Genomic DNA, 56,522 nt, shown 5'->3' on the forward strand with positions numbered 1-56,522 from the left:
ATTGTAGCGCATGACATAAGGCATGGACTTAAAGCCAATCAGCAAATCAGGGCAGACGGCCTTCGGCGGAGGGATACTTCTCGGCATTGCTGTTGGCAATCTGCAAAGCCTGAATAGCAAGCTGCTGTTGGGTTTGAAGCGCTTTAAGGCGGGTGGATGCCTCGTCCATATCCGCATCAACAAGGCGTCCAATACCCTTGCTGAGTGTTTCCATAAGGGTGGCGGCGAAGTCAGACTGCATGTCTACACGGCGTTTGATTGCACCAAGGCTACTGGCGCCATCAGTTACGCCTGAGAGCGCGCGTTCAACAGTTTCTATATAGGCATCAGTGAAGTGAGGGTTCGCGGACACGTCGATATCGACAACATTGATTTCGAGGCGCGGTTCGTTGCTCACCGCTGTGCTTATGGAAATACCAGCTTTGCTACCTCCTCTTATATCGACATTTGGATCGATGTGAAATCTTACTCCGCTCCCGGTGTCCGTTATGATGAGTCCGGGGATTGAGATCGAGGCGTTCAAAATAGTTGTCAGGTCTGCGGAACTTGCAACATCGCCAGAGTTATTCCCAAGCAAAGAAAAAATTATATCCTTGTTGATAATGAAATTTGCCGATTTATCGTTGAACCGTATACCAACATCTACTGACTCGCTGCCATCTATTTGGAACGGCGCATTGAATGGAATTATGAGGTCTTGCGGCACTTGTCCAGCATCGCCAGTACTATGATCGATTACCGCGGCGCTTAGACTCATACCTTGCCCAATCGGGGTAAGCTGCCAAGATGAATTTTTATACGGAAAAGGTTCCTTAGTATTAATATGAACCTCTCCAGAGGAGACAGTAACGACAAGTGGGTGGTTTCGTAAAGCATATGCCCAAACAGAGGCCATTTCGTATACATTGTTGATGATTCCGCCATTCGCCGGGTATATGGTGTCTATAACGGATTTATCGATCTTTATATTGTATGTAGGTGAGTCTGGAGTTGAAACTCCGGTATCAAGGTATTCTTGCACATCGAAACCGAAAATTAGATTGGTATCATACTCAACGATATTGAAGTCTAATGGATAGCCATGATCTAACAATGTATTGCCAAAATTCTCTCCCGTAACGGACGGCTTCGAATAAGCTATATAATAGCCATCCGCATCGGGTATCGCTGTTCTTAATCCGCGAATTTCACGCAAATCTCGGAGATCAGTCTGTAGGATACCTCCACCCCCTGTGTTGAACAGCGACGTTTGGGCTCGGTCGATATTAACCGTGCCAACACGTACGCTACCGTCGGTACTTCTGACAAATGACGAGACAATCGAGGTCGAACGCGATTGTAAATCCGCGTTGATGAGGTTAGGAATGTCCGTGCTTAGCCAGTTTACGCCGGAAAATGATGCGGAACTCGAAAGGCTCAAGAGTGAGTCCTGAAGCTGGCTGATTTCCCTCTGAATTTTATTTTTGTCGACGCCCGGCTCTTTCGCTGCGACAAGTTTTTTCTTCATTTCGGTGAGAACATCGACAGTGGACTCCATCGCCGAATATGCAACGTCTACGGTCGCTGCACCGAGACCCAATGCATCCGCTACAGCCGAAATTGCCATGTTGTCAGAACGCATTGTTGTCGAAATCGACCAATAGGCCGCGTTGTCAGACGCTGCCTTAACGCGCAGCCCCGAACTAACTTGCTCCTGTGTCCTGTCGAGGCTGGAGCCAATCGTGCGAAGCGTCTGCAAAGCAGCCATTGCTGCGGAATTCGTCAAAATGCTGGTCATGTTAAACCTAGGGCACAAGCCAAGGCATCGCCGCGTAACATTTGCGGGCGTTCTTGATGTGCTAAAGTTATGTGGAAATGGCAGGCTTTTACGCTGTTCGCCTCATGGCGAGAAAAAACACGTACTCAAATTAATGTTGACGGTGACGAGTGCTCTTCGAATCGAGCAACTTGTGATCGTCTCTGTTAACTGTTTTCTAATGTTTCTGGTTAACAAAAGGTTAACAGGCGCTTCCATAAAGTTGCATTACGAACTTCTCATGAACCGATTCCTGTAAAAAAAGGGGGCAATGCCCCCTGAAAGTGTTCGCCAGATTTGATCCCACAAATTATTGCCTGAACAGTTGCATGACATGTTCCGCATTGTTGTTAGCGATCTGTAGAGCCTGAATGGCAAGTTGTTGCTGGGTTTGCAGCGCCTTAATGCGGGTGGATGCCTCATCCATATCAGCATCGACAAGTCGCCCGATGCCCTTATCTAGTGTGTCCTTCAATGTATGCGCAAAATCGGTCTGCATATCGATACGTGTCTTGATGGAGCCAAGCTTTGTGCCAGCACCAATTGCATCAGCCAAGACAACGTCCATATACCCGAGGTAGATGCCGATCTTTTGCGGATTGGAACCAATGTCGATGTCTAAGAAGTTTTGTTCAGCGAGAGGCTCGATGCTGACGAATATGCCGGTAAAACCGATAGCAGTCTTGCGGCCAGATAGACGGTCTACCGTCTTATCTGAGCGTAGCGAAATCTCCGTTGGTCCCGTAACTTCGATAATGACATCAGGCCAGTCCGTTCCGATCAACGATTGAAGCAGAGTGACCATTTCAGCCGGCGTGTCTATTTTCCCGTCGGTTTTCCCTAAAAGATTGTTGACGTATGTCCGATCAAACTCGTGATTGGTAGCCGATGCACCGTTTACCGAGAATTGGAAGTTCACTTTCACGCCGTCATAATTGTCCCCATCCGTAAAAACTTGAAAAGGCACGAAGTAAACGGGCATCCGTGATCCACGAATACCATAGTGAACGGGAGTGTCGGACAAACCTCCACTTCCTACGTCGCTATAGAAATTGGTCAGTTCCACGGACGACCCGTCAAGGCCAGAGTCTTCGCGGGTTGCGAATACGATCCTATTTGGGATAAGGCCGCCATGGCTGTCTGAGACATTCGTTGTCAGCGCACCGGAGTTCGTTTGCGCCAATGCTCGATTGAGTATCAGAGTGTATTCCACGAAATTCGAGATCACCCCGTTTGCGCTAGGCATCCAAGTATCAATAAGATTTCGGTCGATAACAACGTGCGTGGTTTTCCCTGGATTGTAGGGAGGGTCAACGTCGGCAGGATTATCAGCATCAACCGTGACGTCGAATGAAACGATATCCCCGGGATTGAACGTCAGAGGGCCACTAAAATTGAAATCGAATTCGCCACGGTTGCCACCGTATGTGTTGGTATTGTCCATATGGATGATGCCCTGCGTATCCATATAGGTGTCGTAATTTCTTATTCCGCCAAGCGTCTTCATTTTTCGATTGTCGGGCTGCAGTATACCTCCTCCGTTTTCATTGAACAACGAAGTCTCTGATAGATGAAAGTCTGTGGTTCCGATACCAACGCCGCCATTTTGCGAGCGAAAGAACGAAGACGTGAGCGATACCTTATTATTGGTATTATCATTTATATCTAATATGTTGGTATTCAGCCAATTTACGCCATTGAAGCTTGAGGAGCTTGCAATTGTGACGACCTGATTTTTCAACTGCTGTATTTCTTTTTGTACTTTTGATTTATCTACGCCAGGTTCGTTAGCGGCGACCAATTTCGCGCGAATTTCGGACAGGACATTCACGGTAGCTCTCATACCTGCATGAGCCGTATCGAGAGTGGCGGCACCAAGCCCCAATGCATCCGCCACAGCAGAAATCGCCATACTGTCGGAGCGCATCGTTGTCGAAATTGACCAATATGCTGCGTTGTCCGCTGCGGTGTTAACGCGAAGTCCAGAACTGACACGTTCTTGTGTCTTGTCGAGGCTGGAGCCAATGGCGCGGAGCGTGTGCAATGCGGCTGTCGCTGCGGTATTTGTCAAAATGCTGGTCATGTTTAAGCCCAAGGCACGAGCCAAGGCACCGCGCGCACCATAAGTGCGCTCGTCGTTGGTGTGCAAAGTCATGTTGAAATGGCAGGGTTTTACGCAGCTCGCTTCATAGCGAGAAAAAACTCAAAAAATATTCTACATTTCCGAGAGCGGATCGAATCGAGCAACCAGTGATCGGCTGTTCTTAATGTTTTCTAATATTCGTGGTGAACGAGAGGTTAACGTAGACCAGCATTAAGTTGCACCCATATAAATTGGGGGCGCATGTAAATGGCAGATTGCACGCCTAAAGCGTGCAATCTGCCAACGTAACCCGGCGGGACACCAATTCAGGCCTGCTGTCCGAAGCCGTATGGATGACAGTACTGGATACATTCGACTGAACGATATTATCTTCAATTCCTTCTAAATTCGAAATTATATCAATAATATTGTTTAGTATTGACAATATATATTCATTCATCGAAATTAAGTGTTTGACTTTATAATTGATATCTCTATCTAATTCACAATTATCCATAATTTATTTCCTTATTTATATTATTTGCATTTTATTTGTATTTATAAATTTCATAGGAAGCCAAGATCCAATGATCTAAACTGAAGTTTGCTAATCGATTGGTGGAGAGAAGTAATGCCATAACCTCGTCCATACACAGCGCGCATTCCGCGCTGCGCATGCCCTTGCAGTTGATCGATAATCGCTGCGTCAATTTCGCTGTCACGACAGAACTGCTCAAAGGTATGTCTCATCGAGTGCCAAACCTTCTTTTCCCCTTTGATCCCGGCAACCGACAGCATTTTGTTGAATAGTTTTGAAGCATGCCTCTGGCGTTGCTCGGGAGGTCCGATTTCAATTTCTGAAAAGAGGCGGTCTTCTTTAGATTTACATCTAACAAAATCCAAAAACCCGGCATTAATCAAGTTTTTATGAATCGGAATTTGGCGCTCTGATGAATAATTTTTAAGTCTTTTCGCATTATTACTATTGATATCTAAGAACCAGATGCCATCCTCTGACTTAACATCGCTCGCTGTGAGTTGTACCGCCTCCATCAGGCGAAGCCCTGCAAACAGCGATAGCAGCGGGATCCAAAAAAGACCGTGCTCCTTGAGACTCACGCTACCGGCGCTACTCCAATTAGCTACGCTCTTAACACCGTGAAAGACGGGCAAAGCAAAGAGTTTATTTAGCTCGTCAACCGTAAAGCCACTGCGGCTATTTCGCTTTTCTTTCGCAGTGGGCATTCTGGGCATCATCGGGTTGATTAAATTGGTGAGGGTGGCTTGGTAATTCCCCCTCGCCCACCCGAAAACCAACGACGCTGTGGTCATGATTTGACGCACACTCTCATTCGATAATCTGGGGCGATTGTCATCTTTTGCTAATGCAGCGATTTTCAACTTTGTTAGGCCGCGATAAGCCTTGTAGGAATGCGCGTTAGCTGGAAGTGAAAAAAGCGATTGCTTGAACGCGCGAATGTCCGCCTGCGTGTATAGCGACAGCGGTTTGTCACCGCATATTTCAAGGAATAGACGTATCTGCGATTGACGCGTATTTTCAGTCTTTGGCGACCATCCTTTTTGGCGCTTCAGCTCCTGAAAACATTCGCTAGCAACGACCGACATTAATGGTTCGTGATAAACCAATGGCGTATTCACACGGGCTTTAGGGGCTTGCCGATTTCTGGGCTGGGCAGCGGACCTAAATTCCTCGAATTTCTGGTCGATTTTCACGATAGATGCCGGAAGCAACTTACGCGCGGCTCGAAAATCCGTCGTTCCCAGGGAAATTTGCTCGACGGCTTTGCCGTAAATATCGCGGATGTCTGCTGGCACACACACCCGCTGATAATAGTACCCGTTCTTCCGCTTAAACAAACGGTGCTGTTTCATGCATCGCCTTCATCATCGACCAACAGTATGACACCCAGTGTGACAAAGAGTGTTGCGAAGCTTGATCGAGGCGTTTTGGCGAGCCTGAGAAAACTTGAAAACTTAAAGATTTCAGTGCGATCCGTGGCATCCGATGGATGTTTACGATCCTGGGCGCCTACAAAAGTAGGTGGGCGCCATGTGACCAAGCCCACAGGCCTGGTCAGGGACAGCTCCCGTTAGATCGAGTATGGCCCCGAGGAATGTGGTTCCTGTCGAGAAGCACAGATCGCAACAGGGAATATAGGAAGATTTTTTTCGCTGCGCCAGTGGGCGGCGATGGAATTTCAGCGAGGCGTTTGCCTGTCTACGCTTCCGGCGCCGGGCGGGCGTTGAGGCGGGTGGCGATGCCCTGGATGCGGGCGGTCAGCTCTTCCAGCATCGCGGCCAGCATTTCCTCGGTGCGGGCGGTGGCGGCGCGGTCGTCGTCGCGGTTCTGGTTGATGCGGTTCAGCTCACCCTCGACCTTGGCGAGGCGGCGGCCGACGTCGGACAGTTCGTCCATCACCATGATGCCGGCCATAACGGTGATGCGCAGGTCGCCGATTTCGCCGAACTGGGTCTTGAGATGGCTGACATAGCGGTCGAACTTGTCGGCAAGCTCGCTCAGGTGGTTTTCCTGACCTTCCTCGCAGGCCATCCTGTAAGCCTTGCCGTCGATGGTGACCGTGACCTGCGCCATATCCGCGAGAACCTGCCTTTCGTATTTCACCCCCGATGACAGGGACGTTCAGCGGTCGAGGACCGCCCTGATCGTTTCCATTGCAGTCACGAGACGCCGGGACACCTCGCGATTGACCTCTTCCAGCCGGTTGGCGCGGAACTGGGACTCGTCGAGCTCCTGCGCCAGCCGCGAACGGTCCGCATGCACGCGCCGCACCTCACCCTCGATCTCGCTGTGATCGCGCTCCCGCTCGAAGCGGATGTCGATGGCATTTTCGAGATGGGAAAGGGCCGCCTTCATTTCGAGGACCGCCATCTCCACCGTCTTCCCTGTCGGCATATGGTTACTTCTTGGTTTCGTCAGAACACGGAATGCGAATCGCCGGTCCGGCAGAGGCCTCCGGCGAGACTTTATTCTTGACTGCAATCTCCCGTCAATCAACGCCCCGGCATCGAAACTGTGGATGAATGCCGATTTGCCGGGCAAACCTCTTCCTGACCTTTTGCACACCAACTTGGACAAATGTCAAAAAATCACGTTTCAACGCCCTTGGGAAGCCCGGCTTTTATTGACTTGCCGGCGCTTCCTGCTATGGATCACGGCGCTTAATGATGCTCTTCAAACGGCATCTCCCGACCCCTCGGAACCAGCGGAAAAGCCATGACCTCTCGCGAAGAACTTAACCGGATGGCGAATGCGATCCGTTTCCTTTCCATGGACGCCGTTGAAAAGGCCAACTCCGGCCATCCCGGCCTGCCGATGGGCGCCGCGGATATCGCCACGGTCCTTTTCACGCGCTACCTGAAATTCGATCCCAAGAACCCGCTCTGGCCGGATCGCGACCGTTTCGTGCTGTCCGCCGGCCACGGCTCGATGCTGCTGTACTCGCTGCTCTATCTCACGGGCTATGAGGACATGAGCATCGAGGACATCAAGCAGTTCCGCCAGCTCGGCTCCAAGACGGCCGGCCATCCGGAATACGGACATGCCTCGGGCATCGAGACCACGACCGGCCCGCTCGGCCAGGGCATTGCCAATGCCGTCGGCATGGCGATCGCCGAGCGCAAGCTCGAAGAGGAATTCGGCTCCGACCTGCAGAGCCACCACACCTATGTGCTGTGTGGCGACGGCTGCCTGATGGAAGGCATCAGCCACGAGGCGATCACGCTGGCCGGCCACCTGAAGCTGAACAAGCTGGTTCTCTTCTGGGACGACAACAACATCACCATCGACGGCGCCGTCGGCCTGTCGGATTCGACCGACCAGGTCGCCCGCTTCCAGGCCGCGCATTGGAACACGATCCGCGTCGACGGACACGACCAGGACCAGATCGCCGCGGCAATCGAGGCCGCGCAGTCCTCGGACAGGCCGACATTCATCGCCTGCAAGACGACCATCGGCTTCGGCGCGCCCAACAAGGCCGGCACCCACAAGGTTCACGGCTCGCCGCTCGGCGCCGCCGAAATCGAAGCCACCCGCCATGCCCTGAACTGGGAAGCCCCGGCCTTCGAAATCCCCGCCGACGTGCTCGACCTGTGGCGCGCCGCCGGCCGCCGCTCGGTCAAGGCCCGCGAGGCATGGGAAGCCCGCCTTGCCGCCTCGGACAAGAAGGCCGAATTCAACCGCCGCTTCGCCGGCGACCTGCCCACCGGCCTCGACGGCGCCATGGACGCCTACAAGAAAAAGCTCGCCGACGCCCCGCCGACCGTCGCCACCCGCAAGGCTTCTGAAGACGCGCTCGAAGTCATCAACGGCATCGTGCCGGAGATGATCGGCGGCTCCGCCGACCTGACGCCGTCCAACAACACCAAGACCAGTCAGATGAAGTCGATCACCCCGACCGATTTCTCCGGCCGCTATATGCATTGGGGCATCCGCGAGCACGGCATGGCCGCCGCCATCAACGGCATCGCCCTGCATGGCGGGTTGATCCCCTATGCCGGCGGCTTCATGATCTTCTCGGACTATTGCCGTCCGTCGATCCGCCTCGCCGCGCTGATGGGCATCCGCGTCATCCACGTCCTGACGCACGATTCGATCGGCGTCGGCGAAGACGGCCCGACGCACCAGCCGGTCGAGCATATGTCGGCGTTGCGCGCCATCCCGAACCTGCTGGTCTTCCGCCCGGCCGACGCGGTGGAAACCGCCGAATGCTGGCAGCTTGCGCTGCATGAGAAGCATCGCCCTTCGGCGCTGGCGCTCACCCGCCAGAACCTCGCCCCGGCCCGCACCACCTACGAGGCCAAGAACCTCTCGGCCGCCGGCGCCTACGAGCTGGTTTCCGACGACGACGCCAAGGTCTCGATCTTCGCCTCCGGCTCGGAAGTCGAGATCGCGTTGAAGGCCGCCGAGACGCTGAAGCAGAAGGGCATCGCCGCCCGCGTCGTTTCCGTACCCTGCTTCGAGCTGTTCTACGATCAGCCGGAAGCCTACCAGGCGATGATCATCGGCAAGGCCCCGGTGAAGATCGCCGTCGAGGCTGGCGTCCGCCAGAGCTGGGATCACATCATCGGCCCCGAAGGCGCCTTCATCGGCATGAAGTCTTTCGGTGCATCGGCTCCGGCCAAGGATCTCTACAAGCATTTCGGCATCACGGCCGAAGCCGTGGTAGAGGCTGCCGAAGCCAAGCTTGCTTGACATGACGAAAGGCGCGTTTTACGCGCCTTTTTCCATCCCGACCCTTATTTCAGTGGGAGACTAGAATGACTGTGAAAGTTGCCATCAACGGCTTCGGCCGCATCGGCCGCAACATCCTGCGCGCCATCGTCGAATCCGGCCGCACCGACATCGAGGTGGTATCGATCAACGACCTCGGCCCGGTCGAGACCAATGCGCATCTGCTGCGCTTCGACTCCATTCACGGCAAGTTCCCGGCCAAGGTCACGGTCGAGGGCGACTCCATCATCATCAACGGCGGCAAGCCGATCAAGGTGACGGCGATCAAGGATCCGGCCGCACTTCCGCATGCCGAACTCGGCGTCGACATCGCCATGGAATGTACGGGCTTCTTCACCGCCCGCGACAAGGCCGCCGCCCACCTGACCGCCGGCGCCAAGCGCGTCATCGTCTCGGCCCCGGCCGAAGGCGCCGACCTCACCGTCGTCTATGGCGTCAACCACGACAAGCTGACCAAGGACCACCTGGTCATCTCCAACGCGTCGTGCACCACCAACTGCCTGGCCCCGGTCGCCAAGGTGCTGAACGATGTCATCGGCATCGATCACGGCATGATGACCACCATCCATTCCTACACCAACGACCAGCCGTCGCTCGACCAGATGCACAAGGATCTGTACCGCGCCCGCGCTGCCGCCCTGTCGATGATCCCGACCTCCACCGGCGCCGCCAAGGCTGTCGGACTCGTTCTGCCGGAACTGAAAGGCAAGCTCGACGGCTTCGCCATGCGCGTTCCGACCCCGAACGTCTCGGTCGTCGACCTGAAGTTCGTCGCCAAGCGCGACACGACCAAGGAAGAGATCAACGCTGCGATCAAGGCTGCCGCCGACGGTCCGCTCAAGAACATCCTCGCCTATACCGAGCAGCCGAACGTCTCGATCGACTTCAACCACGACCCGCACTCCTCGACCTTCCACATGGACCAGACCAAGGTCATGGAAGGCAAGTTCGTGTCGATCCTGACCTGGTACGACAACGAGTGGGGCTTCTCCAACCGCATGTCGGACACGGCGGTTGCGCTTGCCAAGCTGATCTGATGTTTCGCGCCCTTGGCCCCCTCGCCGTCCGCTGGACGCCCTGGGAGGGCGAGGGCCTCGAACATCTGACGCTGACACCGGACAGTTTCGACTTCGGCGCGGGCATCCGCGCCGAAAGCGTTTTGATCGGCGACCGCGGGGATAGCCCGTATGGCGTGCACTACCGCATCGCGTGCGACGCCGGTTGGGCCGTGCGCCGCTTTAGCATCGAAACCACCGATGGGCGACGCCTTGCGCTCGCCTCCGATGGCGCAGGCCACTGGCGGGACGAGAACGGTGCCAGCCGCGCCGACCTCGACGGCTGCATCGATATCGACCTCGCCGGCTCGCCCTTCACCAACACCTTGCCGATCCGCCGCCTGAACCTGACGCCCGCCGCCGGAACCGCCCGCCTGTCGATGGTCTACGTGCCCTTCGATTCCTTGGACGCCTTCGTCGATGGCCAGCGCTATACCGGCCTCGACGCCGACCAGCAGCTATACCGCTACGAAGCCGAGGACCGCAGCTTTACCGCCGAACTGCCGGTCGACGAGGACGGGCTCGTCATCGATTACCCCGGCCTCTTCCGCCGGCTGCGATAGGTGCGCTCACAAAATCAGCGGCGGGGATGCATCTTCTTGTTTTCGCCGCGCTCCCGCCCGATTTTCCTCCATTTTCTTCTTGAGTTTCGCAGAGCATTTCCAGGAAAACTGTGCAGCGGTTTTCCGTCCGGAAATGCGACAAGCACAAATGGTCCATTTCGGGGCGTGGGACGCGCTCCCTCCACCAGACCTGCACCAGAAAAGCCCTCCGGGCTCAAACCCGGATGCGGAATGGCTGTCATGCATGTTCGGGTGATGGACGCGGCGCCGGGAGCGCGCCACAATGACACGTCTCCGGCCGCAACGCCGGAGGCAGCATGGGACATCTTCGCGCCTGCCGGGCGATGAAGGTGGTGACGGAAAGCGGGGCGGGCGTGGATAGTTTTTATGCGATGGTTCTGGTCGGAACGGCGCTGGTGCTTCTGGCTGCCTTCTCCAGCCTGCTCGCCTTCCGCTTTGGCGCGCCTCTGCTCTTCCTGTTCCTCTCCATCGGCTTGCTGGCCGGCAGCGATGGCCTCGGCCTGAGTTTTAGCAACGACCGCGTCGCCTACCAACTCGGCTCGCTGGCGCTGGCCGTCATCCTGTTCGATTCCGGCTTCGGCACCTCTTTCCATTCCTTCCGCATCGCCGCCGCCCCGGCGCTGGTGCTCGCCTCGGTCGGGGTCCTGCTCACCGCCTCGCTGTTTGCGCTCGCCACCATGGTGCTGCTGCATTTCGGCTTTCTCGAAGGCATGCTGCTCGGCTCGATCATCGCCTCGACGGATGCGGCCGCCGTCTTCTTCCTGCTGCGCATCGGCGGCATCAATATCCGCGACAAGGTGCGCTCCGGCCTGGAGGTGGAATCCGGCACCAACGACCCGATGGCGATCTTCCTGACGCTGCTGATGGTCGGCATCGTCTCCAGCGGCAAGGGTGCGGGCGCCTTCGACCTGTCGATGCTGCTGCTCTTCGTCGAGGAAATGGGCCTCGGGCTGGTGATGGGGCTTGCCGGCGGCATGATGATCGTCACCGTCATCAACCGCGTCGCCACCGATCGCGGCCTGGCGCCGATCTTCGTGCTGACGCTGGCGCTGCTGCTGTTTTCCTTCACCGGCCTGCTCGGCGGTTCCGGTTTCCTCGCCGTCTATGTCGCCGGCCTGTTTGCCGGCAACAAGCGCATCCAGTCCGCCGCCTCCATCCGCCGCTTCCAGGACGGCATGACCTGGCTGGCGCAGATCATCATGTTCCTGATGCTCGGCCTGCTCGCCAGCCCCTCCGAATTCCTCACCATCCTGCTGCCGGCCTTGGCGCTGGCGCTTTTCCTGATTTTTGTGGCGCGGCCGCTCGCGGTCTGGTTCTGCCTGCTGCCCTTCGACTATACCCAGCAGGAAACCGGCTTCATCGCCTGGGTGGGCCTGCGCGGCGCCGTCTCCATCCTGCTCGCCATCCTGCCGGTCATGGGCGGCCTGAAGAACGGCGAGACCTATTTCAACACCGCCTTCATCATCGTGCTGGTCTCGCTTCTGGTGCAGGGATGGACGATCAAGCCGGTCGCCCGCCGGCTCGGCCTGATCATCCCGCCGCGCCTCGGCGCCATCGACAAGCTGGAACTCGATCTGCCGGGCGCGGCCAACCACGAACTGCTCTCCTATCGCATCATCAAGGACAGCCCGATCATGCGCGGCGAGCGCATTCCGCGCTGGGCGGTGCCGTCACTGGTGATCCGCGATGGCAAGTCGATGCGTTACCAATATGCCGGGCGCCTGCGCGAGAACGACCAGGTCTACATGTTCGTCGCGCCCGCCTATTCGAAGCTGCTCGACCGTCTCTTCGCCAGCCGCGCGCCCGTCGACGAGGACGACGCCGAATTCTTCGGCGCCTTCTCGATTTCCGCCGCAAGGCCGGCGCGGGAGCTGGATGCCGCCTACGGCCCCGGCCTGCTGCACGACAGCGAGAAGGAACTCAGCATCGGCGATCTCATCGCCCAGCGCCTCGGCGGCCATGTCGAATATGCCGACCGCGTGCGCCTCGGCTCGATCATCCTCATCGTGCGCGATCTCGACGAACAGGACGCGCCGAAAACCATCGGCATCTCACTGGAGCCGGTGGAGCCGGCCACCAACCTGCCGATCTTCATCAACCTGCGCGAGATCGCCCACCGCGTCCGCGACGTCCTGCGTAAGCATCGCCGAAGGGTGGCGCAGGCCATCCACTCGGCGCCCTCGCCCACGGAAAATGACCGGTAAAGCGCCTTGCGTCCGGATCGTTCCCGTGTATGGTCCGGTCGAATTTTCCCTCCGACAGAATGGGACATGATCATGGCTTCCTTCAAGACTCTCGACGACCTCTCCGATCTCTCGGGCAAGCGCGTTCTGGTGCGCGTCGATCTCAACGTGCCCGTCAACGCCGAAGGCAAGGTGACCGACAAGACCCGCATCGAGCGCGTCGCGCCGACGATCCTCGAACTGTCGAAAAAGGGCGCCAAGGTCATTCTGCTCGCCCATTTCGGCCGTCCGAAAGGCGCGCCGGTGGCGGACATGTCGCTGGCGCTGATCGCGCCTGCCGTCGAAGAAGTGCTGGGCGCCAAGGTCGCGACATCTGCCGATTGCATCGGCGAGGCCGCCGCCTCCGCCGTCGCAGCGATGAAGGACGGCGACATCCTGCTTCTCGAAAACACCCGCTTCCACAAGGGCGAGGAGAAGAACGATCCGGAATTCACCAAGGCGCTGGCCGCCAATGGCGACATCTTCGTCAACGACGCCTTCTCGGCCGCCCACCGCGCCCATGCCTCGACCGAAGGCCTGGCGCACCTGCTGCCCGCCTATGCCGGCCGCACCATGCAGGCCGAGCTGGAAGCCCTTGAAAAGGGCCTGGGCCAGCCGGCCCGCCCGGTGGTCGCCATCGTCGGCGGCGCCAAGGTTTCGACCAAGATCGACCTGCTGATGAACCTCGTCAAGAAGGTCGATGCCCTCGTCATCGGCGGCGGCATGGCCAACACCTTCCTCGCCGCGCGCGGCACCAATGTCGGCAAGTCGCTGTGCGAGCATGACCTTGCCGCCACCGCCAAGCAGATCATGGTCGAGGCCGCCGGCGCCGGCTGCGCCATCGTGCTGCCGGTCGACGGCGTCATCGCCCGCGAATTCAAGGCCGGTGCCGAAAACGAGGTCGTCGATATCGAGGCGATCCCGGCCGATGCCATGGTGCTCGACGTCGGCCCGAAGTCGATCGAGGCGGTCAACGACTGGATTTCCAAGGCCGAGACGCTGGTCTGGAACGGCCCGCTCGGCGCCTTCGAAATCGCCCCCTTCGACACGGCAACGGTTGCCGTCGCCAAACATGCAGCTGAAGAAACCAAGGCCGGCAAGCTGGTTTCCGTCGCCGGCGGCGGCGACACGGTCTCGGCTCTCAACCATGCCGGCGTTGCCGATGACTTCACCTACATCTCCACCGCCGGCGGCGCCTTCCTCGAATGGATGGAAGGCAAGGAACTGCCGGGCGTGACGGTTCTGCAGCGGTAATCACGCGCATGCATTTTTAAAACGGCGGGCCATGTGCCCGCCGTTTTCGTTTGGACCGCAAACTTGTCACCCCCACAACTTCGCCCATTCTCAACGCCGGTATCGCATCGCTACAAAGGGCCACATCCGCCAGAGGAGATCGCCCGATGTCTGCCTATGATTTCGTAACCGTCGACGTCTTCACCACCGAGCGCTTTCGCGGCAATCCGCTCGCCGTCTTCCCGGATGCGCGCGGGCTGGACGACGAGACGATGCAGGCGATCGCCGCCGAATTCGGCTATTCCGAAATCACCTTCGTGCTGCCGCCGGAAGACACGCAGAACGATGCGCGGGTGCGCATCTTCACCCCGACCACGGAAATCCCCTTCGCCGGCCATCCGAATGTCGGCACGGCCTATGTGCTCGGCCGCCTGCCCTCGCTGTTCGGAAAGCCGCTCGGCCGGAAGCTGCGTTTCGAGGAGCTTGCCGGCCTCGTCACCATCGACCTGCGCCTGGACGGCGACACCGTCACCGGCGCGACGATCCGCGCCCCGCAGGCGCTCACCGTCGGCGAAACGACGGTCGAACCGGCGCTGATCGCTCGTTGCGCCTCGCTGAGCGCAGACGATATCGCCACGACAACCCATGCGCCGAGCTTCGTCTCCGTCGGCCTGCCCTTCGCCGTGGCGCAGCTTTCCGGTCTCGACGCACTTGCCGCCGCCCGCCCGAACATCACGGCGTTCCACGAGGCCGCCGGGCGTCACCGGCAGGTGGGCGCCGATTTTTCGCTGTTTCTCTATGTGCGCTCGCCGGACAACCCATGGACGATCCGCGCCCGCATGTTCGCGCCGCTCGACAATATCATGGAAGACCCGGCGACCGGCAGCGCCTCGGCAGCACTTGCCGCCTTTCTCGCCACGTTGTCGCCTGAAGCGGAGGTTGTGAGGACCATTACCATCGAACAGGGCGTCGAGATGGGCCGCCGCAGCGTGATCACGCTCGATGTCGTCAAGCGCGACGGCGTGGTGCGCGACGTTCACGTCAGCGGCGATTGCGTCGACGTCATCAGGGGCGCAATCGCGGTCTGACGCCTCCCTGGGGAAATGCGGCAAGACCGGAAACCGTCCCTCAGACGGATTCCCGCACGAGCACGGTGAGCATCACCATGGCGAAGGCAAAAATCCCGATCTTCCAGAAATCGCGCCGCCGCCGCAGGCCGGGCAGGCCGATGGGCTTGATGAGATGCGCGCCCATCGCCAGCAGGAGCAGCAGGGTGATGATCCGGGTCAACGACTTTTTCCTTGCGGTCGCGGCGCGTCACATCGCCGCCAAGTTTTCGCGTCACTGAACGGGCGGGGGATCCCTTTCCAGTGCAATTTTCGGCGCCACGCAAGCATGGCGCCAGATTGTGCTTGTCTTATCAGGCCGCTTACGCAGAAACTATGGACATGACACGCAATATTCTTCCCGTTCTGGCGCTTCTGGTCGGCACGCTGTTCCTCTTTCTGGGAAACGGCCTGCAAGGTCTGCTCCTGCCCATGCGCGGCACCAACGAGGGCTATACGACCACCGTTCTCGGTCTGCTCGGCACCTCCTGGGCGGCGGGCTTCGTGCTCGGCTGCCTGCTGGCGCCGCAGGTGGTGCGCCGCGTCGGCCATGTGCGCGCCTTCAGCGGCTTCATTTCGGTCCTGGCGATCAACGCGCTGGTGACGGGCATCCTCGTGGACGATATCTGGTGGGTCGCCTTGCGCGCCATCACCGGTTTCGCCACCGCCGGCACCTCGATGATCATCGAAAGCTGGCTGAACGAGCGCGCCACCAACAAGTCGCGCGGCATGATCTTCTCGCTCTATATCGGCATTACCCTGATCGGTTCGGTGGGCGGCCAGCTCGTCGTGCCCTTCGCCGATGTCATGACGCCGATCCTGTTCATGGTCTGCGGCATCTTCTATTGCGTTGCCATGCTGCCGACGACGCTTTCGACCGCCGCCTCGCCGCAGCCGCTCAACACGGTCAAGCTCGACCTGCCGGCGCTGTTTCGCAATTCGCCCGTTTCCTTCATGGGCATTCTGCTGGTCGGCATCGCCAACGGCGCCTTCGGCACGCTCGGCCCCGTCTTCGGCGCCGCAGCCGGTTTCGAGCAGGGCACTATCGCCGTCATGATGAGCGTCGCCATCATGTCCGGGGCGCTGATGCAGCTTCCGGCGGGGCGGATGTCCGACCGAATGGACCGGCGCTACGTGCTGGCCGGCCTCTCCTGCGTCGCGGCCCTTTCCGGCCTGCTGTTCTTCGTGCTGACGCCCTTCGATGTCGTGTGGCTGCTGGTGCTGGTCGGCATCTACGGCGCAGCCGCCAATGCGCTGTATCCGATCGCCGTCGCCCATGCCAACGATTTCGCCTCGCCGGAGGATTTCGTCAAGGTTTCCGGCGGTCTGCTGTTGCTCTACGGCGTCGGCACCATCATCGGCCCGACGCTGGGCGGCCCGATCATGTCGGCCTTCGGTCCCTATGCCCTGTTCGGCGTAACGGCCATGGCCCATATCCTGATCACCGCCTATGCCATCATCCGCAGCCGACTGCGCGCCCCCGTGCCCGCCAGCGACCGCGACGCCTTCACCACGACAGGCCCGATGGCGACGCCTGAAAGCCTGTCGCTCAGTCCGCGCGCAGCGCCGCTGCCCGAAGGTGATTCCTCCGAAGAACAATATCCGAGGGCTGCGATATGAACGGAATCGACGACGATAACCCGAAAAAGCGGACGAGCCACGAAATCGGCTGCGACATTTCGCTGCTGGCGGCTGACGAGCTGACGGCGCGAATCGCCCTGTTGGAGGCGGAAATCGAGCGCCTGAAGGCCGAACGCGCCGCAAAGGCCGCCGGTCGCCTCGCCGCGGAGAGCCTGTTCAAAAAATGATTGGCGAAAAGATTTCGAAAAACTTAATAAACAAAGAATAACTGCCATTTGTACTATTCGGCGACACGCGTTAACCGAATATTAAGCGTCTTCATCGTTAAATGAGCCTGCCCGGCTCGTACGGGCTCAGACAGTTTCACCGCTTGGCGAATTGGTCTGATTTCTCCCTGTTTTACCTTGAGAGCCGCCCCGCGCGGCTCTTTTTTTCGCTGTGCGCAACCCTGCCAAAGTTGTGGGTATTAACCTTCCGTTAAGAAACAACTTGCGCATTTTCTTTAAAGATACCATTTTAAGAGCAGAAGAGCGCAAGCGGCGAAACTTAAATGCCGCTTACGGCATTAGTTGACCGACGTGATGCGTTGAACAGGGAACACGATATGTCAGAGCTTGGATTGAACACGATTAGTTTTGCTGGCCGTGTTGCATCGTCGGCGCAGTTCAAGGCACTGTATGCCGAGGGCATGGCGCTGGTGGAAGAGACCGCAAGCTATCTCGACGGCCAGGGCCGTGCCGCCTCCAAGGTGCTGCCGCGCATGGCCTCGGTGCTCTACGCGGCCGAATCCATGCGCCTGACCACCCGCCTGATGCAGATGGCCTCCTGGCTGCTGCTGCAACGCGCCGTCAACAATGGCGAAATGACCCGCGAACAGGTTATCTCCGAAAAGAGCAAGGTGCGCCTCGACAGCTTCAACGTCGATCGCAACGCGCCGGGCTGGAACGACCTGCCGGAATCCTTCCGCGATCTCGTCGAACGCTCGTTGCGGCTGCAGAACCGCGTCGCCCTGCTCGACCGTGAAATCTATCGCCCCTCCGAGGACAATATCGACCACGACAACCAGAACAGTGTCCAGGCGCAGCTCAACCTGCTGCAGACCGCCTTCGGCAATAACTGACGCTCTTCTGTTCGCATCACGTTCTCGACGCCTCGGTCTTGCCGGGGCGTTTTCTTTTGCGGCTCTTCTTATTGCCTTGTCGCAAGACGCAAAAAAGCCCGGACGAGCCGGGCTTTCCTGAATATCAATCGGCATCCGCGCAAAAAAGAGGCGCGGGCCAAGCGAAATTAGAGGCCGAGGCCGCCGAAACGCTTGTTGAACTTGGAAACGCGGCCGCCGCGGTCCATGAGCTGCTGGTTGCCGCCGGTCCAGGCCGGATGCGACTTGGAGTCGATTTCGAGGTTCATGACGGCGCCTTCCGTGCCCCAGGTGGAGCGGGTTTCATATTCGGTGCCGTCGGTCATGACTACCTTGATCATGTGGTAGTCGGGATGGATATTGGCCTTCATAACAATCTTCCTGAGATGGCAGGGTCCATTTGTCGCAATCCATTGCGGCAACCGAACCGATTGAATAAACAAAGCCGCAGACAGAAGGGCCACGGCTTCCCAATTCGATGCCGTGCCTATACATGAAGGCCGCAAGGATAACAAGGGCCCACGGCGCCAAAGCAATGGCGCGCGGGAAGATTGGAGGCATGGTGGCAGAAATTGGTCAAACCGACAAGCAGAAGCGCCGGTCCGTGGCACCGCTCGCCAGGCTGTTGCCCTACCTGCTGCGCTATCGCGGGCTCGTCGCCGGTGCATTGGTCTTCCTGACGCTCGCCGCCGCCGCGACGCTGGCGCTGCCGCTGGCCGTGCGCCGCATGGTCGACCACGGTTTCAACCAGACAGACCATGCCTTCATCAACAGCTATTTCATCATGCTGATCGCCATGGCCCTGGTGCTGGCCGTCGCCAGCGCCATGCGCTATTATTACGTGATCACCCTCGGCGAGCGCATCGTCGCCGACCTGCGCCGCGAAGTCTTCGCGCATGTGACGACGCTGTCGCCGGCCTTCTACGACGTCAACCAGTCCGGCGAGATCGTGTCGCGGCTGACCGCCGATACGACGCAGATCAAGTCCGCCGTCGGCGCCACCGCCTCGGTCGCGCTGCGCAACCTCATCCTCTGTCTCGGCGCCATGGGCATGATGATCGTCACCAGCCCGAAGCTGTCGAGCCTGGCGCTCGGCGCCATTCCGCTGATCGTCTTCCCGCTGGTCGGCTTCGGCCGCTCGGTGCGCAGCCGCTCGCGCGCCGCGCAGGATACGCTGGCGATGGCCTCGGCTTACGCCGGCGAGGCCATCTCCGCCACGCGCACCGTGCAGGCCTTCAACGGCGAACGGGCCGCCAACACTCGTTATGGCGGCGCGGTCGAGAATGCCTATGAGGCGGCGCGCTCGGCGATCAAGTCGCGGGCGCTGTTGACCGGCATCGCCATCGCGCTGATCTTCTCCAGCGTCGTCGGTGTCCTCTGGTTCGGTGCGCAAAGTGTTCTGGCAGGCACGATGACCGCCGGAACGCTCGGTCAGTTCCTGCTCTATTCGGTGATCGCCGCAGGCTCGCTCGGCTCGCTTTCGGAAGTCTGGGGAGAGATGTCGCAGGCCGCCGGTGCGACCGAACGCCTGACCGAACTTCTGGCGGAAACGCCGGCCATTCAGCCGCCGGCACATCCGATCGCCCTGCCGAAGCCGGCGCAGGGCGCCGTGAATTTCTTCGGCGTGCATTTCGCTTACCCGGCCCGGGCCGACAAGGAAATGCTGCGCGGCATCGATTTCCACGTGCGCCCCGGTGAGACCGTCGCCATCGTCGGCCCCTCCGGCGCCGGCAAGAGCACCATCCTGTCGCTGATCCTGCGCTTCTACGATGCGACGCGCGGCACGGTCAGTGTCGACGGCGTCGACGTGCGCGCCGCCGACCCACAAGAATTGCGCGACCGCATTGCCATCGTGCCGCAGGACGTCACCATCTTCGCCGGCTCCATCCATGACAATATCGCCTTCGGCGCGCCGGGCGCCAGCCGCGAGGCTGTGCAGGCAGCCGCCATCGCCGCCCAGGCCGACGATTTCATCCGCCGTCTCGACCAGGGCTACGACACCTCCGTCGGCGAACGCGGCGTGACGCTCTCCGGCGGCCAGCGCCAGCGCATCGCCATTGCGCGCGCCATCCTCAAGAACGCGCCGCTGCTGCTGCTCGACGAGGCCACCTCGGCGCTCGATGCAGAAAGCGAAACGCTGGTGCAGAAGGCGCTGGACGGGCTGATGGCCGATCGCACCACCATCGTCATCGCTCACCGCCTGGCGACCGTGCTGAAAGCCGACCGCATCCTCGTCATGGACAATGGCAAGATCGTCGAGGAAGGCACGCATCAGAGCCTCATCGAAACCGGCGGCCTCTACGCCCGCCTCGCCCGCCTGCAATTCGACGCCGCGGCGGCGTGAGGGAGCCGGAGGCTTCTCGCCTCCCGTCTGCCTCACCGCTCCGTCAGCTTCAACTCGATCCGTCGATTGGTCGCCCGCGCCTCGGGACTATCCCCTTCGGCGATCGGCTGGAACTCGCCGAAACCGGCGGCGACCAGCCGGTTGGCGGGCACGCCCTTCGAAATCAGGAATTTGACCACCGACGTGGCGCGCGCCGAAGACAGTTCCCAGTTGTCGGCGTAGCGGCCGGAGCCGGAGAGCGGCACGTTGTCTGTATGGCCGTCGACGCGCAGCACCCAGTTGATTTCCGGCGGAATTTCCTTGGCGAGGTCGAGCAGCGCGCTGGCGAGTTTCGCCATCTCCGCTTGCCCCGCCTCGTTCAGTTCGTTGCCGCCTGAGGGGAACAGCACCTCCGACTGAAAGACGAAGCGGTCGCCGACAATGCGGATGTTTTCGCGATCGGAGAGGATTTCGCGCAGGCGGCCGAAGAAATCGGAACGATAGCGGTTGAGTTCCTGCACGCGCTGGGCCAGCGCCACGTTGAGGCGGCGGCCGAGATCGGCGATCTTGGCCTGCGACGTTTGATCCTTGGCTTCCGAGGCCTGCAGGGCCTGCTCGATGGCGGCGATCTGGCTGCGCAGCGCCGCGATCTGCTGGTTGAGAAGGTCGACCTGGCTCAATGCCCGGCCGCTGATCTGCTTTTCGGCATCGAGCTGGCCGGTGAGATCGCCGATGCGCTGATTGGCCGCATCGGCATTGCCGGTGCCGGAATCGAGAAGCTGCTGCAGGCGCGAGCGCTCGCTTTCGGAGGTGGCGAGTGTCGATTGCAGGTTGGCGATCGTGTCTTCCAAATCCTGCTTGCCGCCCTTTTCCAGCGCCAGCAACTGGGTCAACTCGTTGATCTGGCTGTTGAGACGGTTCAAGACTTCGTCCTTGCCGCTGATCTCGCGGCTGAGGATGAACTGCGCCAGCACGAAGACCGTCAGCAGGAACATGATGGCGAGCAGCAGCGTCGACAGCGCATCGACGAAGCCCGGCCAGTAATCGACGCGGCGGTCGCGGCGGCTGTTCTTGGCGAGCGCCATGGCTTATTTGCTCCCCGGTCCGTGCGAACGGTCGGAAAGTCGGTCAGACAGGCGGTCCAGCGTCTTGCGCATCGCTTTCGCCTCCTCCTGCTGCGCCTCGATCCAGTCGCGCAGCATCTGCTGCTCATTGCGCATGTTGCGCACCAGCCCCTGAATGCCTTCGGCAAGGCTGGCCATGGCCTGAACGGTGCGCTGGCCGCCGCTGCCCTCTTCCGCCAGCCGGGCGAGCTGCTGCGTCAGCACCCGCAATTCCTCGGAGGAGGCGTTGGACGACAGCGATTCGGTCAGTGGCACGATGTCGGAGGTCACGTCGGTGACCGAGGACAGCCAGTTTTCCAATTCCATGTAGAAGCGGTTCTGGGCACGGCCTGCCTGCAGGTCGAGGAAGCCGAGGATCAGCGAGCCGGACAGGCCGAGCAGCGACGAGGAAAACGCCGTGCCCATGCCGGCGAGCGGCGCTGACAGACCATCCTTCAGTGTCTGCAGGATATTGGCCGATCCGCCTGATGTGCCCGGATCGAGCGACTGGATGACGCTGTTGATCGAGCCGATGGTGCCGAGCAGACCCCAGAAGGTGCCGAGCAGGCCGAGAAAGACCAGAAGGCCGATCAGATAGCGCGACGTATCGCGACTTTCGTCGAGGCGGGTGGCGATGGAATCGAGGATGGAGCGCAGCGCCGTCGCCGACAGCGCCAGCGATTGGCGGTTGCCGATCAGCGAACGCATCGGCGCCAGCAGCCGCGGATCGCGGCCGACGCGGTTGGCGCTGCCGGCCGCGCGGAAGGAATTGAACCAGCGCACTTCCGGCCTGAGCGCCAGCACATGATTGAACACCAGGATGACCCCGACCAGCAGCACGCCGAGGATGAGGCTGTTGAGCCCCGGATTGGTGACGAAGGCTGCATGGGCCTGCCGGTAGAGGATCGCCGCGATGAAGCCGACGATGATCAGGAAAATCACCATCGTCCAGAAGAAATGCATCGGGCTCGACAGCTTGCCGCCATAGGCGTAATCGCGCGTCTCGCCCTCGATCTCCCCCATCTCGCCCAGATTCAATTGTGCCATCCCGTTCCACTGCCTCCGGAAACTTTGTCCGGACAGTAGAGGAGAATTCCAGCAAAATGAAGGGTTAAGCGCCGCAAATCCGCGCACGCGCAAGCGCGCGGAAAAGCCCGGCCAGGCCGCGCCTTACTTTCCGGGCACCGGCCGCTTGACGACGTCCATCAGCGCCTTGTGGATATGTTCGTTGCCGGCGAGGATGGCGCCGGTCTCGAGCGAGGTGTTGCCGCCGTCGCGGTCGGTGGCGAAGCCGCCAGCCTCACGAATCATCAGCATGCCGGCGGCGATGTCCCAGGCGCTGAGATCGTTTTCCCAGAAACCGTCGAAGCGTCCGCTGGCGACATAGGCGAGATCGAGCGCGGCGCTGCCGAGGCTGCGCACACCCGCGACTTCGCCCATGACATGGCGCAGCTCGATGAGGAAATTGCCGTGGTTGCGGCGGCCGAGATGCGGGATGCCGCAGCCGACGACGCAATCCGACAGCGTACGCCGCGAGGCGACACGCAGGCGGCGATCGTTGAGGAAGGCGCCGCCGCCCTTCTCGGTGGTGTAGAGCTCGTCTATCGCCGGATTGAAGATGACGCCGGCGACGATTTCGCCGTTACGCTCCAGGCCGATGGAAACCGCAAACTGCGGAATGCCGTGCAGGAAATTGGTGGTGCCGTCGAGCGGATCGACAATCCAGCGATGCGACCCGTCGGAGCCCTTGATCTCCTCGCTTTCCTCACCGAGGAAACCGTAGGTCGGGCGCGCCTTCATCAGCTCCTCGCGCACGATCTTCTCGGCCTTGCGATCCGCCTGGCTGACGAAATCGGCCGGGCCCTTGACCGAGACCTGCAGGTTCTGCACCTCGCCGAAATCGCGTGTCAGCGACTTTCCGGCCTTGAGGGCGGCCTGGACCATGACATTGAGAAGAGCGGAACGTGCCATGCGGAAACTTCCTTGCGTAATGGGCAGATCGCCGCGGCACCAGCGGCCGGGCGAAGGGATCGATCATCGTTTGACTTGAATGGCGGCCTCAAGACCACAAAATCCGCCGGAATTCAAGGGCGGAAGCTCACATGAGCCCGATACCGTGCTCCTCGCGGGCCATCAGGCATTCGGGATCGCCGGGCATGCAGGCGCGACAGACCTCCGGGCGGATGTCGTAGATCGTGCAGGCAACATGCTTGCCGATCTCGCCCGACAGCGCCATGCAGCGCTGCCCGTCGCAGCGCATGCCGCTGAGATCGGCCGCCACCAGCGCCTCTGGGATCTTGTCGAGTTGCTCGTCTTCCTCGATCGAAAAACGTGGCCAGTCGGCCGAGTAGGAACAGCAGGCGCCGCAGGACTGGCAGTCGAAGGCCGCCTCCATGGCAGGTGTCATCGCCTCAACTCCGCCTGAACTTGTTGGCGGCCTCGATCGCCTTCTTCTGCTGCTCCTCGCTCATGCCGAGATAAAAATCCTCAAGCTTGGGATCGGAAAGCCCGGCGCGGCGCGACAGCACATACCATTTCGCCGCCTCGATCGGATCCGGCTTGGTGCCGATGGCGTTGATATAGAGATGGGCGAGCTTGTTCTGGGCGACGACATTGCCGCGCTTGGCCGCCACTTGCAGCCAGTTGAAGCCGTCATTGTAGTCGCGGTCGCCGCCGATGCCGTTGACCAGCCAGATGCCCATGTCGAGCTGGGCGGTGTCGAAACCGGCGCGGGCGGCGCGTATCAACCATTCACGCGCCTGTTTGCGCTTATCCTCGCTGACATCGGGTAGCGTCATGTAAAGCTGCGACACGGCATATTGCGCATCCGCGATCCCCTGCGCAGCCGCCTTCTCATAATAGGGCAGCGCCAGCTTCAAACCCTTCTCGCCGGGATTGTCGGCGACCAGCACCTGGGCATGGTTGAACTGGGCGGACGGATTGCCGGCATCCGCCGCCTTCTTCATCAGCTCGTCCGCTTTCTTGCGGTCGCGCGGCGCGTCGCGACCCTCCATCAGGATCAGCGCGTAGCGGAACATGGCGGCGGCATCGCCATTCTGCGCCGCCTGGCCATACCAGAACGCCGCCGCCTTGGTGTCCTTCTTGACGCCGAGGCCCTGCGACAGGATTTCGCCGAGCAGCGTCTGTGCCGCGGGATCGCCGAGTTGGGCGCGCGGCAATGCCTTGTCCATGGCGGTCATGTAATAGCCGCGCTGGAAGGCGCCATAGGCCTCGTCGACCTTGCCCTTGAAATTCTTCTCCTCCGGCAGCGGCGGCAATTCGGCGCCCATGCGCTCGTAGATCGCCAGCCCGCCGGGATTGCTCTCGTCCTTGCCCGTCTCGCCATTGGCGGGGGGCACGACGCGACCCTTCTTGAGGGTCTGCGCCTCCCCCTCGACCGGCCGCGTCACCACGGTCTCGGGCGACTGCGCATAAGCGATAGGCGCGCCGGAAACGACGCAGGCGACGGACAGGAAAAAGCGGGGCAAACGGTGCATGGAGAGCTTCAATCGCCAAACCGTGGCGCTTTTTCGTCAAGCAGCGCATTCACTTCCGCGACGATGCGCGCCGCCGAAGCCGGCTCGTCGAAGATGGCGGCCCGTAGCGCCACGAATTCCGCGCCGGTCTCGGCCACGGCCAGCGCCGAAGCAGGATCGGTGCCGCCCATGACGATGCACGGAATCTCGATCATCGAGGCCCACCATTCGGCGAGGTCGAGATTCTTCGGATGCGCCTCCGGCTTGATGTCGCCGTCGAACTTGCCGAAAAAGATGTAATCCGGGCGGACCTCGCCGACTTCGAGCGCATTGTGGCGATCCGCCGCCCTTCCGCCGCCGACGATCAGCTTTGGCGCATGCTTGTCGATGGCCTCGGCCAGCTCCTCCGGCGTGCCGGTGACATGCAGGCCGTCGGCCTTGGCGCGGCCGGCGACGCGGCTGTCGCCGGCGATCAGGGCTGCGGCACCCGCTTCCTGGACGACCGGCACGACCAGCTCGGCGTGCTTCTGGAAGGTGGCGTCGTCGAGCCCGTATTGCGGCACGATGACGGACGCCACGTCGCCGCCGCGCAGGGCATCCGCAACGACCTGCCGCTTCTCGGCGGGATCGGCGATGTCGGGGACGATCAGAACCAGGCGGCAACGGTCTTCGGGTGCGGTCATTGTCTTAAATCCATGTTTTTGGCGCGCGGCGCACCTAAGGCGCGGGCCGCATCAGCATCTCGTCTTCTCCGATAGACCGGAGCGGCGACGCAATCAACAGGCAGCAGACTACGCCCTAGAGATGGCCGAGAATATTGACCAGCCGCCCGAAGGGATCGCGCACGAAAAAGCGACGCACGCCCCAAGGCTCGACCGCCGGGCCGTATTCGAAGGCGATGCCGGCCTCGCGCATCCCTTCCTCGACGGCATCGAGATTATCGACCTCGATCGACAGATCCGGCACCGGCGTTCCCGAGCCGCCTTCCGTGGCGATGCTGAGCTGCGGCATCGACTGCCCCGTTCCGGCGAAGGTGACGATCCAGCCGTGATCCATGACGATCTCCATGCCGAGCAACTCGCCATAGAAGGCTTGCGCCGCCTGCACATCCGTGGCGGCGATATTGGCGACGACCCGTCTGACGACCATGAAATCTCCTTTTGTCGCGAGATATCGGCACCGCAACGCGAAAATCGCTGCACTGCACAATTCCGCTTGCCTGTGGGGTCAGTTTATCCTAGCTTTCGCCCATGTCGACCTACGATCCCTTTGCCGCGATAGCCGATCCTCACCGGCGCCACCTGCTGGAGGAATTGCGTCGCGCGCCGCGCACGGTCAATGATCTGGCGAAGGGATTGCCGATCAGCCGCCCGGCGGTGTCGCAGCATCTGAAGGCGTTGTTGGATTGCAACCTGGTGCAGGTGACGGCGGAAGGGACGAAGCGGATTTATTCGGTCAACAGGCCGGGCTTCGATCGGCTCAACCTCTGGCTCGACCAGTTCTGGTCGTAAGGGTCTCCCCGACGCCACGACCAGAACCCTTGTCGCGACCGGCACTACAGCCGCCGGTCAATCATGTCTCGCAACCTTTTTCATGTCCCTGGGTTGCGCTCGAAGTGCGGCCAGACCCTGTACGCGAATGCGATTTCAAGCAGTCTGACCGAACCTCATGAGATGGGATGAAAGGAAAGAAGGCAATCTTTAGTGCGTCGAGCCTCTCAAACGCTCGATTTCATCCTTCAGCCGCAGCTTACGACGCTTCAGATCGGCGATTTCGCCGTCGTCGATGGAGGGAGATGTCATGGCAAGGTGCAGTTGCTCCTCCAGCGCACCATGCTTTTTCTGAAGCGATTCAAGATGAGCCTGAATGGTCATTTGTCACGTCCTTCCTTTTATTCTCCGGCCCCCGATGGCACCGGTTAACGACAGGAGTGTGACATGAACTTCCGTCATTGTCGAAGGCGAAATGAAGGCGCTTACGCGGCAAATTCGTGAAGAAGGATAACTTCCCGTTACCGGTATTTGATGATAGGAGCTTGCGAAAAGCATCGGCAAATCGGACAGTGGCGGTCCGATACGAAATGGGGACTGTTTGATGGCGGATCAGGAACAAGCGGACATCAGGCTGATGGTGGCGCGGCTTCGCCAGGAGCATGAGGACTACGATGCCGCGATCAATGCGATGATCGCCACTGGATGCGAAGCCTTGCGAATCCAGCGGATGAAAAAGAAGAAGCTGGTGATCAAGGACAAACTGAGCAAGCTCGAGGACCAGATCATCCCCGACATCATCGCCTGACGGTTTTTTTTCGAGAGGCCCCTCGTGACAGCAGCAGATACGCCCCCGGTCGCCATCATCATGGGAAGCCAGTCCGACTGGGAGACGATGAAGAATGCCGCCGACACGCTGGAAGCGCTCGACATCGCCTATGAGGCGCGCATCATCTCCGCCCATCGCACGCCCGACCGGCTGATGCGCTTCGCCAAGGGGGCACGCGACGAAGGCTTCAAGATCATCATCGCCGGTGCAGGCGGGGCTGCCCACCTGCCGGGCATGGCAGCCGCCATGACGCCGCTGCCGGTCTTCGGCGTGCCGGTGCAGTCGCGGGTGCTGTCGGGCAAGGACAGCCTGCTCTCCATCGTTCAGATGCCGGCCGGCATTCCGGTCGGAACCCTGGCGATCGGCAAGGCCGGCGCCGTCAATGCCGCCCTGCTCGCCGCCGCCGTGCTGGCGCTGCAGGACGACGATCTCGCCCGCCGCCTCGACGACTGGCGCCAGCGCCAGACCGACTCGGTCGCCGAATACCCCATGGACGAAGTTTGATGACAACCAAGACGATCGGAATCATCGGCGGCGGCCAGCTTGGCCGCATGCTGGCCATGGCGGCCGCGCGGCTGAATTTCCGCACCATCATCCTGGAGCCGCAGGCCGATTGCCCCGCCGCCCAGCTCGCCAACCGCCAGATCGCCGCCGCTTATGACGATCCCGCCGGCCTCGACGAACTCGCAGCCGCCTGCGACGTCGTCACCTATGAATTCGAAAACGTGCCCGTCGCCGCCGCCGAGCGGCTGGCCGCCCGCGTGCCCGTCTATCCGCCGCCGCGCGCCTTGGAAGTGGCGCAGGACCGGCTGACCGAAAAGCGCTTCATCAACGATTGCGGCATTCCCACCGCCCGGTTCCACGCCATCGACAGCCAGGCTGATCTCGATGCTGCACTCGCCGATTTCGGCGGCCAGGGCGTGTTGAAGACCCGCCGCCTCGGCTATGACGGCAAGGGCCAGAAGGTGTTCCGCTCCGCCGCCGACGACGCGGCCGGCGCCTTCGCGAGCCTTGGCTCGGTGCCGATGATCCTCGAAAGCTTCGTCGCCTTCGAGCGCGAACTCTCCGTCATCGCCGCCCGTGCCCTCGACGGCAAGGTGCGCGCCTTCGATCCGGCGGAAAACGTTCACCGCAACGGCATCCTCCACACCTCGACCGTACCCGCCAACGTGTCGGAGGCGACCGCCGAGGCGGCACGCGCCGCAGCAGCAGCGATTCTCGGCAAGCTCGACTATGTCGGCGTCATCGGCATCGAGTTCTTCGTGCTCGCCGATGGCGGGCTGGTCGCCAACGAAATGGCGCCGCGCGTCCACAATTCCGGCCACTGGACGGAAGCGGCCTGCGTCATCTCGCAATTCGAGCAACATATCCGCGCCGTTGCCGGGCTGTCGCTCGGCAATCCCCGCCGCCACTCCGATTGCGTGATGCAGAACCTGATCGGCGACGACATCGACGTCCTGCCGCAATGGCTCGCCACCGACGACACGCTGGTGCATCTCTACGGCAAGACCGAGGCGCGGCCGGGCCGCAAGATGGGTCATGTCACGACGCTGAAGAGGTAGGGCCGACCCCTAGAGACCGTGCATTTCCGGCGAAAACTGCCGGGCGGCGGTTGACACAAGGGTAAGGGCGGGTTATCTGCACGCCACCTGAAAGCCCGTCCGAGACGGGTTTTTGAACTGAAGAATACGGGCGAATGTGAATTCCCCCTAGCCAACATTGCGGATCAGAAAAATGAAGATCAAGAACTCTCTGAAGTCGCTCAAGGCTCGTCATCGCGAGAACCGTCTGGTTCGCCGCAAGGGCCGGGTGTACATCATCAACAAGCTGAACCCGCGCTTCAAGGCCCGCCAGGGCTGATCGCACGGTCTCGAATAAGACAGGTGGGCGCAGGCTCACAGTGTTGTGCAACAGCAAGATTTCCTTTGATCTTCTGAAATGGCGGGTTACCATACCCGCCATGTGCATTTTTACCCCTTCGCGGTTGCTGCTGGCCCTGACTCTGCTGGCCGCCCCTCCGGCCCTGGCCGCGGAAAACACCAAGCCGGATGTCATCGTCGAACAGCCGCTCGGCGAGGAACGCCCCGCCGACCGGCTGAATGCGCTTTTCACCCAGTTGAAGCGTGAACGCGATCCGCAGGCCGCCGAAGGCATCGCCAACCGCATCCGCCTTGAATGGAGCGATTCGGGCAGCGCCACGGTCAATCTGCTGATGCAATGGGCCGACAAGGCCATCGCCGAGAAGCGCAACGCCGCCGCCCACGATTTTCTCGACCAGGCCATCGCTCTGAAACCGACCTTCGTCGAAGGCTGGAACCGCCGGGCGACGCTGAACTACATTGCCGGCGATACACGCAAGGCCATGGCCGATATCAACCGCGTGCTGACGCTGGAGCCGCGCCATTTCGGAGCGCTGGCCGGCATGGCCGCAATCCTGACCGAGTCGGGCCATGATGCACTGGCGCTGAAGGCCTGGGAGCAATTCCTGACCATCTATCCCGCCGACCGCAACGCGCAGGAACAGGTGCAGACGCTGAGCGAAAAGCTCGCCGGCAGCCGGACCTGACGCCGCCCGCCGTCCTGCCGCCATGCTCATCATCCTTCTCCTGCTCATCGTCATTGGTCTGCTGCTGGCCTTCACCCGCTGGAAGACGTCTGTCATCGAGCGGGATGCGCCCGGTATCGGTGAACTGATCGATGTCGGCGGCTTCAGGATGAATTCCGTGCTGCTGCCGGCTGGACCGGCCGCGGACCTGCCGCCGATCCTGTTCATCCATGGCGCCAGCGGCAATCTGCGCGACCAGCTCTTCGCCTTTCGCGGGGCGCTGCAAGGCCGTGCCGACCTGCTGTTCGTCGACCGCCCCGGCCATGGCTATTCAGAGCGTGGCGGCCCGGAAAATGGCTTTCCCGATGGTCAGGCCGACGCCATCGCCCGTCTGATGGGCAAGCGCGGCATCGACAAGGCAATCATAGCAGGCCATTCTTTTGGCGCGGCGATCGCCGCCAGCTTCGCGCTGAAACATCCCGATAAGACGCTCGGCCTGCTCTTCCTCGCGCCGGCGACGCATCCTTGGCCCGGCGGCATCGCCTGGTATTATCGGATCGCCAGCACGCCATGGCTCGGCTCATTGTTCGCCCGCCTGTTTTCCCTGCCCGCCGGCCTGGCGATGCTGGATGCGGCGACCAACGCCGTCTTTGCCCCCAATCCGCGCCCGGCCGATTACGACGAGAACACTGCCCCGCAACTGGTGCTGCGCCCTAAGACCTTCGTCTACAACGCCATCGATATCGCCAACCTCAACATCTATGCCGCCCGCACCGCGCCGCTCTATGGCGATATCCGCACGCCTGCCGTGATCGTCACCGGCGACCGCGACGATATCGTCGCCGTCGAAATCCATTCCCACGGCCTCGCCGTCAGCATTCCCGGCGCGAAGCTGCTCACCGTCCACGGCCTCGGCCATAAGCCGGATTACGTCACCACCGGCCTTGCAATCGCCGCCCTCGAATGGATCGCGGGCCATCCGGTCGATCTGGCGGCGGCAAGGGCTGAAGCCCAGCAGGAAGTACTCTCGGCCACGTCCATCTGCCGATAGAGAAAAGCCCCCGCCGATCCGGCGAGGGCTTTTCGCGTCAGGGTCTTGCAGACGCCTCAGATGCCCGTCAAGCCATCCGGGCCGATATAGGCGATGCGCAGCATGTTGGTGGCGCCGGGGGTTCCGAGCGGCACGCCGGCGGAAATGATGACGCGGTCGCCCGGTTTTCCAAAGCCTTCGTTGGCGACGATGCGGCAGGCGCGGTTGACCATGTCGTCGAGGTCGGTCGCATCCTCGGTGACGACGCAATGCAAACCCCAGACCACCGACAGTCGGCGCGCCGTCTTGACGATCGGCGACAGCGCAATGACCGGCACCTGCGGCCGCTCGCGCGAGGCGCGCAGGCCGGTCGTGCCCGAGGAGGTGTAACAGACGATGGCCGCCGATTTCAGCGTCTCGGCGATCTGGCGGGCCGCCAGCGAGATCGTGTCGGCGCCGGTCGCTTCCGGCTGGGCGCGCTGGGCATAAATGATACCGGGATAATGGATGTCGCGTTCGACGGTGCTGGCGATCGACGCCATCATCGAAACGGCTTCGACCGGATAGGAGCCGGAGGCCGATTCGGCCGAAAGCATCACCGCATCGGCGCCTTCGAAGACGGCGATGGAAACGTCCGAGACTTCGGCGCGGGTCGGCACCGGCGCCGAGATCATCGATTCCAGCATCTGGGTGGCGACGACCACCGGCTTGCCGGCGCGGCGGCAGGAGCGAATGAGCTGCTTCTGGATGCCGGGCACCGATTCCAGCGGCATTTCGACGCCGAGATCGCCACGCGCCACCATCAGCGCGTCCGAAAGTTCGATGATCTCCTCGATGCGCTCCAGCGCTTGCGGCTTCTCGATCTTCGACATGACGCCGACGCGGCCGCGGGCGATCTTGCGCACTTCGGCCAGATCGTCCGGACGCTGCACGAAGGAGAGCGCGACCCAGTCCACATCCTCGGTGGCGAGCACGGCGTCGAGATCGACGCGATCCTTGTCGGTCAGGGCGCCGACGCCAAGCAGCGTATCGGGCAGGCTGACGCCCTTGCGGTCGGAAATGCGCGTGCCGGCGACGACCGTGCAGACGATGCGCTTGCCGTCGCATTCCACGGCGGTCAGGTGCAGCTTGCCGTCGTCGATCAGCAGGCGGTGGCCGGGCTTGACCGCCTCGAGGATTTCCGGATGCGGCAGAAACACACGGGTCGCATCGCCCGGCGTCTCGTCATTGTCGAGCGTAAAGGTCTGACCGACCGTCAGATCCGCCTTTCCCTCGGCGAATTTCCCCACGCGCAGCTTCGGCCCTTGAAGATCGGCGAGAATGCCGATCGGGCGGCCGGAACGGGCCTCGACGGCGCGGATGCGCGTAATCAGCGTGCGCATCAGCTCGTGGCTGGCATGGCTCATATTGATGCGGAACAGATCCGCGCCCGCCTGATGCAGCTTTTCGATCATCGCCTCTTCGGACGAGGCAGGGCCGAGGGTGGCGAGGATCTTTACTTTGCGGTTCCGCTTCATCAATTCTGGCTTTCTTGCGTGGCTGGGGTATCGGAAAGCTGAACCATCCAGCTTCCCTGCCGCCCCGTGTCGTATTCCTTGAAGCCCATCTGTTGATAGCCGCGCGCAAAGCAATCCTTGACGCCGACGATCTTGAACTCGTTTTCGGCAACGCACATGTTGATGTCGCCCGTCCAGCGCCCGCCGCGCGCCGCATCCTCCGCATAGAGGTAATAATAGCGCGACTGCAACTCGCCCTCGATCAGCGTGGCGCAGGTCGTCGCCGGCACCTGCCACCAGCCCTCTGACACCCAGCCGTCCTTGGCGCGGTAACCGATGGCGACGCCCACCAAATTCTGGGTGCCGTTGCACACCCTGAACTCGGCATGGGCCACGTCAGCGAAGAGAAAGGGAAGGACGACAGCCGGGACGGCATATGCCAGTCGTCGAACGGATCGAAGTTTCAAACCGGCAAAAAGCGCAAATCTGTTCATCACGGCTTCCGTCGGGACTCCATGGTTATTCGTCATCCTGCTTTCTTGCGCTGCCCGGCCGGGAAAGTCAACGCGACTCTAATCGATTATATTTTCATCGCCGCCCCCGTTGCAAGGCCCGGGAAAGGCAGGAAGCCCATTCGCGGCCTTGCACGGCAGGCCTGCCCATGCGATCAACGGGCAACGAATCCGGCACACGGTCGCGAATGCAAAACGTCCAATCCTTCGAAATCCTACCCGGCAATGATGACACCGGTTTGATCCTGCTTGCCGATCACGCCACCAATCGCCTGCCGGAGCGCTATGGCAGCCTCGGGCTGCCGCCAGAGGCTTTTGCCCGCCATATCGCCTATGATATCGGCATCGAAGGGCTGACCCGGGCGCTGTCGGCCTCGCTCGGGGCGCCGGCGGTGCTGAGCTGCTTTTCGCGGCTGCTGATCGACCCCAATCGCGGCGAGGACGACCCGACGCTGATCATGAAGATTTCCGATGGCGCCATCGTGCCCGGCAACCATCCGATCACGCCGGAGGAATGGAATTACCGGCTGGCGACCTATCACCGCCCCTATCACCAGGCCGTTGCCCGCACCATCCGCGCCGTCGAGGCAAGGACCGGCAAGGCGCCGCTGGTCCTGTCGTTGCATTCCTTCACGCCCTTCTGGAAAGGCGTGCCGCGCCCCTGGCATGCCGGCATTCTCTGGGACAGCGATCCGCGCGCTGCCGTCGATCTCATCGCCCGGCTGCGGGCTGATGACAGCCTCGTCGTCGGTGACAACGAGCCCTATGACGGGGCGCTGAAAGGCGATACCATGTATCGTCATTGCATGATGCGCGGCATTGCGCATGCACTTCTGGAGGTGCGTCAGGATCTGATAGCCGACGCGGCCGGCATCGCCGCCTGGGCGGAGCGCCTGCGTCCGATCTTCGCGGCGATGACCGCCGATCCGGCGCTGCATGAATACCGGCGGTATCCGTCGCGCACCGGCCCCTACGACATCGATTACGGAGATGCGCCATGAGCGAGCTACACAAGGACCAGCAGACGGAATTCGAGGCGGCCGCCTTCCGCCGGCTCGTCGCGCATCTGCGCGAACGCGCCGACGTGCAGAACATCGACATGATGAATCTCGCCGGCTTCTGCCGCAATTGCCTATCGAACTGGTATCGCGACGCCGCCCTCGAAGCCGGCGTCGAGATGAGCAAGGACCAGTCGCGCGAGCATGTCTACGGCATGCCTTACGAGGACTGGAAAGAACGCTACCAGCGCGACGCCACCGAAGCGCAAAAGGCTGCCTTCGAGGAAAACAAGCCCCGCGACTAGGCAAATACGGCATCCGGGCCCTTGACCTCGGCCCCGCTTCGCGGCAGGTCAGCGGCCGGGATGCGAACCCGCGCGTGGGCCACCGCGCCGGGCCGGAAGGATTAATTCAAGAGGACACGAGATGGCAGAAGAAAACACAGTCGAAAACGTCGCCGCCGCCGAACTGCGCCAGTTCATCGAACGCATCGAGCGTCTCGAAGAAGAAAAGGCCTCGATCAGCGACGACATCAAGGACGTCTACGGCGAAGCCAAGGGTCGCGGCTACGATACCAAGGCGATGAAGACCATCATCCGCCTGCGCAAGAAGGATGCCAACGAGCGCATCGAGGAGGAAACCATTCTCCAGACCTACATGGCAGCACTTGGCATGGAATAATGCCGTCCGCATGGACTACATGCAAAAACCCCGGCCTCTCGCGAGGCCGGGGTTTTGTTTTGGTAACGATGAAACGGCGGGATTATTCGGTGATGCCGTTCGCCTTGTCGAATTTGCGCACTTCCATGAAATTGACCGCGTTGCCGCTGAAACGGCCGGGATCGACGGAAGCGGTCTTCGGGGAGAACCCGGCGGTGTAGACGGCGGTCGGCTGCGCGCGCAGGGTCGGGCTGACGAAACGCGGGGCTTTGACCGGCTTGGAGTTCAGCTCGACGCGCGCCTTGCTCAGCGCCCATTGCGAGATGATCTGCGTCGTCAGCTTCGGCTCGGTGCGCACCGGCTCGCGGGTCGCGGCATCGGCATCCACCTTCTTCGGACGGCCACCCTTGGCGGGCGCCACCTGCGTCGGCAATGCGGCGAGATCGGTGGCGGCCGGTTTCTGGACGGGTTCGAGGGCGGCAAGCTGCATGGCCCCGTCGCCATCGCCGTCTTCCGGCTCATCGGTGCTGTATTCGGCGTGTTCGGCGCCGCTCGAGGCGGCGAGTGCCGCCGCTTCGGCCTGATAGGCGGGCGTGCCTTCGGAAGGCGGTTCGTCGACGGCAAGATCGGCATCTTCCTGCGCACCGGTCGTGTTGCGCGCTAGGGCGGCGGCGACGGCCGGCGAGAGCGAGGCTTGCTCGATGGCGCCTTCGTTCTTCTGCTCGGCGGCGGATTTCGCCTGGGCGGCCAGCGCCTGGGCAATTTCCGGGCGACTGCCGGGAACGGGAACATAGGCGAGCTTTTCAAGCGCCGACTGTTCCAGCATCGCTTCGGCCGAGGCGGTTTCCTGCTGCGCACGTGTGGGCGCCAACGACGGAACCGGAATCTTGTAGGAGGCCAGATCGGCAAAACCGTCGGTCGCCGGTTGCTGCGGCTCCGGCGCTGCCGGCAGGGCCGCGGCGAGCGCGTCCTGGGCGGAGCTATGCGAAGACGGCAGCAGCGCCGTCGCCATGCCGGCCTGCGCCGGCTCGCGGAAGGCGGGGCGCACCATCGGCACGGGGGCATCGATATCGGGCGCTGCCGGCTGTTCGAGTTGCGCGGTCATGACCGGCTGCTCGGGCTCGACGACGGGGGCGGACGGCTGCCTGACGGGCGCCGTCTGCTTGGGCGCGGCGACGACCGGGGCGGATTCCTCCATGCCGCCGCTTTCTTCCTCTTCATCGGCGCCACCACCGAACAGGCGGGCAAAGAAACCACGCTTCTTCGGCGATGCCTCGGCCATCTCGATCTGAACCGAGCCGGCGCGACGCTTGTAATCGGCCACTGCCTGCTGATAGCCCGGCAGCGGCTGGCCGTCGGCGGGAAGATGCATCGTCTTGCCGCTCGGGAACAGACGCACCAGTTCCTGGCGGCTCATGCGCGGCCAGGAGCGGACATTGCCGACATCCATATGCACGAAGGGCGAACCCGACTTCGGATAGAAGCCGACGCCGCCGACCTGCATCTTCATGCCGATGGCGCGCAGGTTGGCGAGCTTGACGTCCGGCAGGTAGAAATCCATCGCCTTGCCGAGCATGTGCTGGCTCTTCTCGGCGACGCCCTTTGTGCGCGAACGCAGCATGGAATTGGTCTGCGGCGAGCGGAAACCGGAAACGACATGGATATATTCGCGCGAACCGCTCTGGCGATAAACTTCCCAGATCAGGTCGAACAGGCGCGGATCCATCTTGGTCGGCTGGTTGCGGCGCCAATCCCGCAGGAAGCGGTTCATCTGTTGCAACCCTTGCGGATCGAACTTGCCGTTGCGTTTGAAGGTGATGACGGCCTTTTCGCCGGTATGCACGAAATAGAGCTTCAGGCTGCGGGTATCGCCTGCCGCATGAGATACAGAGGGCGCCAGCATCGGCGCCATGGCCAGAACGAGGCTGAGAATCAATGCGGGCTTCGCCACCCAGTTCCTGAGCACAGCGGCAAAGCTCCCGTCCCCGTTCGACGGCGTATTCGTTCGAATGAATTTCGCCAAATCTATCCCCGTTCGACGCTCTCTATCGCATATTTGATCACATGAATGTCAATTGCGGTGACACGATGGCAAAAATGCCACACATGCACAAGCTCCATATATGGTGAATGCACCACTAACAAGAGCTTTACGAGAGGTAACGAAATAGCCTTGCGCGACCGTTAACGCCATAATTTTTTTCAAGCCGCGTCTTTCATGGGGTCGTCGGGGTCGATTCCGTAGTCCTTCAGCTTGCGATAGAGGGTCGAGCGGCCGATTCCGAGCTTGCGCGCCACCTGGCTCATCTGGCCGCGATAGAATTTCAGCGCAAAGCGGATGAGTTCTTCCTCGATGTCGGCGAGCTTGCGCACATCGCCGGATTCGTCGAGGCTGACGATGACATTGTCGGGCACGACAGCGGCGGCCGGATGGTCGATCATCTCCGGCAGGGCATGGCCGCCCTCGAGCAGGCCGCGCTCGGCGAAAGGCGAGGTACGGGCCGCGATCTGCGCCGGCGAATGGCCGGGCTCCACGGCCAGGCCGCTGCCGGCGGCATAGGCCGGAAGCTGGGCGGCGATCTGCGGGAAATCCTGCTCGGTGATCTCATGGCCCTGCGACAGCACGACGGCGCGGAACACGGCGTTTTCGAGCTGGCGGATATTGCCCGGCCAATCATAGGCGGTCAAAAGCCCGAGCGCGCCTGCGGTCAGCACCGGCATGTGCGCCAGCTTCTGTTCACTGGCGAAGCGCTGTACGAAGACGCGCGCCAGATGCGGGATATCCTCCTTGCGACGGCGCAGCGCCGGAATGGTGATCGGAAAGACGTTGAGGCGGTAATAGAGGTCTTCGCGGAAACGGCCGGCCTTGACCTCCTCGATCAGATCCTTGTTGGTCGCCGAAATCAGCCGCACGTCGACGCGTTGCGGCTTGCTGGCGCCGACCGTCTCGATCTCGCCCTGCTGCACGGCGCGCAGCAGCTTCACCTGCACCTCGAGCGGCAGGTCGCCGATCTCGTCGAGGAACAGCGTGCCGCCGTCGGCATCGACAAACTTGCCGGCGTGGCGTTCGGTCGCACCGGTGAACGCGCCCTTCTCATGGCCGAACAGGATGCTTTCCACCAGATTATGCGGGATGGCGCCGCAATTGACGGTGATGAACGGCCGGCCGGCACGGTCGCCGCCGGACTGGATGGCGCGGGCCACCAGTTCCTTGCCGACGCCCGATTCGCCTTCCAGCACCACGGGAATGTTGGATTGCGCGGCGCGTTGCGCCAACTCGATGACGCGCAGCATCGAGGGGCTGGCGGAGACGATGTCGTCGAAGCCGATGGCGCCTGCGCGGCTGCGGCGGCCGGCGCGGGCCTTGGCCTCGCGCTGGTCGACCTTCAGGGCATTGGCAATGGAATTGGCGATTCGCTCCGGCGAGACCGGCTTGACGACGAAATCGAAGGCGCCGGCGCGCATCGCCTGCACCACGGTATCGATGCCGCCCTGCCCCGTCTGGACGATGACCGGTAGATCGATACCAAGATCGTGCAGCGCTTCGAGAAAGCCGAGCCCGTTCATTTCCGGCATGACCAGATCGAGCACGATGACGTTGATTTCGCCCAGCCGGCGCTTGAGCAGCTCCAGCCCCGCGCGGCCGTTTTCGGCCAGATGCGGAATATGGCCGTGACGCTCGACGGCGTTCTTGAGAAGGCGGCGCTGGACGGGGTCGTCATCAACAACAAGAATGTGCGCGGTCACGGTCAACTCCTGGCAATCATCCATCATGAGAGCGTCGCATCATGCGAAACCCGAGGCTGACCCTGGCATGGGAGGGTTGAACATCCAGTTTTGAGAAATGCTCGGATTTTAACCATTCGCATTTTCCGGCACACCGGTCGCCTCTCGGGCAGGAAAGCAACGCGAAACGCTTGCCGCGCCGCCTGGGCGTGAATACATCTGCGTGACGATACATGTAGGATCGATCGAAGAAGGACATGCCGATGCGCCCCCTCCCCGTGATGCAGACCGCCCCCGCCGCCATTGCCCGCCAGTCGGCGGCACTCGGCGAGCTTCCGGTCTGGCGTCTCACCGATCTCTATCCCGCCACCGATTCGCCCGAATTCCTCGGCGATGTTGAGAAGGCGGCAAGCGAGGCAGTCGCCTTCGAGGCGCGCTGGAAGGGCAAGCTGGCGGAATCCGCGACGAAAACCGGCGACGAAGGGCTGGGTGCTGCCATCGCCCAGTCGGATGCGCTGGAGGATCTGCTCGGCCGCATCGCCTCCTATGCCGGGCTGACCTATTTCTCCGACACCAGCAACCCCGCCAACGGCAAGTTCTACGGCGACGTGCAGGTGAAGCTCACCGATATCGCCGCGCATCTCCTGTTCTTCCCGCTGGAGCTGAACCGCATCGACGATTCGGTGATCGAGGCCTCGCTTTCGCGCGACAGCCTCGCCGCCCATTACAAGCCCTGGCTTCTCGACCTGCGCAAGGACAAGCCCTACCAGCTCGACGACAAGCTGGAACAGCTTTTCCTCGAAAAATCCATGACCAGCGCCACCGCCTTCAATCGGCTGTTCGACGAGACGCTGGCCGAGCTGCGCTTCGATATCGACGGCGAGAAGGTGCCGCTGGAAGTGGCGCTGAACCTGCTGCAGGAAGCCGATCCCGAGGCGCGGCGCAAGGGGGCGATGGCGCTTGCCGAAACCTTCAAGGCGAACCTGCGCGTCTTCACGCTGATCACCAACACGCTCGCCAAGGACAAGGACATTGCCGACCGCTGGCGCGGTTTTCAGGACATCGCCGACAGCCGGCATCTCGCCAACCGCGTCGAGCGCGAGGTGGTCGATGCGCTGGCGGCCGCCGTCAAGGACGCCTATCCGCGCCTGTCGCACCGTTATTACACCATGAAGGCCAAATGGCTCGGCATGGACCAGCTCAACTACTGGGACCGCAACGCGCCGCTGCCGGAGACGCCGGATGCGCTGATTCCCTGGACGGAAGCCAAGGACATGGTGCTCTCGGCCTATGCCGCGTTTTCGCCTGAGATGGCCGACATCGCCCGCCGCTTCTTCGACGAAAGCTGGATCGACGCGCCGGTGCGCCCCGGCAAGGCGCCGGGGGCGTTTGCCCATCCGACCGTGCCCTCGGCCCATCCTTACGTGCTGGTCAATTACCTCGGCAAGCCGCGCGACGTGATGACGCTTGCCCATGAACTCGGCCATGGCGTGCATCAGGTTCTGGCCGGTGGCCAGGGCGCGCTGATGAGCCAGACGCCGCTGACGCTCGCCGAAACCGCCTCCGTCTTCGGCGAGATGCTGACGTTCCGTGCCCTTCTGGATAAAACAAAGGACAAGCGCGAGCGCAAGGCAATGCTCGCCCAGAAGGTCGAGGACATGATCAACACGGTCGTGCGCCAGATCGCCTTCTACGAATTCGAGCGTAAGGTGCATACCGCCCGCAAGGAGGGCGAACTGACCTCCGAGCAGATCGGGCAATTGTGGCTGTCGGTGCAGAATGAAAGCCTCGGCCCGGCGATCAAGATTTCGGAAGGATACGAGACCTATTGGGCCTATATCCCCCACTTCATCCACTCGCCCTTCTACGTCTATGCCTATGCCTTCGGCGATTGCCTGGTGAATTCGCTTTATGCCGTCTACCAGAAGGCCGAATCGGGCTTCCAGGCGAAGTATTTCGAGCTGTTGAAGGCCGGCGGCACCAAGCATCATTCGGAACTCCTGAAGCCTTTCGGGCTCGATGCCACCGATCCGTCGTTCTGGGCACAGGGCCTGTCGATGATTGAAGGGCTGATCGACGAACTCGAAGCGCTTGATAAGGACTGAAACCAAGCATTGCGCCGCCCGCCGCCAAGCGGGCGGCGGTTAGCGGAAAGACGACGACTTCCATGGCCGACCACCCGCCCTTCGCCCTGTTTCGTGACGACCCGGCCGGCACCGCCATGCTGTTTTCCGATCCCGCCGAGATCGTCATGGTGAACAGGCGCGCCGATTTTTTCCCCGCGCTCGACAAGCTGGAGGCGGCGCGCAAATCCGGCAAATGGCTCGCCGGTTATATGGCCTATGAGGCGGGGCATCTGTTCGAGGACAAGCTCGAAAATTTCGCCGTCGAGGACCGCGAGACGCCGCTGCTCTGCTTCGGCCTCTTCGATGCACCGGCGGATGAAGACCATCCGCTCCTGCAGCCGCGTCAGCGCGCCGAAAACGAGCCCCTCCTCAGCGAGCCGCGCGCGGCTTGGGATTTCGACACCTATCGCGACCGCTTCGAGCGCCTGCACCGGCATCTGCGCCTGGGCGATTGCTACCAGGCGAACCTGACCATGCCGATCACCGCGCGCTGGAACGGCGATCCGCTCGCCGCCTTCTGGTCGCTGATCGCCCGCCAGCCGGTGAAATACAGCGCCTATCTCGATCTCGGCGGCCCGAAACTGCTGTCGCGCTCGCCCGAACTGTTCTTCCGCACCGACGAGGACGGCTGGATCGAGACGCATCCGATGAAGGGCACCGCCCCGCGCGGCGCGACGCCGCAGGAGGATGCGGACATCGTCGCTGCCATGCTGGCCGACGAGAAGACGCAGGCCGAGAACCGCATGATCGTCGACTTGCTTCGCAATGACATCTCGCGCATCACCGAGGTCGGCACGCTCGACGTGCCCAAGCTTTTCGACATTGAGACCTATCCGACCGTCCACCAGATGGTCAGCCATGTGCAGGCGAAGCTTTTGCCTGACCTGACCCTGCGCGACATTTTCGCCGCCCTCTTCCCCTGCGGCTCGATCACCGGCGCCCCGAAAATCAGCGCCATGAGCATCCTGCATACGCTGGAAGACGGCCCGCGCGACGCCTATTGCGGGGCGATCGGTTTCGTCTCGCCGGAGGGGCCGATGCGGTTCTCGGTGGCGATCCGCACCATCTCGCTCTTTCCAAACGGCCACGCAGTCTTCAATGTCGGCGGCGGCATCGTGTTCGATTCGCGCGCCGATGCCGAATATGAGGAATGCCTGTTGAAGGCCCGTTTTGCGGTAGGGGATCAATGGATTTCACGCTGATCGAGACGTTTCGTTACGAGCCCGGACAGGGGCCGCTGAGGATCGACCAGCACATGAAGCGGCTGGCGCGTTCGGCCGATGCGTTGCGCTTCCGCCAGCCGGCCGCCGCCCGCAAGAAGCTGGACGAGCACCTGAAGGACGCAGCCGAACCCTTGCGCGTGCGCCTGACGCTGACGCCGAAGGGCGAGATCGATATTACCTCGACGCCATTCACGCCGCTCGACGAGGATACTGTCTGGACGCTGCGCGTCGCCCAGACCCGCCTCGATTCCGCCGATCCGCTGCTGCGCCACAAGACCTCGAAACGCGACGTCTACGAGGCGGCGCGCGCCGAATATTCGAAGGAAGACGCCGACGAGGTTCTGCTGCTCAACGAATTGGGCGATGTCTGCGAAGGCACGATCACCAGCATCTTCGTGGAGGAGACCGGTGGGCCGCTGATGACGCCGCCGCTCAATTCCGGCCTGCTGTCCGGCGTCTTCCGCACCGACATGATCTGCCGGCAGAAGGCCCGCAGCCAGCGCCTGCGGCTTCAGGATCTGCGCAACCGCCAGATTTTCCTTGGCAATTCCCTGCGCGGCCTGATCCGCGCGCAACTGATCACGGACTGAGAACCCATGTTCATCCTGTCGCTCACCTATCTCAAGGGCACCGAAGAGGCCGACCAGTACATGCAGCCGCATCTCGACTGGCTGCAGGCGGGTTACGAGCGCGGCCTGTTCCTCGCCTCCGGCCGCAAGGTGCCCCGCACCGGCGGCGTCATTTTCGCCCACGGCGGGCGTGCTGACATCGAGGCGCTGGTCGCCGCCGATCCCTTCACCCTCCACGGCGTCTGCACCTATGAGATCACCGAAATCGCGGTGACGCGCGTCGCCGGCGGCGGCCTCGACGCCTTGAAATCCTGATCTGCCCTGAGCCGTCCGATGACCCGCCGCCTCGTCCACATGCCCTACCACACCTCGGCCAAGCCGTTTTCCATCGGCCTGCGCTCGATCACGCCCGAGACCTGGCTGGAGCCGGATGCCGATCTCGGCCGCTATCTCGACGAAAAGGCGCGACTGATCGCCACCGAGCGCCCCCAGGTCTTCCTGGCCGAGCCCGGAACCGAGGCGGCGCAGCAGGAATGCCTCGATACCGTCGCCGGCCACCTGTTACGCGACCACGCCCATCTCTGTTCCCGTACGGCCGATGGGCGGCTGGCGCTGGCCGGGCGCGAGGTGGCGCTGGATGCGCCGGGCACACCGCCGCTGGAGATCGCCGGCTCGCTGGTGCAGGACGATCTCGTGCTTCTGCGCCGGCGCGAGACCGGCTGGCATATCGTCGCAGCCTTCGTCGCCTTCCCCTCCGCCTGGTCGCTGCCGGAAAAATTCGGCCGGCCGATGGAGGAGGTGCATGCCCCCGTCCCCGGCTTCCAGGCCGGCACCCGCAATTCCGGCCTCATCAACCGCATCTTCGACAATCTGCAGCCGGAACTGCCGGCCGAGCGCTTCAACTGGTCGGTCTATCCGCGCGGCGACCTGTTCTGGCCGCCGGAGGTCAGCGCCGCGCACGGCCGCACGCCCTTCGATGCCGCCGGCCATATCGTCCGCGTCGAGCGCCAGACCCTGCGCCGGCTGCCCGTGTCAGGCGATATCGTCTTCACCATCCGCATCTATATCGACCCCATCGCCGCCCTGCTTCGCCATGCCGATGGCGCGGCGCTGGCGCAATCCCTGGCCGACCGGCTGGAGGGGCTGGAACCCGACCAGCTCGCCTACAAGGCCATGGTTGCCAAAAAGGACGGGCTCGTCGCCTATCTGCGCCAGGCGGCGCTGGAGAAAAGCGACGCGTGAGCGTTTTCCGCCCGGCCTGTCATCGGGACTTTATTGTGACGGGATTTTATGCTGTAGGGACATCCGAAGCCGGCAGAACCGGTGCGGCGGCCTGACCTTTCCCTTTCGGCGGCAGATGCCCGCCCTCTCATGGAGAAAAAGATGACTGAAAAAACCTATCCGGTGTATGGCGAAATCACCGGCCCGATCGTCATGATCGGTTTCGGGTCGATCGGCCGCGGCGCCCTGCCGCTGATCGAGCGCCACTTCAAATACGACCGGAACCGGTTGATCGTCATCGAGCCGCGCGAAGACGCCGCCGACACTGAAATCTACGAGCGCCACGGCGTGCGCCATGTGAAGGCGCATGTGACCAAGGAGAACTACAAGGAACTCCTGAAACCCCTGCTGACCGAAGGCGAAGGCCAGGGCTTCTGCGTCAACCTCTCCGTCGATACCGGCTCGGTCGACCTGGTCAAGCTGTGCCGCAAGCTCGACGTGCTCTACATCGACACCGTCGTCGAGCCCTGGCTCGGCTTCTATTTCGACGACACGATGAAGAATGCCGACCGCACCAACTATGCGCTGCGCGAAACCATGCGCGCCGAAAAGCGCAAGAACCCGGGCGGCACGACGGCGGTCTCCTGCTGCGGCGCCAATCCCGGCATGGTCTCCTGGTTCGTGAAGAAGGCGCTGGTCGACGTCGCCACCGAACTCGGCATCAAGTTCGACGAGCCCGCCGCCGACGACCGTGCCGGCTGGGCCAAGCTGATGAAGAAGACCGGCGTCAAGGGCATCCATATCGCCGAGCGCGACACCCAGCGCGCCAAGAACCCGAAGCCGTTCAACACCTTCTGGAACACCTGGTCGGTGGAAGGCTTCATCTCCGAGGGCCTGCAGCCGTCCGAACTCGGCTGGGGCACGCACGAAACCTGGATGCCGAAGAACGCCAAGACGCACAAGAAGGGCTGCCAGGCCGCCATCTATCTGGAACAGCCGGGCGCCAACACCCGCGTGCGCAGCTGGTGCCCGACGCCGGGCGCCCAGTACGGCTTCCTCGTCACCCATAACGAGGCGATCTCCATCGCCGACTATTTCACCGCCCATGACAAGGACGGCGACGTTTCCTATCGCCCGACCTGCCATTACGCCTATCATCCGGCCAATGACGCGGTTCTGTCGCTGCACGAGATGTTCGGCAATGGCGGCCACGCACAGCCGGTCCTGCACGTTCTCGACGAGAACGAGCTGGTCGACGGCATCGACGAACTCGGCGTGCTGCTCTACGGCCACGACAAGAACGCCTACTGGTACGGCTCGCGCCTGTCGGTCGAGGAGACCCGCGACATCGCCCCCTACCAGAACGCCACCGGCCTGCAGGTGACCTCCGCCGTTCTCGCCGGCATGGTCTGGGCGCTGGAAAACCCCAAGGCCGGCATCGTCGAGACCGACGAGATGGACTACAAGCGCTGCCTCGAAGTGCAGATGCCCTATCTCGGCCCGGTCGAAGGCCATTACACCGACTGGACGCCGCTGGCCGGTCGCCCGGGCCTCTTCCCCGAGGACATCGACGAAAGCGACCCCTGGCAGTTCCGCAATATCCTGGTGCGTTGACCTTTCAATGTTTTCAATGCCCGCAACCCAGGTTGCGGGCATTTTCGCAACGGTCGGCAAAAGAGTGATGCAGTGCCGGCTATGGTTCTTGCCATGACTGAGGCTTCGCGGCATGGTTTTTCAAGGACGTATGACGCAAGAGCGGTTGCGGGACGACGTCCAGACAGAGCCTGTGCGCCGGACACACCAGCGGGAGAGACCATGACCTTGAAGAAATCCCTGACCTTCCTTGCCGCCGCGGCCCTTCTGACGGCCTGCCAGTCCTCGCCCGAGCCTCGCCCCCTGCCGCCGATCTCGCAGCCGCAGCAGCCGGCGATGAACACCGTCGACGGCACGTGGACGGATCCGAACGGCCTGGTCTCCACCTTCAATGCCGGTCGCTTCGACACCCGTACCACGGATGGCTCCAATGCCGTGCTCGCTTCCGGCTCCTATACGGCCCAGCCGAACGGCATCGTCGAGATCAACCTCTATTCCAACCTGAAGAAGACCAATTCGCGGGTGAACTGCAAGCTGGCCGACCCCAGCCGCCTGAATTGCACCGCCGAATCCGGCACCCAGTTCACGCTGACGCGTCGCGCCTGAGTCTGCAAACGACTGTTAAGACAGCTTTCGAAGGCTCCCTCCGGGGGGCCTTTTTGCATATTTGCCCTGTGACGATAGTTGAGGTGGCCCTGCAGCTTTTTGCTTGAAGTCGGCACGGGTTGGTGGAAACATCCACGCCGGGAACAGTGTCACGAAGTGACCGTAGGATAAGCCCGGAGGGAGACCGGCAAAAAAGGCCTCCCGGACAACAGCGGAGAACATCACCTATGATCAAGCCCTTTGCATTCGGACTTCTGACAGCGTCGATGATGACGCTGTCCTCGGGCGTCGCCTTTGCGGATTACGAACTCAACATCCTGCACATCAACGATTTCCACTCCCGCATCGAATCGATCAACAAATACGATGCGAGCTGCTCGGCCGAGGAAGAGGGCAAGAACGAATGCTTCGGCGGCGCCGCCCGCCTGAAGACCGCCATCGACCAGCGCCGCGCCGCGCTCAGCGGCAAGAACGTGCTGGTGCTGAACGGCGGCGACAATTTCCAGGGCTCGCTGTTCTACACCACCTTCAAGGGCGCGGCCGAGGCCGATTTCGTCAACGCCATCGGCTTCGACGCCATGGCGGTCGGCAATCATGAATTCGACGACGGCGAGGACGGCTTCGTCGGCTTCCTCGACAAGGTGAAGCTGCCGGTGCTGAGCGCCAACGTGTTGACCGGCGACAGCTCCAAGCTGAAGGACCGCATCAAGCCGTATACCGTGCTCGATGTCGGCGGCCAGAAGATCGGCATCGTCAGCGCCGTTGCCAACGACACCGAGGAAACCTCCTCCCCCGGCCCGCTGGTGATGATTTCCGACGATGTCTCCGCCATCAAGGCCGCCGTCGAGGAACTGAAGAAGCAGAACGTCAACAAGATTATCGCGCTGACCCATGTCGGCTATGTCCGCGATGTCGATGCCATCGCCAAGATCCCCGATGTCGACGTCGTCGTCGGCGCCCATTCGCACACGCTGCTCTCCAACACCGATCCGAAAGCCGAAGGCCCCTATCCGACGATGGTCGACAATCCCGGCGGCTACAAGGTGCCGGTGGTGACGGCCCGGTCCTACGGAAAATATCTCGGCGACCTCGTCGTCACCTTCGACGACAACGGCGTCGTCAAGGACGCCAAAGGCGATCCCATCCTCGTCGATTCCAGCTTCAAGCCGGATGAGGCGCTCGCCGCCCACTTAAAGGAAATGGGCGCGCCGATCGAGGAACTGAAGAAGAAGATCGTCGGCAAGTCCAGCGATCCGATCGAGGGCGCCCGCGAGGTCTGCCGCGTCACCGAATGCTCGATGGGCAATCTCGTCGCTGACGCCATGCTCGACCGCGTCAAGGGCCAGGGCATCCAGATCGCCTTCGCCAATGGCGGCGGCCTGCGCGCCTCGATCAATTCGGGCGATGTCAGCATGGGCGACGTCCTGACCGTTCTGCCCTTCCAGAACACGCTCGCCACCTTCCAGCTCAAGGGCTCGGACGTGCTGGCGGCGCTGGAGAACGGGGCCAGCCAGATCGAGGAAGGCGCCGGCCGCTTCACCCAGGTTTCCGGCCTGAAATACACCTTCGACAAGTCAAAGCCCGCCGGCAGCCGCATCGTCTCGGCCGAGGTCAAGGAAGGCGACACCTTCGTGCCGCTCGATCCGAACAAGACCTACGGCGTGGTCGCCAACGACTACACCCGCCGCGGCGGCGACGGCTACGACGTGTTCGCCAAGAAGGCGATCAACCCCTACGATTTCGGCCCGAGCCTCGAAAACACGGTCGCCGACTATCTCACCGCCCACAATCCCTACAAACCCTATACCGACGGGCGCGTGAAGGGTGTGGAAACCGCGGCAGCCACCGCGCCGGCCACGCCTGAGACCAAGACCGCCGAAACCCCGGCGGCAACGACGGAAACCAAGCCGGCGGAAACACAGGCAAAGCCTGCCGATACCGCCGTTGCGGAATCGCCCGCGACCCAGGCCGCCACCGCCCCCACCAGCCATGTCGTCGTCAAGGGCGACACGCTGTGGGATCTCGCCGTCAAGTTCTACGGCAATGGCGAGGCGTGGAAGACGATCTCGTCTGCCAACGGCAAGCCGAATCCGAAAAAGCTCGCCATCGGCGAGGCGCTGGAGATTCCGGCCAAATAAGGACAATTTGTCCCGCCCCCATGAACCGGTCCGGGCTTCCCCGGGCCGGTTTTTCTTTTTAGAAACCGAACAAACTTGATTAAAGGCAATGCAAAACCGCAGGCGCCGCCCTAGATACAGCGGCGACAAACCGCTCGCGCAAAGAGAGACTGATGAACGCTGTTGTTTCCGACCTGCCCACCAGCCACCCGACCGTCCGTTTCGGCAAGGTCGGCGTCCTTCTTGTCAATCTCGGCACGCCCGACGGCACCGATTACACCTCGATGCGCCGCTACCTGAAGGAATTCCTGACCGACAGGCGCGTCATCGAGTGGTCGCGGCTTTTCTGGTATCCGATCCTGTTCGGCATCGTGCTGAACACCCGCCCCGGCAAGGTCGGCAAGGCCTATGAGCTGATCTGGAACAAGGAGAAGAACGAGAGCTTCCTGCGCACCTACACGCGCAGCCAGGCCGAACTCATGGGCAAGGCGCTGGCCGACAGCCCGAATGTCGTCGTCGATTGGGCGATGCGCTACGGCCAGCCTTCGATCGCCTCGCGCATCGATGCGCTGAAACAGGCAGGCTGCGAACGCATCCTCGTCTTCCCGCTCTATCCGCAATATGCCGCCGCCACCACGGCGACCGTCAACGACAAGGCTTTCGAGACGCTTCTGAAAATGCGCTGGCAGCCGGCGCTGCGCACCGTGCCGCCCTATCACGACGATCCCGTCTATATCGAGGCGCTGGCGCAATCGGTGGAGAAGCATTATGCCAGCCTCGACTGGCAGCCGGATCTGCTGATCACGTCCTTCCATGGCATCCCGAAGAGCTATTTCGACAAGGGCGACCCTTATTATTGCCAGTGCCAGAAGACCGCACGGCTGCTGCGCGAGCGGCTGGGGCTTTCCAAGGACAAGTTGATGGTCACCTTCCAGTCGCGATTCGGGCCGGAGGAATGGTTGCAGCCCTATACCGACAAGACGGTGGAGGAACTGGCGAAGAACGGCACCAAACGCATCGCCATCATGAACCCCGGCTTCGTTTCCGACTGCCTGGAAACACTGGAGGAAATCGCCGAACAGGCCGGCGAATCCTTCCTGCACAATGGCGGCGAGAAATTCACCCATATTCCGTGTCTCAACGACAGTCGCGAGGGCATGACGGTTCTCGAAACCGTGGTGCGGCGGGAATTGCAGGGCTGGGCCGTGGCCTGAACCGAAGGTTGCCGAAAGGCCTGTCATGCCCATGGGGATCCATGCTAAAGGCATGACGGCCCGGCATCGTCGCCGGCCGTTTCCGGGGAGAAGAATATGCAGCCTTCCGGCTTCGATATCGTCGTCATCGCGCTGGTCGTCTTCGTCATCCTGGTCCTGTTCGCCGGGATCAAGACGGTGCCGCAGGGGTTTCGCTATACCATCGAGCGTTTCGGCCGCTACACGCGCACGCTGGAGCCCGGCCTCAACCTGATCGTGCCGTTCATCGAGCGCATCGGCGCACGCATGAACGTGATGGAACAGGTGCTCGACGTGCCGACTCAGGAAGTCATCACCAAGGACAACGCATCCGTCACGGCCGATGCCGTCGCCTTCTACCAGGTGCTGAATGCGGCCGAAGCCGCCTATCAGGTCTCCAACCTCGAAAACGCCATTCTCAACCTCACCATGACCAATATCCGCTCGGTCATGGGGTCGATGGATCTGGACGAGTTGCTCTCCAACCGCGAAACCATCAACGAACGGCTGTTGCATGTGGTCGACGACGCCGTCCGCCCCTGGGGCATCAAGGTCACCCGCGTCGAGATCAAGGATATCCGCCCGCCGGTCGACCTGGTCGACGCCATGGCCCGGCAGATGAAGGCCGAGCGCGAAAAGCGCGCCCAGGTTCTTGAAGCCGAGGGCTCGCGCAACGCCCAGATCCTGCGGGCCGAAGGCGCCAAGCAGGCCGCCATCCTCGAAGCCGAGGGCGAGCGCGAGGCCGCCTTCCGCGAGGCCGAGGCGCGCGAACGCCTGGCCGAGGCTGAAGCCAAGGCGACACGCATGGTCTCCGAGGCCATCGCCGCCGGCGACGTGCAGGCGATCAACTATTTCGTGGCCCAGAAATACACCGAGGCGCTGGCCGCCGTCGGCAAGGCCCCCAATTCCAAGGTGGTGCTGATGCCGATGGAAGCTTCGTCGCTGATCGGCACGCTCGGCGGCATCGGCGCGATTGCCAAGGAAGTGTTCGGCACCAATGGCGGCGATGCGCCGCGCACGCCGCCGCGTTCGTCTGGCCCGGCCCGCTCGACGCCGCAGGTCACCTTCCCCACCCCGCGCCAGGAGAGCTGAACGGATGATCGCGGCCTTCATCGCCGAAGTCGGCCCGTGGAGCTGGTGGCTGCTCGGCCTCGCGCTGCTGGCGGCCGAACTCGTGATGCCCGGCGTCTTCCTCGTCTGGATCGGTGCGGCGGCAATCGCCATCGGCGCGCTGTCGCTCATGGTCTGGGACAAGGCCTTCTGGGCTTGGGAAGTGCAGGCGCTGTTGTTTGCGGCCCTTTCCGTCGCCTTCGTCTTTATCGGGCGGCGGATGTTGTCCAGCGGCGCGAATGTCAGCGACCAGCCCCTGCTCAACCAGCGCGGCCAGAGCCTTGTCGGCCGCACCGCGACGCTGCACGAACCGATCCGCGAAGGCCGGGGCCGCATCCGTCTCGACGACACCTTCTGGACGGTTCAAGGCCCGGATCTGCCGGCGGGAACGCGCGTTCGCGTCGCCAGGAGCAACGGTGGGGACCTGATGGTCGAACCTGTCGATAGCTGAGCGAGGGTATCGCCTCAGGCGACGCCGATGCGCAGCAGGTCGTGGAAATGCACCAGCCCGACCGGGAAATTTTCCTCGTCGACGACGATCAGCGCCGAGATATTGTGCTTCTGCAACAGCGCCATCGCGCCGGTCGCCAGCGTTTCCTTGCGCACAGTCTTCGGCGTGCGCGTCATGACGTCGTCGACCGTCATCGCCGCGAGATTGCGGTTGAGGTTGCGGGCGATGTCGCCATCGGTGACGATGCCGCAGAGGCGGCCGGTCTCGTCGACGACGCCGACGCAGCCGAAGCGCTTGTGCGACAGGGTCGTCACCGCCTCCTGCATCGAGCATCCCAGCGGAACCAGCGGGATGCGCTCGCCGACATGCATGATGTCGCCGACATGGCTCAGGCTCGCCCCCAGCTTGCCGCCGGGATGGAAGGTGCGGAAATCGGTGGCCGAAAAACCGCGCGCTTCGAGCAGCGCCACGGCCAGCGCATCGCCGATGGCAAGCTGCATCAGCGTCGAGGTGGTCGGCGCCAGGCCGTGCGGGCAGGCTTCCTGCTCGGTCGGCAGCAAGAGCAGCACATCCGCCTCGCGCCCCAGCGTCGATTGCGCGCCCGCGGTGATGGCGATCAGCGGGATGGAAAAGCGCCGCGAAAAGGCGATGATGCCGCGCAATTCGGCACTCTCGCCGCTCCAGGACAGCGCGATGATGACGTCGTCCTGGGTGATCATCCCGAGATCGCCGTGATTGGCCTCCACCGGATGCACGAAGAAGGAAGGCGTTCCGGTCGAGGCGAAGGTCGCGGCGATCTTCGAGCCGATATGGCCGCTCTTGCCGATGCCGGTGACGATCACCCGCCCCTTGATATCGCCTATCATTTCCACGGCGCGCGAAAACGGCGCGGCGAGCGCGCCCGAAAGCGCGTTTTCCAGCGATTGCAGGCCGTTCTTTTCGGTGGCGACCGTGCGCAGCGCCGATTCGACGGCGCTGTTTTCGATGAGATGGATGGCTCGCTTGATCATGGCGGATCGTTAACGCCTTTCTCCCGCGAAGTCCACCGCATCGCCCGCGAGACGGGTTCGTCAACCAATGGTTAACCAAACACATTTACTCTTTGGAAAGCAATCGACAGATCCGGTGCTGCGTCGCCGGAGCCCCGAGGAAAACAGCGGTCAATCGCGGACGACGAGAATGACAAGAAGAATGCCCTCCTGCCGCCCGATTTCCCTCGGCGTCGCGCTCGCCGCGACCGCCTTGTTCGTTCTGCCGTCCTTATCCTCGGCCCAGTCGCGCCCGAAGCCGAAGACGCCGGAAAACGCGGCCCGCACCCTGCCGCAGCAGGCCGCCACGCCCGGCGCAACGAATGCCGCCGACCCCTATGGTATGAACACCGATGGCGCGGACAACGATCCCAACGCCGCCACTTCCCCCCTGTTCACCACCGATGCCGCCCGGCCGGCGCAGGGGCTGCGCACCCGCCCGACGGCAAACGCGGCGGGCAATGCCGAAGACACGCTGGCGACCGGCACCAATCCGCGCGCAAGACGTCTTAGCGGCCGCGAGGACGAACAGGCGGATGTCGATTTCAACCGCATGAACCTGCGCGAAAATTCCCTCGATGCGCTGACGCCGCGCCTCATTCCCAATCGCAACGACGCGCCCGGCATCCGGCTGGGCACCATGGTGCTGCGTCCTTCGGTCACGCAATCCGTCGCCGCCGAGCGCCAGAAATCCGGCAGCAATACCCAGAACCGCAACTACCTGCAGACCGAGCTCAAGGGCACGCTGGCCTCGGACTGGTCGCGCCATGCCCTGACCGTCACCGGCGACGGCATCTACCAGCGAAACATCAGCGGCGATGGCGAGGAAAAGCCGAGTGTCAACATCGACGCCGACTTGCGCCTCGATCTCGCCGAACGCATGACAGGGCATATCCGTGGCGGCTACGGTTTCTACCGCGAGGATACGGACGATCCCAACGCCATCAGCGGCGCCACCACCCAGGCCGGCGTTCACACGCTGAAGGGCGGGCTGGAACTGCAGCGCGAATTCGGCGTGATTCGCGGCACCACCGGCCTCGACCTGGAAAAGCGCATCTATACCGATGCGACGCTGGCCGATGGCAGCAAGGTATCGCTGGAGGACCGCGACCGCCTGTCGGGGACGCTGCGCGGCCGCATCGGCTACGAATTGTCGCCGGCGATCATTCCCTTCCTCGAAGCCGCCGTCGGGCGCGCCCGCTACGACCTCAGAACCGATAGCCTCGGCTATGCCCGTTCCTTCTGGACCTATGCGATGAAGGGCGGCGTCGAGCTGGATATGGGCGAAAAGCTGCGCGGCGAGCTTTCCGCCGGTTACGAGCGTGCCGATTTCGACGACGAACGGCTGCAGGCGCTGTCCGGCCTGACGGTGGATGGCACGCTCGCCTGGTCGCCGCAGCGCGGCACCGACGTCACCTTCGGCCTGGCGACGACCATCGAACCCTCGACCACGGCCGGCGCCAGCGGGTATGTCGCCTATACCGCCAATGCCGGCATCTCGCATGAGGTGCGCGACAATGTCGTGGCCCGCCTGACCGGCAGCACCGTCTTCCGTGACTATCCCAATGGCAGTGTCCAGGATGAGACCGTCTACACCGCCGGCCCCGGCTTCACCTGGGGCCTGAACCGCTATCTCGACCTCAAGGGCGACCTTGGCTACGAACTGACCTCGCGCAAGGTCAGCGACGATACGAGGACGTTGCGCGCCAGCATCGGCCTGACGCTGAAGCGCTGATCGTTTGTCAGCCGGCCTCCTCCCCTGGAGGAAGAAGGCCCGGCCAAACGGCGGTTACTTGCCCGAGACCATTGCCCGGATCTGCGCCTCGACCAGCGGGCGGATATCCTCGCGGCTCAGCGAGAAGGCGACGTTGGCGAGGATGAAGCCGTCCTTGGCGCCACAGTCGAAGGTTTCGCCCCTGAAGTGATAGCCGGCGAATTCCTGTCGCGAAAGTAGCTTCAGCATGGCGTCGGTCAACTGGATCTCGTTGCCGGCGCCGCGCTCCTGGGTGGAAAGGATGCCGAAAATCTCCGGCTGCAGGATGTAGCGGCCGTTGATGAAGAAGTTGGAGGGCGCCGTGCCCTTGGCCGGTTTCTCGACCATGCCGGTGATCTTGAAACCCTTGCCGATCGCCTCGCCGACGCCGACGATGCCGTATTTATGGGCCTGGTCGGGGGCGCATTCCTCGACCGCGATGATGTTGCCGCCGGTCTGGTCGTAAAGCTCGACCATGCCTTTCATGCAGCTATCCTCGGCGCGCATGATCATATCGGGCAGAAGCAGCGCGAAGGGCTCGTTGCCGACGATCTCGCGCGCGCACCAGACGGCATGCCCCAGCCCCAGCGGCTCCTGCTGGCGGGTGAAGCTGACGGTGCCGGCCTTCGGCAACTGCTGGGCGAGGATGGTCAGCTCCGCCGTCTTGCTGCGCGAGCGCAGCGTCTGTTCCAATTCGAACTGGATATCGAAGTAATCCTCGATGACGTGCTTGTTGCGCCCGGTCACGAACACGAGATGCTCGATGCCCGCCTCCAGTGCTTCCTCGACGACATACTGGATGACCGGCTTGTCCACGACGGTAAGCATTTCCTTGGGAACGGATTTGGTTGCCGGCAGGAACCGCGTCCCAAGTCCCGCGACGGGAAATACTGCCTTGCGTACCTTCTTATGCTGACTCACACATGCCTCCTTGGGCGTCTTTCGGCCAAATCATTCGCCAATTGGCGGACGTAGTACATAATTGCTACTTTTTCGCAAAAGATGACGCCGCCGGTTTCGCATGGTAAAGAGTTTGTTGAGAAAATGCCTCTAAACTCGGCTTCCATGCCGGATGCGTCATCGGCGTCCGAACAGCAGATCCGTGAAGACCTGGCAACTCGTGAAGACAAGGACAGGACAACTGATGACTGAGACCAACAGGACCTCATTTCTTGGCCTCGCTCTGGCGCTGACCTTCGGTGCGGCATTGTTCACCCCCCAGGCTGCCAGCGCCGACCCCGGCTTCAAGAAATGGATCGCCGGCTTCCAGGCCACGGCCATGCAGCAGGGTATCACGCAATCCACCTATCGCAAGGCTTTCGCCGGCGTCACCGATCCCGATCCGGATGTGCTGCAGAAGGCGCAGTACCAGCCCGAATTCAAGTCGCAGGTCTGGGATTACGTCGATGCCCGCGTCAATCCGTACACGGTGCGGATCGGCCGCGAGATGGCCAAGAAGCACAGGGTGACCCTGCAGGCGCTGGAACGTCATTTCGGTGTCGATAAGAATATCCTCCTTGCCATCTGGTCCATGGAATCGAATTATGGCGCAATCCTGGAAAAGGAAGATCGCCTGCACTATGTCCCCCGCGCATTGGCGACGCTCGCCTATGCCGATCCCAGGCGCGCCAAGTTCGCCCGCACGCAATTGATCGCCGCGCTGAAGATCCTGCAAAACGGCGATATCAGCGCCGACCGCATGACCGGTTCCTGGGCCGGCGCCATGGGCCATACCCAGTTCATCCCCACCAGCTACCTGCTCTATGCGGTCGACGCCGATGGCAACGGCCATCGAGACATCTGGAATTCGGTGCCGGACGCGCTGGCGACGTCGGCCAACCTGCTGATGAAGAACGGCTGGCAGGCGGGCAAGACCTGGGGCTACGAGGTCACCGTTCCACAAGGCGCGGCCAGCCAGGCCGGCAAGACGCGGTCGCTCGCCGAATGGCAGCAGCTCGGCTTCCTGCGCCCCAGCGGCAAGGGTTTCAAGAACGGCAGCGACCGCGCCACGCTGCGGCTGCTGGCCGGCGCCAACGGCCCCGGCTTCCTGATGACCAAGAACTTCTTCACGATCAAGAAATACAACGCCGCCGACACCTATGCGCTGGCCGTCGGCCTTCTTGCCGACGAAATCGCCGGCTATGGCGGCCTGCAGCAGCGCTGGCCGCGCCCGGACGGCACGCTTGACGTCAAGGAGAAGTTCGAGTTGCAGACACGGCTGAAGGCGCTCGGCTATTACGAGGGCGAAGTCGACGGCAATTTCGGCTCCGGCTCCAAGGCCGCCATCGCCGCCGTACAGCAGCGGCTCGGCATGGAAAGCGACGGCGAACCGTCGCAAAGGCTGCTGAAGGCGCTGCGCAAGTAAAGCCGCGCCCCTTTCGAGGTCAGGCGCGGCAGCAGGACGGGTGAGACGTGACGGCAAGGTCCGGTGCGACAGCATGGCGAAGAACCGGGGTTATGGCTTTTCTGGCCGTGATCCTCATCCTGCCGTTGAGCGACGTGCAGGCGCAGCAGCGCGCCGAGCGGCGCACGCTCTTCCAGATGCTGTTCGGCGTGAAGCCGAAAGCCGCGCCACCGCCGCCGATCGAGGAACCGAAGAAGCAGGTGCGCCCCCGGCCGCGCAAGCGCACACCCGCACCCGCCGTCGCCGCGCCGCCGCCCGAGCCCGAGGTCGCCAAGGCGGAAAATGCCCGCAAGATTCTCGTTGTCGGCGATTTCCTGGCGAACGGTCTCGGCGAAGGGCTGAACGACAGCTTCGCCGCGACCCCCGATGTCGCAGTCGAGACGCGCGGCGAGGTCGCTTCCGGCCTGGTGCGCGAGGACCATTTCAACTGGCAGGACAAGCTGCCCGCCGCCATCGACGAGGTGAAGCCGGCAGTCGTGGTGGTGATGATCGGCGCCAACGACCGCCAGCAGATGCTGATCAACGGCACGCGTGAAAAATTCCGCACTCAGCTCTGGCTCGACGAATACACCGCCCGCGCGGAAAAGCTTGCCGACATTGTCCACAGCCGGCATCTGCCGCTGCTCTGGGTCGGCTTGCCCGCTTTCCCGTCGCCCTCGATGACGGCGGATGCCGTTCAGCTCAACGGCATTTTCCGCACCGAGGTGGAAAAGGCCGGCGGCGAATTCATCGACATCTGGGACGGCTTCGTCGATGCCAACGGCAAGTTCGTGATCACCGGCTCGGATGTGAACGGCCAGCAGGTGCGCCTGCGCAGCGGCGACGGCATCAA

General features: G+C 62.1%; 55 protein-coding genes, 1 other RNA gene and 1 pseudogene (1 of these 57 running past the window's edge). 35 read left to right on the plus strand and 22 right to left on the minus strand.

The window, feature by feature from the left end; genetic code table 11:
• Positions 1-46 precede the first annotated feature (46 nt).
• The 6 genes from P7F60_RS30840 to P7F60_RS20260 all read right to left on the minus strand — a co-directional run bounded on the left by P7F60_RS30840 (position 47) and on the right by P7F60_RS20260 (position 6,813).
• On the minus strand, positions 47-1,777 hold the full coding sequence (locus P7F60_RS30840; RefSeq protein ID WP_347276878.1) for a flagellin: 1,731 nt from the start codon (positions 1,775-1,777) through the stop codon (positions 47-49).
• 328 nt (positions 1,778-2,105) lie between these two features.
• Positions 2,106-3,950 (minus strand): flagellin, encoded by a 1,845-nt coding sequence (locus P7F60_RS20240; protein ID WP_235914652.1) that lies wholly within the window; start codon positions 3,948-3,950, stop codon positions 2,106-2,108.
• A 495-nt stretch (positions 3,951-4,445) separates the two neighbouring features.
• Positions 4,446-5,771 (minus strand): site-specific integrase, encoded by a 1,326-nt coding sequence (locus tag P7F60_RS20245; RefSeq protein WP_277919505.1) that lies wholly within the window; start codon positions 5,769-5,771, stop codon positions 4,446-4,448.
• A 114-nt stretch (positions 5,772-5,885) separates the two neighbouring features.
• Positions 5,886-6,044: non-coding RNA, 6S RNA (gene ssrS / locus P7F60_RS20250), on the minus strand.
• 73 nt (positions 6,045-6,117) lie between these two features.
• Positions 6,118-6,492 (minus strand): cell division protein ZapA, encoded by a 375-nt coding sequence (locus tag P7F60_RS20255; RefSeq protein WP_166096665.1) that lies wholly within the window; start codon positions 6,490-6,492, stop codon positions 6,118-6,120.
• Positions 6,493-6,540: 48 nt separating this feature from the next.
• On the minus strand, positions 6,541-6,813 hold the full coding sequence (locus tag P7F60_RS20260; RefSeq protein WP_277919506.1) for a DUF4164 domain-containing protein: 273 nt from the start codon (positions 6,811-6,813) through the stop codon (positions 6,541-6,543).
• 321 nt (positions 6,814-7,134) lie between these two features.
• Between P7F60_RS20260 and tkt the strand changes: the two genes are divergently transcribed.
• The 6 genes from tkt (at position 7,135) to P7F60_RS20290 (ending at position 15,332) form a co-directional block, all read left to right on the plus strand.
• On the plus strand, positions 7,135-9,111 hold the full coding sequence (tkt, locus tag P7F60_RS20265) for a transketolase (protein WP_277919507.1): 1,977 nt from the start codon (positions 7,135-7,137) through the stop codon (positions 9,109-9,111).
• A gap of 65 nt (positions 9,112-9,176) precedes the next feature.
• Positions 9,177-10,187: a type I glyceraldehyde-3-phosphate dehydrogenase gene (gap, locus tag P7F60_RS20270; protein ID WP_277919508.1), complete on the plus strand. Its 1,011-nt coding sequence runs from the start codon at positions 9,177-9,179 to the stop codon at positions 10,185-10,187.
• A complete protein-coding gene (locus P7F60_RS20275) occupies positions 10,187-10,768 on the plus strand; it encodes a putative glycolipid-binding domain-containing protein (RefSeq protein WP_277919509.1) in 582 nt (193 codons plus the stop codon). The genes gap and P7F60_RS20275 overlap by 1 nt, the downstream gene beginning before the upstream one ends.
• Before the next feature lie 374 nt (positions 10,769-11,142).
• Complete coding sequence (locus P7F60_RS20280) at positions 11,143-12,993, plus strand: potassium/proton antiporter (RefSeq protein WP_277919738.1); 1,851 nt, start codon at positions 11,143-11,145, stop codon at positions 12,991-12,993.
• Between the two features lie 72 nt (positions 12,994-13,065).
• On the plus strand, positions 13,066-14,265 hold the full coding sequence (locus P7F60_RS20285; RefSeq protein WP_277919510.1) for a phosphoglycerate kinase: 1,200 nt from the start codon (positions 13,066-13,068) through the stop codon (positions 14,263-14,265).
• A gap of 146 nt (positions 14,266-14,411) precedes the next feature.
• Complete coding sequence (locus tag P7F60_RS20290) at positions 14,412-15,332, plus strand: PhzF family phenazine biosynthesis protein (protein ID WP_277919511.1); 921 nt, start codon at positions 14,412-14,414, stop codon at positions 15,330-15,332.
• 40 nt (positions 15,333-15,372) lie between these two features.
• Here P7F60_RS20290 and P7F60_RS20295 read toward each other — a convergent pair whose 3' ends face one another.
• The gene (locus P7F60_RS20295) at positions 15,373-15,534 is read right to left on the minus strand and encodes a hypothetical protein (RefSeq protein ID WP_277919512.1); all 162 of its coding nucleotides are present in this window, start codon (positions 15,532-15,534) and stop codon (positions 15,373-15,375) included.
• Positions 15,535-15,692: 158 nt separating this feature from the next.
• Here P7F60_RS20295 and P7F60_RS20300 point away from each other — a divergent pair, with 158 nt between their 5' ends.
• The 3 genes from P7F60_RS20300 to P7F60_RS20310 all read left to right on the plus strand — a co-directional run bounded on the left by P7F60_RS20300 (position 15,693) and on the right by P7F60_RS20310 (position 18,051).
• Entirely contained in the window at positions 15,693-16,970 is a 1,278-nt protein-coding gene (locus P7F60_RS20300) for an MFS transporter (RefSeq protein WP_277919513.1), read from the plus strand.
• Positions 16,967-17,158 (plus strand): DUF1192 domain-containing protein, encoded by a 192-nt coding sequence (locus P7F60_RS20305; RefSeq protein WP_277919514.1) that lies wholly within the window; start codon positions 16,967-16,969, stop codon positions 17,156-17,158. The genes P7F60_RS20300 and P7F60_RS20305 overlap by 4 nt, the downstream gene beginning before the upstream one ends.
• Positions 17,159-17,535: 377 nt before the next feature.
• A complete protein-coding gene (locus P7F60_RS20310; protein WP_277919515.1) occupies positions 17,536-18,051 on the plus strand; it encodes a DUF1465 family protein in 516 nt (171 codons plus the stop codon).
• Between the two features lie 167 nt (positions 18,052-18,218).
• Here the strand turns inward: P7F60_RS20310 and rpmE are convergent, their stop codons facing one another.
• Positions 18,219-18,440 carry a 50S ribosomal protein L31 gene (gene rpmE, locus P7F60_RS20315; RefSeq protein ID WP_277919516.1) on the minus strand — a complete coding sequence of 74 codons (222 nt, stop codon included), beginning with the start codon at positions 18,438-18,440 and terminating at the stop codon, positions 18,219-18,221.
• 191 nt (positions 18,441-18,631) lie between these two features.
• On the opposite strand from rpmE, the gene P7F60_RS20320 reads away from it, so the two are divergent.
• Entirely contained in the window at positions 18,632-20,413 is a 1,782-nt protein-coding gene (locus P7F60_RS20320) for an ABC transporter transmembrane domain-containing protein (protein ID WP_277919739.1), read from the plus strand.
• A gap of 32 nt (positions 20,414-20,445) precedes the next feature.
• Here P7F60_RS20320 and P7F60_RS20325 read toward each other — a convergent pair whose 3' ends face one another.
• The 7 genes from P7F60_RS20325 to P7F60_RS20355 form a co-directional block, all read right to left on the minus strand.
• The gene (locus P7F60_RS20325; RefSeq protein ID WP_277919518.1) at positions 20,446-21,477 is read right to left on the minus strand and encodes a peptidoglycan -binding protein; all 1,032 of its coding nucleotides are present in this window, start codon (positions 21,475-21,477) and stop codon (positions 20,446-20,448) included.
• Positions 21,478-21,480: 3 nt separating this feature from the next.
• Positions 21,481-22,542, minus strand: coding sequence for a flagellar motor protein MotA (locus P7F60_RS20330; protein WP_277919519.1), 1,062 nt, complete (start codon positions 22,540-22,542; stop codon positions 21,481-21,483).
• 123 nt (positions 22,543-22,665) lie between these two features.
• A complete protein-coding gene (locus P7F60_RS20335) occupies positions 22,666-23,466 on the minus strand; it encodes an inositol monophosphatase family protein (RefSeq protein ID WP_277919520.1) in 801 nt (266 codons plus the stop codon).
• A 127-nt stretch (positions 23,467-23,593) separates the two neighbouring features.
• Positions 23,594-23,902: a YkgJ family cysteine cluster protein gene (locus tag P7F60_RS20340; RefSeq protein WP_277919521.1), complete on the minus strand. Its 309-nt coding sequence runs from the start codon at positions 23,900-23,902 to the stop codon at positions 23,594-23,596.
• A 4-nt stretch (positions 23,903-23,906) separates the two neighbouring features.
• Complete coding sequence (locus tag P7F60_RS20345; RefSeq protein ID WP_277919522.1) at positions 23,907-24,992, minus strand: tetratricopeptide repeat protein; 1,086 nt, start codon at positions 24,990-24,992, stop codon at positions 23,907-23,909.
• A gap of 8 nt (positions 24,993-25,000) precedes the next feature.
• Positions 25,001-25,654, minus strand: a complete 654-nt coding sequence (locus tag P7F60_RS20350) for a thiamine phosphate synthase (RefSeq protein WP_277919523.1) — start codon at positions 25,652-25,654, stop codon at positions 25,001-25,003.
• 115 nt (positions 25,655-25,769) lie between these two features.
• The gene (locus P7F60_RS20355; protein WP_277919524.1) at positions 25,770-26,120 is read right to left on the minus strand and encodes a VOC family protein; all 351 of its coding nucleotides are present in this window, start codon (positions 26,118-26,120) and stop codon (positions 25,770-25,772) included.
• 101 nt (positions 26,121-26,221) lie between these two features.
• Between P7F60_RS20355 and P7F60_RS20360 the strand changes: the two genes are divergently transcribed.
• Positions 26,222-26,482, plus strand: coding sequence for a metalloregulator ArsR/SmtB family transcription factor (locus P7F60_RS20360; RefSeq protein WP_277919525.1), 261 nt, complete (start codon positions 26,222-26,224; stop codon positions 26,480-26,482).
• A 189-nt stretch (positions 26,483-26,671) separates the two neighbouring features.
• Here the strand turns inward: P7F60_RS20360 and P7F60_RS20365 are convergent, their stop codons facing one another.
• The gene (locus tag P7F60_RS20365) at positions 26,672-26,845 is read right to left on the minus strand and encodes a DUF465 domain-containing protein (protein ID WP_277919526.1); all 174 of its coding nucleotides are present in this window, start codon (positions 26,843-26,845) and stop codon (positions 26,672-26,674) included.
• Positions 26,846-27,065: 220 nt separating this feature from the next.
• On the opposite strand from P7F60_RS20365, the gene P7F60_RS20370 reads away from it, so the two are divergent.
• The 6 genes from P7F60_RS20370 to P7F60_RS20395 all read left to right on the plus strand — a co-directional run bounded on the left by P7F60_RS20370 (position 27,066) and on the right by P7F60_RS20395 (position 30,886).
• Entirely contained in the window at positions 27,066-27,269 is a 204-nt protein-coding gene (locus tag P7F60_RS20370; protein WP_277919527.1) for a DUF465 domain-containing protein, read from the plus strand.
• A gap of 60 nt (positions 27,270-27,329) precedes the next feature.
• On the plus strand, positions 27,330-27,794 hold the full coding sequence (purE, locus tag P7F60_RS20375) for a 5-(carboxyamino)imidazole ribonucleotide mutase (protein WP_277919740.1): 465 nt from the start codon (positions 27,330-27,332) through the stop codon (positions 27,792-27,794).
• A complete protein-coding gene (locus tag P7F60_RS20380; RefSeq protein ID WP_277919528.1) occupies positions 27,794-28,852 on the plus strand; it encodes a 5-(carboxyamino)imidazole ribonucleotide synthase in 1,059 nt (352 codons plus the stop codon). Before purE ends, P7F60_RS20380 begins: the two co-directional genes overlap by 1 nt.
• 172 nt (positions 28,853-29,024) lie before the next feature.
• Complete coding sequence (gene ykgO, locus P7F60_RS20385) at positions 29,025-29,150, plus strand: type B 50S ribosomal protein L36 (RefSeq protein ID WP_034855034.1); 126 nt, start codon at positions 29,025-29,027, stop codon at positions 29,148-29,150.
• Positions 29,151-29,250: 100 nt separating this feature from the next.
• Positions 29,251-29,856: a hypothetical protein gene (locus tag P7F60_RS20390; protein WP_277919529.1), complete on the plus strand. Its 606-nt coding sequence runs from the start codon at positions 29,251-29,253 to the stop codon at positions 29,854-29,856.
• Between the two features lie 22 nt (positions 29,857-29,878).
• Positions 29,879-30,886, plus strand: coding sequence for an alpha/beta hydrolase (locus P7F60_RS20395; RefSeq protein ID WP_277919530.1), 1,008 nt, complete (start codon positions 29,879-29,881; stop codon positions 30,884-30,886).
• 56 nt (positions 30,887-30,942) lie between these two features.
• Here the strand turns inward: P7F60_RS20395 and pyk are convergent, their stop codons facing one another.
• Together pyk and P7F60_RS20405 are read right to left on the minus strand one after the other, a co-directional pair.
• The gene (pyk, locus tag P7F60_RS20400; protein ID WP_277919531.1) at positions 30,943-32,382 is read right to left on the minus strand and encodes a pyruvate kinase; all 1,440 of its coding nucleotides are present in this window, start codon (positions 32,380-32,382) and stop codon (positions 30,943-30,945) included.
• Positions 32,382-32,747 (minus strand): annotated as a pseudogene (locus tag P7F60_RS20405) (DUF1036 domain-containing protein); the annotation flags it as partial. The gene pyk and the pseudogene P7F60_RS20405, both read right to left, overlap by 1 nt.
• On the opposite strand from P7F60_RS20405, the gene P7F60_RS20410 reads away from it, so the two are divergent.
• The 4 genes from P7F60_RS20410 (at position 32,748) to P7F60_RS20425 (ending at position 34,552) form a co-directional block, all read left to right on the plus strand.
• Positions 32,748-33,116 carry a hypothetical protein gene (locus P7F60_RS20410; RefSeq protein WP_277919753.1) on the plus strand — a complete coding sequence of 123 codons (369 nt, stop codon included), beginning with the start codon at positions 32,748-32,750 and terminating at the stop codon, positions 33,114-33,116.
• Positions 33,062-33,874, plus strand: coding sequence for an N-formylglutamate amidohydrolase (locus P7F60_RS20415; RefSeq protein WP_277919533.1), 813 nt, complete (start codon positions 33,062-33,064; stop codon positions 33,872-33,874). The genes P7F60_RS20410 and P7F60_RS20415 overlap by 55 nt, the downstream gene beginning before the upstream one ends.
• Entirely contained in the window at positions 33,871-34,176 is a 306-nt protein-coding gene (locus P7F60_RS20420) for a DUF1244 domain-containing protein (protein WP_277919534.1), read from the plus strand. Before P7F60_RS20415 ends, P7F60_RS20420 begins: the two co-directional genes overlap by 4 nt.
• Positions 34,177-34,297: 121 nt before the next feature.
• A complete protein-coding gene (locus P7F60_RS20425; protein ID WP_277919535.1) occupies positions 34,298-34,552 on the plus strand; it encodes a DUF2312 domain-containing protein in 255 nt (84 codons plus the stop codon).
• An 82-nt stretch (positions 34,553-34,634) separates the two neighbouring features.
• Here P7F60_RS20425 and P7F60_RS20430 read toward each other — a convergent pair whose 3' ends face one another.
• Both P7F60_RS20430 and P7F60_RS20435 read right to left on the minus strand, forming a co-directional pair.
• Positions 34,635-36,443: a DUF882 domain-containing protein gene (locus tag P7F60_RS20430; protein WP_277919741.1), complete on the minus strand. Its 1,809-nt coding sequence runs from the start codon at positions 36,441-36,443 to the stop codon at positions 34,635-34,637.
• Positions 36,444-36,733: 290 nt separating this feature from the next.
• Positions 36,734-38,278: a sigma-54 dependent transcriptional regulator gene (locus P7F60_RS20435; protein WP_277919536.1), complete on the minus strand. Its 1,545-nt coding sequence runs from the start codon at positions 38,276-38,278 to the stop codon at positions 36,734-36,736.
• 242 nt (positions 38,279-38,520) lie between these two features.
• Between P7F60_RS20435 and P7F60_RS20440 the strand changes: the two genes are divergently transcribed.
• The 11 genes from P7F60_RS20440 to P7F60_RS20490 all read left to right on the plus strand — a co-directional run bounded on the left by P7F60_RS20440 (position 38,521) and on the right by P7F60_RS20490 (position 50,505).
• Positions 38,521-40,362, plus strand: coding sequence for a M3 family oligoendopeptidase (locus P7F60_RS20440; protein ID WP_277919537.1), 1,842 nt, complete (start codon positions 38,521-38,523; stop codon positions 40,360-40,362).
• Positions 40,363-40,424: 62 nt separating this feature from the next.
• The gene (locus P7F60_RS20445) at positions 40,425-41,585 is read left to right on the plus strand and encodes an aminodeoxychorismate synthase component I (protein ID WP_277919538.1); all 1,161 of its coding nucleotides are present in this window, start codon (positions 40,425-40,427) and stop codon (positions 41,583-41,585) included.
• Positions 41,570-42,196 (plus strand): aminotransferase class IV family protein, encoded by a 627-nt coding sequence (locus P7F60_RS20450; RefSeq protein WP_277919539.1) that lies wholly within the window; start codon positions 41,570-41,572, stop codon positions 42,194-42,196. Before P7F60_RS20445 ends, P7F60_RS20450 begins: the two co-directional genes overlap by 16 nt.
• 6 nt (positions 42,197-42,202) lie before the next feature.
• Positions 42,203-42,490 (plus strand): YciI family protein, encoded by a 288-nt coding sequence (locus P7F60_RS20455; RefSeq protein ID WP_277919540.1) that lies wholly within the window; start codon positions 42,203-42,205, stop codon positions 42,488-42,490.
• 18 nt (positions 42,491-42,508) lie between these two features.
• Positions 42,509-43,417: a DUF3445 domain-containing protein gene (locus P7F60_RS20460; RefSeq protein ID WP_277919541.1), complete on the plus strand. Its 909-nt coding sequence runs from the start codon at positions 42,509-42,511 to the stop codon at positions 43,415-43,417.
• 141 nt (positions 43,418-43,558) lie between these two features.
• Positions 43,559-45,010: a homospermidine synthase gene (locus tag P7F60_RS20465; protein ID WP_277919542.1), complete on the plus strand. Its 1,452-nt coding sequence runs from the start codon at positions 43,559-43,561 to the stop codon at positions 45,008-45,010.
• A 201-nt stretch (positions 45,011-45,211) separates the two neighbouring features.
• A complete protein-coding gene (locus P7F60_RS20470; RefSeq protein WP_277919543.1) occupies positions 45,212-45,595 on the plus strand; it encodes a hypothetical protein in 384 nt (127 codons plus the stop codon).
• Between the two features lie 227 nt (positions 45,596-45,822).
• On the plus strand, positions 45,823-47,733 hold the full coding sequence (locus P7F60_RS20475; RefSeq protein WP_277919544.1) for a 5'-nucleotidase C-terminal domain-containing protein: 1,911 nt from the start codon (positions 45,823-45,825) through the stop codon (positions 47,731-47,733).
• Positions 47,734-47,885: 152 nt separating this feature from the next.
• Positions 47,886-48,926, plus strand: coding sequence for a ferrochelatase (gene hemH, locus P7F60_RS20480; protein WP_277919545.1), 1,041 nt, complete (start codon positions 47,886-47,888; stop codon positions 48,924-48,926).
• A 96-nt stretch (positions 48,927-49,022) separates the two neighbouring features.
• The gene (locus P7F60_RS20485) at positions 49,023-50,036 is read left to right on the plus strand and encodes an SPFH domain-containing protein (protein WP_277919546.1); all 1,014 of its coding nucleotides are present in this window, start codon (positions 49,023-49,025) and stop codon (positions 50,034-50,036) included.
• Positions 50,037-50,040: 4 nt separating this feature from the next.
• A complete protein-coding gene (locus tag P7F60_RS20490; protein ID WP_277919547.1) occupies positions 50,041-50,505 on the plus strand; it encodes an NfeD family protein in 465 nt (154 codons plus the stop codon).
• Between the two features lie 14 nt (positions 50,506-50,519).
• Here P7F60_RS20490 and P7F60_RS20495 read toward each other — a convergent pair whose 3' ends face one another.
• Entirely contained in the window at positions 50,520-51,515 is a 996-nt protein-coding gene (locus P7F60_RS20495) for a KpsF/GutQ family sugar-phosphate isomerase (RefSeq protein ID WP_277919548.1), read from the minus strand.
• Between the two features lie 169 nt (positions 51,516-51,684).
• Here P7F60_RS20495 and P7F60_RS20500 point away from each other — a divergent pair, with 169 nt between their 5' ends.
• Positions 51,685-53,268: an outer membrane beta-barrel protein gene (locus tag P7F60_RS20500; RefSeq protein ID WP_277919549.1), complete on the plus strand. Its 1,584-nt coding sequence runs from the start codon at positions 51,685-51,687 to the stop codon at positions 53,266-53,268.
• Positions 53,269-53,322: 54 nt separating this feature from the next.
• Here P7F60_RS20500 and galU read toward each other — a convergent pair whose 3' ends face one another.
• Complete coding sequence (gene galU / locus P7F60_RS20505) at positions 53,323-54,207, minus strand: UTP--glucose-1-phosphate uridylyltransferase GalU (protein WP_277919550.1); 885 nt, start codon at positions 54,205-54,207, stop codon at positions 53,323-53,325.
• A gap of 223 nt (positions 54,208-54,430) precedes the next feature.
• Here galU and P7F60_RS20510 point away from each other — a divergent pair, with 223 nt between their 5' ends.
• Both P7F60_RS20510 and P7F60_RS20515 read left to right on the plus strand, forming a co-directional pair.
• Positions 54,431-55,651: a lytic murein transglycosylase gene (locus P7F60_RS20510; protein ID WP_277919551.1), complete on the plus strand. Its 1,221-nt coding sequence runs from the start codon at positions 54,431-54,433 to the stop codon at positions 55,649-55,651.
• Positions 55,652-55,743: 92 nt separating this feature from the next.
• Positions 55,744-56,522 carry the 5' portion of a GDSL-type esterase/lipase family protein gene (locus P7F60_RS20515; RefSeq protein WP_277919552.1) on the plus strand. 334 nt of this gene lie beyond the right edge of the window, so only the first 779 of its 1,113 coding nucleotides appear in the window; the start codon lies at positions 55,744-55,746; its stop codon lies off the right edge, out of view.

Source organism: Rhizobium sp. YJ-22 (assembly GCF_029601685.1).
Classification (GTDB): domain Bacteria; phylum Pseudomonadota; class Alphaproteobacteria; order Rhizobiales; family Rhizobiaceae; genus Metarhizobium.

Excerpts from the sequence above, each read along its gene's own strand:
- P7F60_RS20345 (WP_277919522.1), bottom strand. The coding sequence starts at position 24,992 with ATGCACCGTTTGCCCCGCTTTTTCCTGTCCGTCGCCTGCGTCGTTTCC.
- P7F60_RS20370 (WP_277919527.1), top strand. The coding sequence starts at position 27,066 with ATGGCGGATCAGGAACAAGCGGACATCAGGCTGATGGTGGCGCGGCTT.
- P7F60_RS20380 (WP_277919528.1), top strand. The coding sequence starts at position 27,794 with ATGACAACCAAGACGATCGGAATCATCGGCGGCGGCCAGCTTGGCCGC.
- P7F60_RS20290 (WP_277919511.1), top strand. The coding sequence starts at position 14,412 with ATGTCTGCCTATGATTTCGTAACCGTCGACGTCTTCACCACCGAGCGC.
- P7F60_RS20390 (WP_277919529.1), top strand. The coding sequence starts at position 29,251 with ATGTGCATTTTTACCCCTTCGCGGTTGCTGCTGGCCCTGACTCTGCTG.
- hemH (WP_277919545.1), top strand. The coding sequence starts at position 47,886 with ATGAACGCTGTTGTTTCCGACCTGCCCACCAGCCACCCGACCGTCCGT.
- P7F60_RS20450 (WP_277919539.1), top strand. The coding sequence starts at position 41,570 with ATGGATTTCACGCTGATCGAGACGTTTCGTTACGAGCCCGGACAGGGG.
- P7F60_RS20440 (WP_277919537.1), top strand. The coding sequence starts at position 38,521 with ATGCGCCCCCTCCCCGTGATGCAGACCGCCCCCGCCGCCATTGCCCGC.
- P7F60_RS20305 (WP_277919514.1), top strand. The coding sequence starts at position 16,967 with ATGAACGGAATCGACGACGATAACCCGAAAAAGCGGACGAGCCACGAA.
- gap (WP_277919508.1), top strand. The coding sequence starts at position 9,177 with ATGACTGTGAAAGTTGCCATCAACGGCTTCGGCCGCATCGGCCGCAAC.
- P7F60_RS20500 (WP_277919549.1), top strand. The coding sequence starts at position 51,685 with ATGACAAGAAGAATGCCCTCCTGCCGCCCGATTTCCCTCGGCGTCGCG.
- P7F60_RS20460 (WP_277919541.1), top strand. The coding sequence starts at position 42,509 with ATGACCCGCCGCCTCGTCCACATGCCCTACCACACCTCGGCCAAGCCG.
- P7F60_RS20470 (WP_277919543.1), top strand. The coding sequence starts at position 45,212 with ATGACCTTGAAGAAATCCCTGACCTTCCTTGCCGCCGCGGCCCTTCTG.
- P7F60_RS20355 (WP_277919524.1), bottom strand. The coding sequence starts at position 26,120 with ATGGTCGTCAGACGGGTCGTCGCCAATATCGCCGCCACGGATGTGCAG.
- P7F60_RS20245 (WP_277919505.1), bottom strand. The coding sequence starts at position 5,771 with ATGAAACAGCACCGTTTGTTTAAGCGGAAGAACGGGTACTATTATCAG.
- P7F60_RS20395 (WP_277919530.1), top strand. The coding sequence starts at position 29,879 with ATGCTCATCATCCTTCTCCTGCTCATCGTCATTGGTCTGCTGCTGGCC.
- P7F60_RS20365 (WP_277919526.1), bottom strand. The coding sequence starts at position 26,845 with ATGACCATTCAGGCTCATCTTGAATCGCTTCAGAAAAAGCATGGTGCG.
- P7F60_RS20330 (WP_277919519.1), bottom strand. The coding sequence starts at position 22,542 with ATGGCACAATTGAATCTGGGCGAGATGGGGGAGATCGAGGGCGAGACG.
- tkt (WP_277919507.1), top strand. The coding sequence starts at position 7,135 with ATGACCTCTCGCGAAGAACTTAACCGGATGGCGAATGCGATCCGTTTC.
- P7F60_RS20275 (WP_277919509.1), top strand. The coding sequence starts at position 10,187 with ATGTTTCGCGCCCTTGGCCCCCTCGCCGTCCGCTGGACGCCCTGGGAG.
- P7F60_RS20255 (WP_166096665.1), bottom strand. The coding sequence starts at position 6,492 with ATGGCGCAGGTCACGGTCACCATCGACGGCAAGGCTTACAGGATGGCC.
- P7F60_RS20300 (WP_277919513.1), top strand. The coding sequence starts at position 15,693 with ATGACACGCAATATTCTTCCCGTTCTGGCGCTTCTGGTCGGCACGCTG.
- P7F60_RS30840 (WP_347276878.1), bottom strand. The coding sequence starts at position 1,777 with ATGACCAGCATTTTGACGAATTCCGCAGCAATGGCTGCTTTGCAGACG.
- P7F60_RS20335 (WP_277919520.1), bottom strand. The coding sequence starts at position 23,466 with ATGGCACGTTCCGCTCTTCTCAATGTCATGGTCCAGGCCGCCCTCAAG.
- P7F60_RS20415 (WP_277919533.1), top strand. The coding sequence starts at position 33,062 with ATGCAAAACGTCCAATCCTTCGAAATCCTACCCGGCAATGATGACACC.
- P7F60_RS20360 (WP_277919525.1), top strand. The coding sequence starts at position 26,222 with ATGTCGACCTACGATCCCTTTGCCGCGATAGCCGATCCTCACCGGCGC.
- P7F60_RS20260 (WP_277919506.1), bottom strand. The coding sequence starts at position 6,813 with ATGCCGACAGGGAAGACGGTGGAGATGGCGGTCCTCGAAATGAAGGCG.
- P7F60_RS20445 (WP_277919538.1), top strand. The coding sequence starts at position 40,425 with ATGGCCGACCACCCGCCCTTCGCCCTGTTTCGTGACGACCCGGCCGGC.
- P7F60_RS20495 (WP_277919548.1), bottom strand. The coding sequence starts at position 51,515 with ATGATCAAGCGAGCCATCCATCTCATCGAAAACAGCGCCGTCGAATCG.
- P7F60_RS20420 (WP_277919534.1), top strand. The coding sequence starts at position 33,871 with ATGAGCGAGCTACACAAGGACCAGCAGACGGAATTCGAGGCGGCCGCC.
- P7F60_RS20510 (WP_277919551.1), top strand. The coding sequence starts at position 54,431 with ATGACTGAGACCAACAGGACCTCATTTCTTGGCCTCGCTCTGGCGCTG.
- P7F60_RS20340 (WP_277919521.1), bottom strand. The coding sequence starts at position 23,902 with ATGACACCTGCCATGGAGGCGGCCTTCGACTGCCAGTCCTGCGGCGCC.
- P7F60_RS20310 (WP_277919515.1), top strand. The coding sequence starts at position 17,536 with ATGTCAGAGCTTGGATTGAACACGATTAGTTTTGCTGGCCGTGTTGCA.
- purE (WP_277919740.1), top strand. The coding sequence starts at position 27,330 with ATGGGAAGCCAGTCCGACTGGGAGACGATGAAGAATGCCGCCGACACG.
- P7F60_RS20490 (WP_277919547.1), top strand. The coding sequence starts at position 50,041 with ATGATCGCGGCCTTCATCGCCGAAGTCGGCCCGTGGAGCTGGTGGCTG.
- P7F60_RS20430 (WP_277919741.1), bottom strand. The coding sequence starts at position 36,443 with ATGGCGCCGATGCTGGCGCCCTCTGTATCTCATGCGGCAGGCGATACC.
- ykgO (WP_034855034.1), top strand. The coding sequence starts at position 29,025 with ATGAAGATCAAGAACTCTCTGAAGTCGCTCAAGGCTCGTCATCGCGAG.
- P7F60_RS20240 (WP_235914652.1), bottom strand. The coding sequence starts at position 3,950 with ATGACTTTGCACACCAACGACGAGCGCACTTATGGTGCGCGCGGTGCC.
- rpmE (WP_277919516.1), bottom strand. The coding sequence starts at position 18,440 with ATGAAGGCCAATATCCATCCCGACTACCACATGATCAAGGTAGTCATG.
- P7F60_RS20325 (WP_277919518.1), bottom strand. The coding sequence starts at position 21,477 with ATGGCGCTCGCCAAGAACAGCCGCCGCGACCGCCGCGTCGATTACTGG.
- P7F60_RS20455 (WP_277919540.1), top strand. The coding sequence starts at position 42,203 with ATGTTCATCCTGTCGCTCACCTATCTCAAGGGCACCGAAGAGGCCGAC.
- P7F60_RS20350 (WP_277919523.1), bottom strand. The coding sequence starts at position 25,654 with ATGACCGCACCCGAAGACCGTTGCCGCCTGGTTCTGATCGTCCCCGAC.
- pyk (WP_277919531.1), bottom strand. The coding sequence starts at position 32,382 with ATGAAGCGGAACCGCAAAGTAAAGATCCTCGCCACCCTCGGCCCTGCC.
- P7F60_RS20285 (WP_277919510.1), top strand. The coding sequence starts at position 13,066 with ATGGCTTCCTTCAAGACTCTCGACGACCTCTCCGATCTCTCGGGCAAG.
- P7F60_RS20410 (WP_277919753.1), top strand. The coding sequence starts at position 32,748 with ATGGGCCACGTCAGCGAAGAGAAAGGGAAGGACGACAGCCGGGACGGC.
- P7F60_RS20425 (WP_277919535.1), top strand. The coding sequence starts at position 34,298 with ATGGCAGAAGAAAACACAGTCGAAAACGTCGCCGCCGCCGAACTGCGC.
- P7F60_RS20475 (WP_277919544.1), top strand. The coding sequence starts at position 45,823 with ATGATCAAGCCCTTTGCATTCGGACTTCTGACAGCGTCGATGATGACG.
- P7F60_RS20485 (WP_277919546.1), top strand. The coding sequence starts at position 49,023 with ATGCAGCCTTCCGGCTTCGATATCGTCGTCATCGCGCTGGTCGTCTTC.
- P7F60_RS20465 (WP_277919542.1), top strand. The coding sequence starts at position 43,559 with ATGACTGAAAAAACCTATCCGGTGTATGGCGAAATCACCGGCCCGATC.